Source organism: Streptomyces sp. NPDC005805 (genome assembly GCF_040630445.1).
Lineage (GTDB): Bacteria > Actinomycetota > Actinomycetes > Streptomycetales > Streptomycetaceae > Streptomyces.
The window spans coordinates 1-51,413 of sequence record NZ_JBEXXN010000054.1; the positions used below are offsets into that span (position 1 = coordinate 1).

Annotated in this window: 49 protein-coding genes; 30 read left to right on the top strand and 19 right to left on the bottom strand. The window is 74.8% G+C overall.

The genetic code is table 11. The annotated features are described in order from the left end of the window. Positions 1 to 148 precede the first annotated feature (148 nt). Positions 149 to 793 carry a LysE family translocator gene (locus tag ABZ457_RS24445; protein ID WP_359160931.1) on the bottom strand — a complete coding sequence of 215 codons (645 nt, stop codon included), beginning with the start codon at positions 791 to 793 and terminating at the stop codon, positions 149 to 151. Between the two features lie 88 nt (positions 794 to 881). Between ABZ457_RS24445 and ABZ457_RS24450 the strand changes: the two genes are divergently transcribed. Beyond that, a complete protein-coding gene (locus ABZ457_RS24450; RefSeq protein ID WP_359160934.1) occupies positions 882 to 1,814 on the top strand; it encodes a LysR family transcriptional regulator in 933 nt (310 codons plus the stop codon). A gap of 69 nt (positions 1,815 to 1,883) precedes the next feature. Here the strand turns inward: ABZ457_RS24450 and ABZ457_RS24455 are convergent, their stop codons facing one another. Together ABZ457_RS24455 and ABZ457_RS24460 are read right to left on the bottom strand one after the other, a co-directional pair. Further along, positions 1,884 to 2,312, bottom strand: coding sequence for an ATP-binding protein (locus tag ABZ457_RS24455; RefSeq protein WP_359160937.1), 429 nt, complete (start codon positions 2,310 to 2,312; stop codon positions 1,884 to 1,886). A gap of 521 nt (positions 2,313 to 2,833) precedes the next feature. Further along, positions 2,834 to 3,997 carry an 8-amino-7-oxononanoate synthase gene (locus ABZ457_RS24460; protein WP_359160940.1) on the bottom strand — a complete coding sequence of 388 codons (1,164 nt, stop codon included), beginning with the start codon at positions 3,995 to 3,997 and terminating at the stop codon, positions 2,834 to 2,836. Positions 3,998 to 4,143: 146 nt separating this feature from the next. On the opposite strand from ABZ457_RS24460, the gene bioB reads away from it, so the two are divergent. The 4 genes from bioB to ABZ457_RS24480 all read left to right on the top strand — a co-directional run bounded on the left by bioB (position 4,144) and on the right by ABZ457_RS24480 (position 8,036). Then, the gene (gene bioB / locus ABZ457_RS24465) at positions 4,144 to 5,364 is read left to right on the top strand and encodes a biotin synthase BioB (RefSeq protein WP_359160943.1); all 1,221 of its coding nucleotides are present in this window, start codon (positions 4,144 to 4,146) and stop codon (positions 5,362 to 5,364) included. Further along, complete coding sequence (locus ABZ457_RS24470) at positions 5,357 to 6,673, top strand: adenosylmethionine--8-amino-7-oxononanoate transaminase (protein WP_359160946.1); 1,317 nt, start codon at positions 5,357 to 5,359, stop codon at positions 6,671 to 6,673. Before bioB ends, ABZ457_RS24470 begins: the two co-directional genes overlap by 8 nt. A gap of 170 nt (positions 6,674 to 6,843) precedes the next feature. After that, positions 6,844 to 7,572 carry a dethiobiotin synthase gene (gene bioD / locus ABZ457_RS24475; protein ID WP_359160949.1) on the top strand — a complete coding sequence of 243 codons (729 nt, stop codon included), beginning with the start codon at positions 6,844 to 6,846 and terminating at the stop codon, positions 7,570 to 7,572. Positions 7,573 to 7,652: 80 nt separating this feature from the next. Beyond that, positions 7,653 to 8,036: a VOC family protein gene (locus tag ABZ457_RS24480; RefSeq protein WP_359160952.1), complete on the top strand. Its 384-nt coding sequence runs from the start codon at positions 7,653 to 7,655 to the stop codon at positions 8,034 to 8,036. 15 nt (positions 8,037 to 8,051) lie between these two features. Here the strand turns inward: ABZ457_RS24480 and ABZ457_RS24485 are convergent, their stop codons facing one another. After that, a complete protein-coding gene (locus tag ABZ457_RS24485) occupies positions 8,052 to 9,269 on the bottom strand; it encodes an RNA-guided endonuclease TnpB family protein (protein ID WP_359160955.1) in 1,218 nt (405 codons plus the stop codon). Between the two features lie 26 nt (positions 9,270 to 9,295). Here ABZ457_RS24485 and tnpA point away from each other — a divergent pair, with 26 nt between their 5' ends. The 5 genes from tnpA (at position 9,296) to ABZ457_RS24510 (ending at position 13,821) form a co-directional block, all read left to right on the top strand. Next, a complete protein-coding gene (gene tnpA, locus ABZ457_RS24490) occupies positions 9,296 to 9,712 on the top strand; it encodes an IS200/IS605 family transposase (RefSeq protein WP_359160958.1) in 417 nt (138 codons plus the stop codon). Between the two features lie 158 nt (positions 9,713 to 9,870). Beyond that, complete coding sequence (locus ABZ457_RS24495; protein ID WP_359160961.1) at positions 9,871 to 10,545, top strand: class I SAM-dependent methyltransferase; 675 nt, start codon at positions 9,871 to 9,873, stop codon at positions 10,543 to 10,545. Between the two features lie 120 nt (positions 10,546 to 10,665). Further along, complete coding sequence (locus ABZ457_RS24500) at positions 10,666 to 11,136, top strand: GNAT family N-acetyltransferase (RefSeq protein ID WP_359160964.1); 471 nt, start codon at positions 10,666 to 10,668, stop codon at positions 11,134 to 11,136. Between the two features lie 259 nt (positions 11,137 to 11,395). After that, positions 11,396 to 12,808 (top strand): hemolysin family protein, encoded by a 1,413-nt coding sequence (locus ABZ457_RS24505; protein WP_359160967.1) that lies wholly within the window; start codon positions 11,396 to 11,398, stop codon positions 12,806 to 12,808. After that, the gene (locus ABZ457_RS24510; RefSeq protein WP_359160970.1) at positions 12,805 to 13,821 is read left to right on the top strand and encodes a hemolysin family protein; all 1,017 of its coding nucleotides are present in this window, start codon (positions 12,805 to 12,807) and stop codon (positions 13,819 to 13,821) included. The genes ABZ457_RS24505 and ABZ457_RS24510 overlap by 4 nt, the downstream gene beginning before the upstream one ends. Positions 13,822 to 14,341: 520 nt before the next feature. On the opposite strand, the gene ABZ457_RS24515 is transcribed toward ABZ457_RS24510, so the two are convergent. Next, on the bottom strand, positions 14,342 to 15,388 hold the full coding sequence (locus ABZ457_RS24515) for a maleylpyruvate isomerase family mycothiol-dependent enzyme (RefSeq protein ID WP_359160973.1): 1,047 nt from the start codon (positions 15,386 to 15,388) through the stop codon (positions 14,342 to 14,344). Positions 15,389 to 15,451: 63 nt separating this feature from the next. Between ABZ457_RS24515 and ABZ457_RS24520 the strand changes: the two genes are divergently transcribed. From ABZ457_RS24520 to ABZ457_RS24535, 4 genes are all read left to right on the top strand, one after another. Beyond that, a complete protein-coding gene (locus tag ABZ457_RS24520; RefSeq protein WP_359160976.1) occupies positions 15,452 to 16,231 on the top strand; it encodes an SGNH/GDSL hydrolase family protein in 780 nt (259 codons plus the stop codon). A 136-nt stretch (positions 16,232 to 16,367) separates the two neighbouring features. Beyond that, positions 16,368 to 17,810: an adenylosuccinate lyase gene (purB, locus tag ABZ457_RS24525; RefSeq protein WP_359160979.1), complete on the top strand. Its 1,443-nt coding sequence runs from the start codon at positions 16,368 to 16,370 to the stop codon at positions 17,808 to 17,810. After that, on the top strand, positions 17,807 to 18,370 hold the full coding sequence (gene mug, locus ABZ457_RS24530; RefSeq protein ID WP_359161064.1) for a G/U mismatch-specific DNA glycosylase: 564 nt from the start codon (positions 17,807 to 17,809) through the stop codon (positions 18,368 to 18,370). The genes purB and mug overlap by 4 nt, the downstream gene beginning before the upstream one ends. Positions 18,371 to 18,481: 111 nt before the next feature. After that, a complete protein-coding gene (locus tag ABZ457_RS24535; RefSeq protein WP_359160982.1) occupies positions 18,482 to 19,639 on the top strand; it encodes an ROK family transcriptional regulator in 1,158 nt (385 codons plus the stop codon). A 32-nt stretch (positions 19,640 to 19,671) separates the two neighbouring features. Here the strand turns inward: ABZ457_RS24535 and ABZ457_RS24540 are convergent, their stop codons facing one another. Continuing rightward, complete coding sequence (locus ABZ457_RS24540) at positions 19,672 to 20,433, bottom strand: GntR family transcriptional regulator (RefSeq protein ID WP_359160985.1); 762 nt, start codon at positions 20,431 to 20,433, stop codon at positions 19,672 to 19,674. Between the two features lie 250 nt (positions 20,434 to 20,683). Then, on the bottom strand, positions 20,684 to 21,586 hold the full coding sequence (locus tag ABZ457_RS24545) for an RNA polymerase sigma-70 factor (RefSeq protein ID WP_359160988.1): 903 nt from the start codon (positions 21,584 to 21,586) through the stop codon (positions 20,684 to 20,686). A gap of 254 nt (positions 21,587 to 21,840) precedes the next feature. Here ABZ457_RS24545 and ABZ457_RS24550 point away from each other — a divergent pair, with 254 nt between their 5' ends. Next, complete coding sequence (locus ABZ457_RS24550) at positions 21,841 to 22,671, top strand: alpha/beta hydrolase (protein ID WP_359160991.1); 831 nt, start codon at positions 21,841 to 21,843, stop codon at positions 22,669 to 22,671. A 199-nt stretch (positions 22,672 to 22,870) separates the two neighbouring features. Further along, positions 22,871 to 24,295, top strand: a complete 1,425-nt coding sequence (locus ABZ457_RS24555; protein WP_359160994.1) for a GNAT family N-acetyltransferase — start codon at positions 22,871 to 22,873, stop codon at positions 24,293 to 24,295. Positions 24,296 to 24,436: 141 nt separating this feature from the next. On the opposite strand, the gene ABZ457_RS24560 is transcribed toward ABZ457_RS24555, so the two are convergent. After that, positions 24,437 to 25,633: a PLP-dependent transferase gene (locus tag ABZ457_RS24560; protein ID WP_359160997.1), complete on the bottom strand. Its 1,197-nt coding sequence runs from the start codon at positions 25,631 to 25,633 to the stop codon at positions 24,437 to 24,439. A gap of 59 nt (positions 25,634 to 25,692) precedes the next feature. Here ABZ457_RS24560 and ABZ457_RS24565 point away from each other — a divergent pair, with 59 nt between their 5' ends. Together ABZ457_RS24565 and ABZ457_RS24570 are read left to right on the top strand one after the other, a co-directional pair. Continuing rightward, positions 25,693 to 26,193 (top strand): Lrp/AsnC family transcriptional regulator, encoded by a 501-nt coding sequence (locus tag ABZ457_RS24565; protein WP_359161000.1) that lies wholly within the window; start codon positions 25,693 to 25,695, stop codon positions 26,191 to 26,193. 39 nt (positions 26,194 to 26,232) lie between these two features. Continuing rightward, entirely contained in the window at positions 26,233 to 27,912 is a 1,680-nt protein-coding gene (locus ABZ457_RS24570) for a DUF885 domain-containing protein (protein ID WP_359161003.1), read from the top strand. Positions 27,913 to 27,975: 63 nt separating this feature from the next. Here ABZ457_RS24570 and ABZ457_RS24575 read toward each other — a convergent pair whose 3' ends face one another. Beyond that, positions 27,976 to 28,491 (bottom strand): rhodanese-like domain-containing protein, encoded by a 516-nt coding sequence (locus ABZ457_RS24575; protein ID WP_359161006.1) that lies wholly within the window; start codon positions 28,489 to 28,491, stop codon positions 27,976 to 27,978. A gap of 94 nt (positions 28,492 to 28,585) precedes the next feature. On the opposite strand from ABZ457_RS24575, the gene ABZ457_RS24580 reads away from it, so the two are divergent. After that, positions 28,586 to 29,032, top strand: a complete 447-nt coding sequence (locus ABZ457_RS24580) for an Lrp/AsnC family transcriptional regulator (protein ID WP_359161009.1) — start codon at positions 28,586 to 28,588, stop codon at positions 29,030 to 29,032. Here the strand turns inward: ABZ457_RS24580 and ABZ457_RS24585 are convergent. The 3 genes from ABZ457_RS24585 to ABZ457_RS24595 form a co-directional block, all read right to left on the bottom strand. Beyond that, positions 29,022 to 32,207: an SMC family ATPase gene (locus tag ABZ457_RS24585; RefSeq protein ID WP_359161012.1), complete on the bottom strand. Its 3,186-nt coding sequence runs from the start codon at positions 32,205 to 32,207 to the stop codon at positions 29,022 to 29,024. The two genes, ABZ457_RS24580 and ABZ457_RS24585, sit on opposite strands and share 11 nt — an antisense overlap. Further along, the gene (locus tag ABZ457_RS24590; RefSeq protein WP_359161015.1) at positions 32,204 to 33,370 is read right to left on the bottom strand and encodes an exonuclease SbcCD subunit D; all 1,167 of its coding nucleotides are present in this window, start codon (positions 33,368 to 33,370) and stop codon (positions 32,204 to 32,206) included. Before ABZ457_RS24590 ends, ABZ457_RS24585 begins: the two co-directional genes overlap by 4 nt. A 150-nt stretch (positions 33,371 to 33,520) precedes the next feature. Beyond that, on the bottom strand, positions 33,521 to 34,147 hold the full coding sequence (locus ABZ457_RS24595; protein ID WP_359161018.1) for a YigZ family protein: 627 nt from the start codon (positions 34,145 to 34,147) through the stop codon (positions 33,521 to 33,523). A gap of 62 nt (positions 34,148 to 34,209) precedes the next feature. Between ABZ457_RS24595 and ABZ457_RS24600 the strand changes: the two genes are divergently transcribed. Continuing rightward, positions 34,210 to 34,617, top strand: coding sequence for a CoA-binding protein (locus ABZ457_RS24600; protein WP_359161021.1), 408 nt, complete (start codon positions 34,210 to 34,212; stop codon positions 34,615 to 34,617). Positions 34,618 to 34,647: 30 nt separating this feature from the next. Here ABZ457_RS24600 and ABZ457_RS24605 read toward each other — a convergent pair whose 3' ends face one another. Then, a complete protein-coding gene (locus ABZ457_RS24605) occupies positions 34,648 to 35,220 on the bottom strand; it encodes an XRE family transcriptional regulator (RefSeq protein ID WP_359161024.1) in 573 nt (190 codons plus the stop codon). A gap of 93 nt (positions 35,221 to 35,313) precedes the next feature. Here ABZ457_RS24605 and ABZ457_RS24610 point away from each other — a divergent pair, with 93 nt between their 5' ends. Next, positions 35,314 to 36,186, top strand: a complete 873-nt coding sequence (locus tag ABZ457_RS24610; protein ID WP_359161027.1) for a DMT family transporter — start codon at positions 35,314 to 35,316, stop codon at positions 36,184 to 36,186. A gap of 19 nt (positions 36,187 to 36,205) precedes the next feature. Here ABZ457_RS24610 and ABZ457_RS24615 read toward each other — a convergent pair whose 3' ends face one another. Then, a complete protein-coding gene (locus ABZ457_RS24615; protein ID WP_359161030.1) occupies positions 36,206 to 36,955 on the bottom strand; it encodes an acyltransferase in 750 nt (249 codons plus the stop codon). A gap of 359 nt (positions 36,956 to 37,314) precedes the next feature. Here ABZ457_RS24615 and ABZ457_RS24620 point away from each other — a divergent pair, with 359 nt between their 5' ends. The 5 genes from ABZ457_RS24620 to ABZ457_RS24640 all read left to right on the top strand — a co-directional run bounded on the left by ABZ457_RS24620 (position 37,315) and on the right by ABZ457_RS24640 (position 42,246). Then, positions 37,315 to 39,447, top strand: a complete 2,133-nt coding sequence (locus ABZ457_RS24620; RefSeq protein WP_359161033.1) for an ATP-binding protein — start codon at positions 37,315 to 37,317, stop codon at positions 39,445 to 39,447. 112 nt (positions 39,448 to 39,559) lie between these two features. Then, positions 39,560 to 39,979, top strand: coding sequence for a roadblock/LC7 domain-containing protein (locus tag ABZ457_RS24625; RefSeq protein ID WP_359161036.1), 420 nt, complete (start codon positions 39,560 to 39,562; stop codon positions 39,977 to 39,979). Next, a complete protein-coding gene (locus ABZ457_RS24630; RefSeq protein ID WP_359161039.1) occupies positions 39,976 to 40,338 on the top strand; it encodes a DUF742 domain-containing protein in 363 nt (120 codons plus the stop codon). The genes ABZ457_RS24625 and ABZ457_RS24630 overlap by 4 nt, the downstream gene beginning before the upstream one ends. After that, a complete protein-coding gene (locus ABZ457_RS24635) occupies positions 40,319 to 40,951 on the top strand; it encodes an ATP/GTP-binding protein (protein WP_359161041.1) in 633 nt (210 codons plus the stop codon). The genes ABZ457_RS24630 and ABZ457_RS24635 overlap by 20 nt, the downstream gene beginning before the upstream one ends. Continuing rightward, the gene (locus tag ABZ457_RS24640; RefSeq protein ID WP_359161044.1) at positions 40,948 to 42,246 is read left to right on the top strand and encodes a cytochrome P450; all 1,299 of its coding nucleotides are present in this window, start codon (positions 40,948 to 40,950) and stop codon (positions 42,244 to 42,246) included. Before ABZ457_RS24635 ends, ABZ457_RS24640 begins: the two co-directional genes overlap by 4 nt. Positions 42,247 to 42,285: 39 nt before the next feature. Here the strand turns inward: ABZ457_RS24640 and ABZ457_RS24645 are convergent, their stop codons facing one another. Further along, positions 42,286 to 43,530, bottom strand: coding sequence for a cytochrome P450 (locus tag ABZ457_RS24645; protein ID WP_359161047.1), 1,245 nt, complete (start codon positions 43,528 to 43,530; stop codon positions 42,286 to 42,288). 204 nt (positions 43,531 to 43,734) lie between these two features. On the opposite strand from ABZ457_RS24645, the gene ABZ457_RS24650 reads away from it, so the two are divergent. Then, positions 43,735 to 44,265 (top strand): gamma carbonic anhydrase family protein, encoded by a 531-nt coding sequence (locus ABZ457_RS24650; RefSeq protein ID WP_359161050.1) that lies wholly within the window; start codon positions 43,735 to 43,737, stop codon positions 44,263 to 44,265. Between the two features lie 68 nt (positions 44,266 to 44,333). Here the strand turns inward: ABZ457_RS24650 and ABZ457_RS24655 are convergent, their stop codons facing one another. Beyond that, positions 44,334 to 44,771, bottom strand: a complete 438-nt coding sequence (locus tag ABZ457_RS24655) for a DUF4442 domain-containing protein (RefSeq protein WP_359161067.1) — start codon at positions 44,769 to 44,771, stop codon at positions 44,334 to 44,336. Positions 44,772 to 44,881: 110 nt separating this feature from the next. Here ABZ457_RS24655 and ABZ457_RS24660 point away from each other — a divergent pair, with 110 nt between their 5' ends. Continuing rightward, positions 44,882 to 45,910 carry a hypothetical protein gene (locus ABZ457_RS24660; RefSeq protein WP_359161052.1) on the top strand — a complete coding sequence of 343 codons (1,029 nt, stop codon included), beginning with the start codon at positions 44,882 to 44,884 and terminating at the stop codon, positions 45,908 to 45,910. A gap of 116 nt (positions 45,911 to 46,026) precedes the next feature. Here the strand turns inward: ABZ457_RS24660 and ABZ457_RS24665 are convergent, their stop codons facing one another. The 3 genes from ABZ457_RS24665 to ABZ457_RS24675 form a co-directional block, all read right to left on the bottom strand. Then, entirely contained in the window at positions 46,027 to 46,872 is an 846-nt protein-coding gene (locus ABZ457_RS24665) for a fused MFS/spermidine synthase (RefSeq protein WP_359161054.1), read from the bottom strand. 75 nt (positions 46,873 to 46,947) lie between these two features. Then, positions 46,948 to 48,123, bottom strand: a complete 1,176-nt coding sequence (gene tuf, locus ABZ457_RS24670) for an elongation factor Tu (protein ID WP_359161056.1) — start codon at positions 48,121 to 48,123, stop codon at positions 46,948 to 46,950. A gap of 471 nt (positions 48,124 to 48,594) precedes the next feature. Continuing rightward, positions 48,595 to 49,419, bottom strand: a complete 825-nt coding sequence (locus ABZ457_RS24675) for a DNA alkylation repair protein (protein ID WP_359161057.1) — start codon at positions 49,417 to 49,419, stop codon at positions 48,595 to 48,597. 49 nt (positions 49,420 to 49,468) lie between these two features. Here ABZ457_RS24675 and ABZ457_RS24680 point away from each other — a divergent pair, with 49 nt between their 5' ends. Continuing rightward, a complete protein-coding gene (locus ABZ457_RS24680) occupies positions 49,469 to 50,173 on the top strand; it encodes a TVP38/TMEM64 family protein (protein ID WP_359161059.1) in 705 nt (234 codons plus the stop codon). A gap of 246 nt (positions 50,174 to 50,419) precedes the next feature. Next, positions 50,420 to 51,292 carry an undecaprenyl-diphosphate phosphatase gene (locus tag ABZ457_RS24685; protein WP_359161061.1) on the top strand — a complete coding sequence of 291 codons (873 nt, stop codon included), beginning with the start codon at positions 50,420 to 50,422 and terminating at the stop codon, positions 51,290 to 51,292. The last annotated feature ends 121 nt before the right edge of the window (positions 51,293 to 51,413 follow it).

The window sequence follows — 51,413 nt, forward strand, 5'->3', positions numbered from 1 at the left end:
TGACCGGCGGGGTGCACCAGCTGGTTCTCCTACGGCCGGGTGCGCTAGCACCCGGCCGTTGACTTTGGCCGGGGCGGCGGGCGTCTCCGCCCCGGCCGGCCGCCGTGGTCGCGGTGCGCGCCGGCACTGGCCGGGCGCCCCGCCGCTGTCAGTGCGTCAGCGGCTGCGCGAGCAGACCCGCGCCGAGGAGGGTCAGCGCGCCACCGGTCGCGCCCTCCACGGCCCGCGTCGCGCGGGGGCGGCGCAGCCACCGGCCGAGGCCGTCGACCAGCAGGGCGACCAGCGGGAACCAGAGCAGCGCCAGCAGGACGACGATCCCGGCGAGGAGCAGGGTGCGCGGCAGCACCGCGGCCCCGGCCGGGACGAACTGCGGCAGCAGGCTCAGGAACAGCACGGGCGCCTTGGGGTTGAGGACGTTGGTCAGGAAGCCCTGCCGCAGCGCCCGGGCGGGTCCGGGCACGGGCGGGGTCGCGTCCTCGGCCCCGGTCAGGCCGTCCCGCGTACCGCGCGTCCGGAGCGCGGAGCGCAGGGCGCGTACGCCCAGCCAGAGGACGTACGCCCCGCCCGCGAGCTGGAGGGTGCGGTAGAGCGCGGGCACGGCGACGAGCACGGCCGCGAGCCCCGCGACGGCGAGGGCGGTGTGCACCAGGAGCCCGCCCGCCACCCCGACGGCCGAGGCGGCGCCGGCCCGCTGTGAGGCGAGGGCGTTGCGGACGACGACGGCGAAGTCCGCGCCGGGCACGGCGACCATGCCCGCGGCGATCGGGATGAAGGCGATGAGCTGTGCGTCCATGGCCCCAGCCTGCCCCGGCGGACCCTTTACCGTGTACTCACAGTCTGCTGGGTCTGCCGAAAGCAGTGCTTAAGCCACAGGGGGCGCCATGTACGACCCGGTCCGTCTCGCCGCGCTGGTCGCCGTCGCGGAGGACGGGTCCATCACCCGGGCCGCGGGCCGGCTCGGGTACACCGCGCCCGCGCTCTCCCAGCAGCTCGCGAAGCTGGAGCGCGAGGCGGGCGCGCCGCTGCTGGTGCGGCACCACCGGGGCACCCGGCTGACGCCCGCGGGCGAGCTGCTCGCGGAGCGCGCCCGGCGGGTGCTGGACGAACTGGACCGCGCCCGGCAGGAGCTGGCCGTGGTCGCGGGCCTGTCCGGCGGGCGGCTGCGGGTGGGCACGTTCACCACGGTCGGGGTGCATCTGCTGCCGCCGGTGCTCAGCGCGTTCCGGCGGGCGCACCCGGACGTGGAGCTGGCCGTGGCCGAGTACGAACCGCCGCGGGGGGTCGCGGCGGTGGCGCGGGGCGACGCGGACCTGGCCCTGACCCACACCTATGAGCCGGCCGAGGCGGCGGCGGTGCCGCCGGGGGTGGTGCTGGAACCGCTGCTGGTGGAGGAACTGGTCCTGATCACGGCCGCGGGGCACGCGTTGGCCGACGGGACGGGGCGGCTGCCGGTGTCGGCGCTCGCCGGGCAGCCGCTGATCAGCAGCGCGCCGTCGCATCCGCCCCGGCGCGGGGTGGAGGGGGCGCTCACGGCGGCCGGGGCGCGGTCGGCCGTGGAGTGCGAGTCGCCGGGGTACGCGCTGGTGTGCTCGCTGGTCAGCGCGGGGATCGGGGTGGCGGTGGTGCCGGAGATGGTCGCGGCGATGTCGGCGGCGCCGGTGCAGTCCCGGCGGCTGGAGCCGGCCGCGTTCCGGCGGACGATCTCGGTGGCGCACCGGGGCGTGGAGTCCGGGGCGGCGGCGCGTTCGCTGCGGGCGCTGCTGCGGGCGTCGTTCGGCAGGGCGGGGCGACCGGGACGGGCCGGCCCGGGGTGAGGGTGAGGGGTGAAGGGTGAGGGCGCGGGGGCTTCGGCGGGGGCGCGGGCGGCTTCGGCGGAGGGGGCTTCAGCAGACCGGGACGGTCCAGGGCAGCGCGATCCAGACCGTCTTGCCGCCCTCGTCGGTGGGCGTGACCGAGAGCCGGCCGCCGTACTGCGCGGTGAGGGTGCGGATGATCCCCATTCCGCGGCCGTTGTCCTGGCGCACGGCCGCGGGGAGCCTGCGCGGATGACGCGGGTGGCTGTCGGTCACCCCGATGGTGAGGCGCTCGTCGCGCTCCAGACACAGGTCGACGCGGAAGGTCGGCGACATCCCGAAGGTGTGCTGCACGGCGTTGGTGGCGAGTTCGGAGACGATCAGGCGCACGGTGTCGACCGCGTCGCTGTCGTCCGGCAGCCCCCAGGAGCGGACGGCCTCGACGGCGTGCCGGCGCGCGACGGAGACGGAGGCCGGGTCGCTCGGCAGTGTGACGGATGCTTCGTGACGGTCTGCCATGGCGCTGTCCCTTTCCCACCCGGGCCGCCCGCGGGGTCGCGGCGGTTGGCACGCGAGGGCGGCCCGCCCGGATCGCCCCGCGCCGTCAGACTGCCATCCGCGGTGGCGGCTGCGGGACGAATCCGCCCGGATCCGGAGGCAACTGTCGCTCGAAGAAGTGAACTGTGCGCCGGGAAACCGCATATGGGGGCACTCGGTGCGGGAACGCGGCGGGGTGTGCGCCCCCACGCGACCCGGACCGCGCCGGTGTGCGCCGCGGGGCCCGCCGGGCGGCGGGTCGGTCGGAGGCGGCGCCGCACCGGGGCGGCGCCGGTGCGGGTGTCCGCCTCGCGCCGGGGCCCGGGGCCGTGCCCGGCGGCGGCGCGGGCCCGCCGAGGCACCGGGCGGCGGGCAGGTGCCCGCCCAGTGCCCGGGGACGCGCAACGCGTCGGCAGGGGCCCGCCGGGACACGAGGCCGCCCCCGCCCGGGTGTCCGCACCGCGCCGGCCGGCCGGGGCACCCGCGCGGGGCGCGGCCGCCGCTCAGGCGTCGTCGCGCGGCGCCGTCGTCAGGATCGTCGACACCGCCGTGGCGAGCTGCGCGTCCGTGAGGTCCGCGCGGGCCGTGAGGCGGATGCGGGAGATGCCGTCGGGGACGGACGGCGGCCGGAAGCAGCCGACGAGCAGGCCGGCCGCCCGGCAGTCCGCCGCCCACCGGAGTGCCGCCTCCGGCGACGGCGCGCGCACGGAGACGACCGCCGCGTCCGGCCGCGCCGCCGTCAGCCCCGCCGCCGTGAGCCGGGTGTGCAGCTCCGCCGCGACCTCCCGGGCCCGGTCCGCGAGACCGGGCTCGCGGCCGAGGACGCGCAGGGCCGCCAGCGCCGCCCCCGCCGCGGCCGGGGCGAGACCGGTGTCGAAGATGAAGGTCCGCGCCGTGTTGACCAGGTGCTCGATGACGCGGGCCGGGCCGAGCACCGCGCCGCCCTGGCTGCCCAGGGACTTGGAGAGGGTGAGCGTCGCGACCGCCCCCGGCGCGCCCGCGAGCCCGGCCGCGTGCAGGGCCCCGCGTCCGCCCTCGCCGAGGACGCCCAGCCCGTGCGCGTCGTCGACGAGGAGGGCGGCGCCCGTCTCGCGGCAGACGGCGGCCAGTTCGGGCAGGGGCGCGGCGTCCCCGTCGACGGAGAAGACCGAGTCGGTGACGACGAGGGCCCGGCGGCCGGGGTGGGCGCCGAGGGTCTTGCGCACGGCCTCCGGGTCGGTGTGCGGGACGACGGCGGTCTCGGCGCGGGCGAGCCGGCAGCCGTCGACGATCGAGGCGTGGTTGCCAGCGTCCGAGGCGATCAGCCCGTCCGGGCCGCCGCTCAGCGCGGTGACGGCGGCGAGGTTGGCCGCGTAGCCGGAGGAGAGCACGAGGGCCGCCTCGAAGCCGCAGAACGCGGCGAGTTCGCGCTCCAGCTCGGCGTGGAGGGCGGTGCTGCCGGTGACCAGCCGGGACCCGGTCGCGCCCGCGCCCCAGCGTTCCGCCGCCGCGCCGGCCGCCGCGGTGACCTCGGGCCGGCGGGTCAGGCCGAGGTAGTCGTTGCTCGCGAGGTCCAGCGGCCCGGCACCCGCCTCCCGGGGCCGCAGGGTGCGCACCAGACCGGCGCGTGCCCGGCGGTGCGCCTCCTCGTCGATCCAGTCGAAGGGATCCTGCGGGGCCAGCGGCATGAGGAGTCCGGTCCTTTTGTAGGCAGCGGACAGACCCTAACCGGCCCGCGCCCTGTCCGGGATGTGGCCATGCACACACCTGAATCGAGCCCTGTTGTCGAGTTCCTCCTTGGCCGGGGCCCGTGCCGTGGGTAAGGATCAGCGCCATGGACCTGCTGAACACGCTGGTGGAGAAGGGGCTGCGGCGCGAGCTGCCGACCCGTGAAGAAGCGCTCGCCGTGCTGGCGACCTCCGACGACGATCTGCTCGATGTGGTGGCCGCGGCGGGCCGGGTGCGCCGCCAGTGGTTCGGGCGGCGGGTGAAGCTCAACTACCTGGTCAACCTCAAGTCCGGACTCTGTCCCGAGGACTGCTCGTACTGCTCCCAGCGGCTGGGGTCGAAGGCGGAGATCCTCAAGTACACCTGGCTGAAGCCCGAGCAGGCGTCCGAGGCGGCCGCCGCGGGTGTGGCCGGGGGCGCCAAGCGCGTCTGCCTGGTGGCGAGCGGGCGCGGCCCGACGGACCGGGACGTGGACCGGGTCTCGAAGACCATCGAGGCGATCAAGGAGCAGAACGAGGGCGTGGAGGTGTGCGCCTGCCTCGGGCTCCTCTCCGACGGCCAGGCCGAGCGGCTGCGCGACGCGGGCGCGGACGCGTACAACCACAACCTGAACACCTCCGAGGGCACCTACGGCGAGATCACCACCACGCACACCTACGCGGACCGCGTGGACACGGTCAACAAGGCGCACGCGGCGGGGCTGTCGGCGTGCTCCGGGCTGATCGCGGGCATGGGCGAGAGCGACGAGGACCTGGTCGACGTGGTCTACGCCCTGCGGGAGCTGGACCCGGACTCGGTGCCGGTGAACTTCCTGATCCCCTTCGAGGGGACGCCGCTGGCCAAGGAGTGGAACCTGACCCCGCAGCGGGCGCTGCGCATCCTGGCGATGGTGCGGTTCGTCTGCCCGGACGTGGAGGTCCGGCTCGCGGGCGGCCGCGAGGTGCATCTGCGCACCCTCCAGCCGCTGGCGCTGCACCTGGCGAACTCGATCTTCCTGGGCGACTACCTGACCAGTGAGGGCCAGGCGGGCAAGGCGGACCTGGAGATGATCGCGGACGCCGGCTTCGAGGTGGAGGGCACGGACACGACCACGCTGCCCGGGCACCGGACCACGGCGGGCGGCGGCGGCTGCGGTTCCGTCTGCGGTGACGGCGGCGAGGGCGGAGGCGGCGGCTGCGGCGCAGAGGCCCCGGCGGCGGAGACCGTGACGGCCGAACCGGTGGCGGCGGAGACCGTGACGGCCGAGCCCGTGGCCGGTGCGGCGCGGACCGACCTGGTCGCGGTGCGCCGCCGTGGCGCGGGGACGGACATCGCCCCCAATGCCTGACCCCGCCTCCCCCGCGGCCGGTGCCGCGTACACCCCGGACGCGCTGCTCGCCCTGGACCGGGCGCATGTGTGGCACCCGTACGGCCCGATGCCGGGCCGTACGGACCCGCTGGTCGTCGAGTCGGCGTCCGGGGTGCGGCTGCGGCTGGCCCGGGAGGTGCACGGGCAGCGGGAGCTGATCGACGGGATGGCGTCCTGGTGGTCGGCCGTGCACGGCTACAACCACCCGGTGCTGAACAAGGCGGCGACCGCCCAGCTCGGCCGGATGAGCCATGTGATGTTCGGCGGGCTCACTCATGAGCCCGCCGTCCGGCTGGCGGCCCGGCTGGTGGAGATCACCCCCGAGCCGCTGCGGCACGTCTTCCTCGCCGACTCGGGCTCGGTGTCGGTGGAGGTCGCGGTCAAGATGTGCCTCCAGTACTGGCGTTCGCTCGGCCGCCCGGAGAAGCGGCGGCTGCTGACCTGGCGCGGCGGCTACCACGGGGACACCTGGCAGCCGATGTCGGTGTGCGACCCGGAGGGCGGGATGCACGAGCTGTGGCAGGGCGTCCTGCCCCGCCAGGTCTTCGCCGACGCGCCGCCCGCCGCCTACGAGGAGACGTACGCACAGGGCCTGCGGGACCTGATCGCGGCGCACGCGGACGAGACGGCGGCGGTGATCGTCGAGCCGGTGGTGCAGGGCGCGGGCGGGATGCGCTTCCACTCCCCCGCGTATCTGCGGGTGCTGCGCGAGGCGTGCGACGAGCACGGGGTGCTGCTGGTCTTCGACGAGATCGCGACCGGGTTCGGGCGCACGGGCGAGCTGTTCGCGGCGGACCACGCAGGGGTCTCGCCGGATGTGATGTGCCTGGGGAAGGCCCTGACCGGCGGCTATCTGACGATGGCGGCGACGCTGTGCACGGCGCGGGTGGCGGACGGGATCTCGCGGGGCGAGGTGCCGGTGCTGGCCCACGGGCCGACCTTCATGGGCAACCCGCTGGCCGCGGCCGTGGCCTGTGCCTCGATCGATCTGCTGCTGGGTCAGGACTGGCGGCAGGAGGTCAAGCGGCTGGAGGCGGGCCTGCGCGAGGGGCTGGCCCCGGCCCGGGAGCTGCCGGGCGTGGTGGACGTACGCGTCCTCGGCGCGATCGGGGTCGTCCAGCTCGACCACGCGGTGGACATGGCGGCGGCCACGGCCGCGGCGGTGCGCGAGGGGGTCTGGGTACGGCCGTTCCGCGATCTGGTGTACGTGATGCCGCCGTATGTCACCGGGGACGAGGACCTAGCGCGCGTCTGCCGGGCGGTGTGCGCGGCGGCGCAGGCGGGGTAGCGGACGGGGAGCCTCCGGCTCCGGGGCCCGCCGCGCCGGGGGCGTCCGGCTCCCGGGGGCAGGACGCGGGGCCTCGGGTCGCCGGGGCCTCGGGGCTCGGACCTCGGGTCGCCGGGGCCTCGGGCTCCGGAACATCGATGAGCAACGGGAACAGAAAGCGACAGCGCACCATGCCAGTGATCGTCGTGTCCGGTACGGGAACCGGGATCGGCAAGACCGTGGTCACCGCGGCCGTCGCCGCCCTCGCCGCCGCGGGCGGCCGGTCCGTCGCCGTGCTGAAGCCGGCGCAGACCGGGGTCGCCGCCGGTGAGCCGGGCGACGCGGCCGAGGCCGCGCGCCTGGCCGGTCCCGTCACCACCGCCGAACTGGCCCGGTTCCCCGAGCCGTTGGCCCCGGCGACGGCCGCGCGGCGGGCCGGTCTGCCCCCGGTCGGGCCGGACCGGGTCGCGGAGGCGGCCGGGAAGCTGGCCGCCGAGCACGACCTGGTGCTCGTCGAGGGCGCGGGCGGACTGCTGGTGCGCCTCGACGACACGGGCGGCACCCTCGCGGACGCGGCGGCGCTCCTCGGCGCGCCCGTCCTGGTCGTCGCCGCGGCCGGGCTCGGCACCCTCAACGCGACCGCGCTGACCGCCGAGGCGCTGCGCACGCGAGGGCTGGAGCAGCTCGGCGTGGTCGTCGGGAGCTGGCCGGACGCGCCGGATCTGGCGGCCAGATGCAATCTGGCGGACCTCCCCGAGGCGGCGGGCGCGCCCCTGCTGGGCGCCGTCCCGGAGGGCGCGGGCGCGCTGGCGCCCGCCGCGTTCCGGCGGGCGGCCGCCGACTGGTTCGCCCCGGCCCTCGGGGGCCGCTGGGACGCGTCCGCCTTCGCCACGGCCCACCGGCCCCCGGCCGCCCCCTGAGGCCCGGGCCGCCGCGCAGGGTGTGTGCCGCCGGCCGCCGCCCGATGCCAGGTCCGCCGGACACGACCTAGGGTGAGCGCATGCGCGCGCGTCTCGACGAGATCGTCTTCGACTGCCACGACCCCGCCCGCCTCGTCCGCTTCTGGGCGGCCCTGGTCGGCGGCGACCCGGTGGACCGCTCCCCGGACTGGTCCTACGTGGACCCGCCCGGCTGGGCGCGCCTCGCCTTCCAGCGCGTCCCCGAGGGCAAGGCCGCCAAGAACCGGCTGCACCTGGACCTCGACGCGGGGGACGTGGACACCGCGGCCGACGAGGCCGTCCGGCTGGGGGCGCTGCGCGTCGGTGCCGTCGTCACGGACGACCACGGCCGCTTCCAGGTGCTGACGGACCCGGAGGGCAACGAGTTCTGCTTCGTCGCGGGCCACGACACGGGCGAGGGCGCGGGGAACGACGCGGCTCCTTGACTTCCGCTCCCTGCCCTAAAGGGCGGGGATTCCTACCACGGTCGGCTGACCGTCTCGGTGGGTTCCTGTTTCTTGGCGCTGTGCCGGGACGAGTCCCGGTCTTACCCGTGCTCCGCAGGCTGGCACCGCCAGTCCGGCGGCCTTGGCGACGTTGACCGCCGCGTTGATGTCCCGGTCGAGGACGGCCCCGCACACCCTGCACTCCCGCACACGGACGTGGAGGGGCTTGGGGCCGTCGTTGACGCCGCACTGCGAACACACCTGGGAGGTCGGCTCGAACCGGTCGATCTTGATGAGGGTGCGCCCGTACCGGGCGGCCTTGTACTCCAGCATGCTCACGAACGCCGACCACCCGGCGTCGTGGACGGACTTGGCCATGCGCGTGCGGGCGAGTCCCTTGACCGCCAGGTCCTCAACGGCAACCGCTTGGTTCTCACGGATGATTTTCGTTGAGAGCTGGTGGTGGAACTCGCGCCGAGCATCGGCCACCCTCGCGTGAGCGCGGGCGACCTTGATGCGGGCCTTGGCCCTGTTGCTGGAACCCTTCGCCTTCCGGCTGAGGTTCTGCTGCGCCTTCTTGAGCTTCTTCTCGGCCCGGCGCAGGAAGCGCGGGCTGTCGATCTTCGTGCCGTCGGAGAGGATCGCGAAGTGGGACAGGCCCAGGTCGATACCGACTTCGGCGGCTGCCTCGGGCAGGGTCTCGTCCGGCTCGCTCTCTACGACGAACGAGCAGAAGTACCGTCCCGCAGCGTCCTTGATCACCGTCACCGTTGACGGGGCGGACGGCAGAGCACGGGACCACTTCACCCGTACGTCGCCGACCTTCGGCAACGACAGGTCTCCGCCCGTCGTGATCTTCCAGCGGGCATTCGCGGTGAACCGCACGGCCTGCCGGTTGTCCTTGCGACTCTTGAACCGGGGTGCGCCCATCTCGGGGCGCTTGCCCTTGAGGCCGTCGAAGAAGTTCCGGTAGGCGGTGTCCAGGTCCCTGAGGGACTGCTGGAGTACCACGGCGGAGACCTCGCTCAACCAGGCCCGTTCCTCGGTCCTCTTCGCCTCGGTGAGCCGCTTGCCCAGCTCGGCGGAGGTGACGACTGGCAGCCCGGCGGCGCGGGCGTCCTCACGGACGCGAAGCGCGTCATTGAAGACGACCCGTGCGCACCCGAACGCCCTGGCCAGCGCCGAGCGCTGCGGACCGTTCGGGTACATCCGGAAGGAGTACCTGAGCTGCATGCCGATCAGCGTACTACAGTTGGTTTATGGCTGAGTATCAGAACATCCGCACTGGTAGACACTGCACGTTCGCCCTTCATGCGCACTTGGTTTTCGTGACGAAGTACCGGCACAAGGTCTTCAACAGCGCGCACCTGACGCGCATGGAAGAGATCATGCGGGCGGTCTGCGCCGACTTCGAGTGCGAGCTGGTCGAGTTCAACGGCGAGAACAACCACGTCCATCTGCTGGTGAACTTCCCGCCGAAGGTGGCCCTGTCGAAACTGGTCAACAGCTTGAAGGGCGTCAGCTCCCGCAGGCTCCGCCAGGAGTACCCGGAGCTGGTCCGGCACTACTGGCGGGCTCAGCGGTTGTGGTCCGGCTCGTACTTCGCCGGGTCGGTCGGCGGGGCCCCGCTGTCGATCGTCCGCCAGTACATCGAGCAGCAGAATCGTCCGCTGTGACCTGCGGGTCAGAGCACTTCTGAGAATCACTTCACCACCGGGCCAAAGCCCGGTGCACTGCGATTAGTCCCAGTAGCGAGTCGGCCGGAGAGGGTGGGCGGCGCGCTCGGTGGGGAGAATGGCCCTGACCGGCTGCGCCCCTCCGAGGAGGTCCCCCCATGGTCCCGCGCTCCGCGAAGGTGTCCGGTGACGCCGTCAGCCACCCGCTCTTCGCCCGTCTCTACGCACGGTTCAGCGTCTCCGCCGACCTCAAGGGCGGGATCGCCGCCTACCGCGCGGAACTTCTGACCGGGCTGTCCGGGCGGGTCATCGAGATCGGGGCGGGCAACGGCCTGAACTTCGCGCACTATCCCCCGGCCGTCAGCGAGGTGGTCGCCCTGGAACCGGAACGCATCCTGCGCCGCGCCGCGGTCGAGGCGGCCGTGCGCGCGGACGTCCCGGTGGACGTGGTGCCGGGCACGGCGGAGGCCCTGCCGGTCAAGAGCGAGGCGTTCGACGCGGCGGTGGCGTCACTGGTGCTGTGCTCGGTGCGGGACGTGGACCGGGCGCTGGCCGAGATCCGGCGGGTGCTCCGGCCGGGCGGCGAACTCCGCTTCTTCGAGCACGGCGTGGCGGCCACGCCCGGTCTGGCCCGCACCCAGCGCGCGCTGGACCGGACGGTGTGGCCGCGTCTCTTCGGCGGCTGCCACACCGCGCGGGACACGGTCGCGGCGATCGAGGCGGCGGGCTTCGAACTCGGTGCGTACCGCAGGCTGCGCATCCCCGAGACGGGCCCGCGCCTGCCGACCTCCCCCTGCGTCATCGGCACGGCCCGCCGCCCGGCCGGCGCCTGAGCCGACGCCCCGTCGCACTCCCGTCCCCCTCCCGTCGCCTGCCGTCCCGCGCGCCGCGGACCGTCCCGCACCGTGGAATCCGTTGGCAGGACGCGCCCGGCCCGTGTTTGGCTCCCGGCCATGAACGGCACCGACACCCCGACCACCCGGTCCCCGGCGGAGGGCCCCGCCGGCGGGCCCCGCATCCGTACCGCCGTCGCGTCCGACGCCGAGGCCGTGCTCGCCTTCTGGCGGACCGCCGCCGAGGGCACCAGCATCACCGACGACCTCGACGGCGTCACCCGCCTGATCGCCCGTGACCCCGAGGCCCTGATCCTCGCCGAGGCGGACGGGATCCTGGTGGGCTCGGTCATCGCGGGCTGGGACGGCTGGCGCTGCTCCCTCTACCGGCTCGCCGTGCTGCCGTCCCACCGCCGCCGGGGCATCGCGGCCACACTGCTCCGGGCGGCGGAGCGCCGTTTCGCCGCCGTGGGCGGGCGGCGCGGCGACGCGATGGTGCTGGAGGCCAATGAACGCGCCCGGCACGCCTGGGCGGCGGCCGGCTACCACCGGGAGGACCACTGGCGGCGCTGGGTCAAGCCGTACGTGTGAGACGGACGTGTGGGACCGACGTGTGGGACCGACGTGCCGCGATCGGACACCGGGCAGGGCGGACGTATGGCGTCCCCCGGAAGCGGACAGAAGGACGCTTACGATGAGGGCGTTCCGGCCCCTCCCCGTACGAAAGGTGTGAGCGTCCGCGCATGGGCGAGCCTCCCCACCGGACCGGGCCCGAGCCCCGTCCCACCCGTCGAACGCCGGCCCCCGACCCCGTCCCGGCACGTCCGGGCCACCGGACGGAGGCGGTCCGATGACCGAAGTGGGCCTGCTTCTGGTGGCCGTCCTGCTGTCGCTCGCCTGCGGGGCCTTCGTCGCGGCGGAGTTCTCGCTCACCACCGTCGAACGCGGTGAGCTGGAGCGCGCCGCCGAGCGCGGCGAACGGGGTGCGGCGAGCGCGCTGAAGGCCGTGCGGAGTCTGACCTTCCAGCTCTCCGGCGCGCAGCTCGGCATCACCGTCACCAATCTGGTCGTCGGCATGCTCGCCGAGCCGTCGATCGCCCAGCTGATCCGGGGCCCGGTCGAGGACCTGGGCCTCGCGCCGTCGGTGGCCTCCTCGGTGGCGCTGGTCCTCGGGACCGCCCTGTCCACGGTGGTGCTGATGGTCGTCGGCGAACTGGTGCCGAAGAACTGGGCGATCTCCTCGCCGCTGGCCGTCGGGAAGGTGGTCGCCACGCCGCAGCGGGTGTTCACCGCCGCGTTCCGGCCGCTGATCGCGCATCTGAACGCCGCGGCCAACCGCATCGTGACCCGGCTGGGCATGGAGCCCACCGAGGAGCTGGCGTCCGCGCGCAGCCCCAAGGAGCTGGTCGCCCTCGCCCGCCACTCGGCGAAGGAGGGCGCGCTGGAGGCCGACACCGCCGAGCTGTTCGTCCGCACCCTCAACCTGGCCGAACTCACCGCGGAGAACGTGATGACGCCCCGCGTGCAGGTGATGGCCCTCGATGTCCAGGCGACCGCCGAGGACGTCGCCAACGCCACCCGGGCGACCGGCCTGTCGCGTTTCCCCGTCTACCGGGGCGGTCTCGACACGGTGGTGGGCATCGCGCACATCAAGGACGTGCTCACCGTCCCGGCCGCCGAGCGGACCCGGCTGCCGGTGACCGACATGCTGCGCGAGCCGGTCCTCGTCCCCGAGTCGCTGACCGTGGACCGGCTGCTGGACCGGCTGTCGGGGCGTTCCGCGATGGCCGTGGTCATCGACGAGTACGGCGGGACGGCGGGGGTGGTGACCCTGGAGGACATCGTGGAGGAGGTCGTGGGCGAGGTGCGGGACGAGCACGACCCGCACGAGACCCCCGACCTGGCGCGGGCGGGTGAGGACGCCGACGGGCGCCGGCTCTGGTCGGCGGACGGCGCGGCCCGGACCGACCAGTTGGCGACGATCGGGCTGCGGGTGCCGGACGGGCCCTACGAGACCCTGGCCGGGGTGGTGGCCACGGAACTGGGCCGTATCCCGGCCGAGGGCGACAGCGTCGACGTGGCGGGCTGGCGGCTGGACGTGGTGGACGCGACGGGGCGGCGGGCCGCGCGGGTGCTGATGCACGAGCCGCCGGAGGGGTCCGCGCCGGCCGGGGGTGACGGCACGCCCGGGGACGACGGCGACGGCGACGGCGACGGCGACGGCGGGAACGGCGGCGACACGGCCGGGGAGGCGGGCCGGTGATCGCGATCCAGCTCGCCATCGGTCTGCTGACCCTGGTGGCCAACGCCTTCTTCGTCGGCGCCGAGTTCGCCCTGATCTCGGTGCGCCGCGACCAGGTCGAGCCCGAGGCCCAGGCCGGGAACAAGCGGGCGCACAGCGTCCTGTGGGGCCTGGAGCACGTCTCGGCGCTGCTCGCCGCCGCGCAGCTCGGCATCACCCTGTGCACCCTGGTCCTCGGCATCGTCGCCGAACCGGCCATCGCCCATCTGCTGGAACCCCTCTTCGACGCGGTCGGGGTGCCGCACGGGCTGGTGCACGCGCTGTCGTTCGTCATCGCGCTGGCCGTCGCCACGTATCTGCACATGCTGCTGGGCGAGATGGTGCCGAAGAACATCGCGCTCGCCGAGCCGCAGCGGACCGCGCTGCTCCTCGGCCCGCCGCTGGTCGCGCTGGCCCGCGCGCTGCGGCCGGTCATCTTCACCATCAACGCGCTGGCGAACGGGCTGCTGAAGCTGCTGCGGGTGGAGCCCAGGGACGAGGTCGCGGCGACCTTCTCCGACGACGAACTCGCCACGCTGGTGCAGGACTCGGGCGAGGCCGGTCTGCTGGACGACCGCTCGGCCGAGCGGCTGCGCGACGCGCTGGAGCTGGGCCGCCGGCCGGTGCGGGACGTGGTGCGGCCGGTGGAGCAGGTGGTGTACGCGAAGGCGGGCACGACACCGGAGCAGCTGGAGCGGCTGTCGGCCGAGTCCGGCTTCTCGCGCTTCCCGGTGATCGACCCGGGCCGCCGGATCCTGGGCTATCTGCACGTCAAGGACGCGCTGGACGCGCAGCCGCGCGATCTGCCGTTCCCGGTCTCGGCGATGCGGCCGATCGCCCGCGTCCGGGCGACGACCCCCCTGGACGACGTCCTGACCGCGATGCGCCGCAGCCGCACCCACCTCGCGGCCGTCCTCGACGAACGGGGGCGGCCGGAGGGTCTGGTGACGATGGAGGACATCCTCCGCGAACTGGTGGGCCGCCCGGAGCGGTGAGCACGGCGGGCGCCGCCGCCCCGGGGCGGCGGGCGTGGGCACGGGCCCGCTACGGGTTCCCGTGAACCCGCGCGGGCTGCACGTGGCGTGCGCGCGCCGCCGGGGCGGCCCCGCCAGGCACCCGCCACATCCGGGGCATGGTCTCGTGGGCCCCTGCGGGGTGCGCGCCCCGCTGTGTCGTCACGGGCGGGTGCAGCGGCAGCCCCGCCCGTGAGCGCTGCGGGCGTGCCCGCGCTGAGTGGGCCGGGCGCGGGCGCCGCCCGGCGCCGTGAGCACACCGCCCGCGGGGGCCGAGCGCTCCAGGGCGGCGGGCGTGGGCCCTACACGGGTCCACGCCTGTCAGCCCGCGGGCCGACACGTGGCGTGCGTGCCCCGCTGTGGCGGCCCTGCCCAAGCCACCCGGGCACGTCCGGGCCCGGCCCAGGGGTGCAGCGGCAGCCGGGCTCGTGAGCGCGGCAGGCTCACGCACCTGGGGGACGCCGGTCGCCGGGCCGCCCGGCCCCCGTGAGCGCGGCGCGGCTCAGAACGCGGTCGCCGCGCGCCACGCGGCGAGCAGGGGCCGGTCGCCCGTGACCGTGATGCCCGGGTCGCCGGGCGCCCGGCGGCCGTAGACGAGGAGCAGGAGGTCCGCCGCGTCCGCCGTGACCTCCGCCGCCGGGCGGTCGGCGGCGGACGGGTGGTCGTGGGACACCGGCGGGCCCGCGGGCCGGTTCGGCGTCCAGGCGAAGCCGTCCGGGCCGAAGGAGATCGTCCACACGGCGCCCGAGTCGCGGGCCGACAACAGGAGCGACCCGGCGGGCAGTTCCGCGACCGGGCCCGCGAGGTGCGGCAGCAGGGGGAGGTTCTCCAGGAACTCCTCGATCCCGTCGGCCGCCGTGCCCGGCTCGATCACCGGGTCGGCGCCGAGCGCCAGTTCCGCGTCGGCGAGGTGGACGACCGCCTCGAACAACAGCCGTCGCGGATAGTGCGCCACGCGCTGGTCCGCGCCGCAGGACCACATCGGGGTGTCCGGGTCGGCCTTGCGGAGCACCGCCAGGGAGGCGTCCGCTGCGCGGGCGAGCCAGTCCGGGAGGCCGGACGGGTCGTCCGGGAGGTCGAGGGGGACGTCCCGGGCCCATACCCGCTCCGCCGCGCGGATGCGGACCGTGTGGGCAGCCCACCGGTGCGTGGTGCCGTGGTGGCGGACCAGGTCGGCGACGGTCCAGCCGGGGCAGGTGGGCACGGGCGCGGCCGGGTCGGCGTCACGGGCCAGGGCGGTGAGGCGGCGGACCAGGTGCTCGATCTCGTCGCAGTACCGCTCGTGCTGGTCGTCGTCGAGGCCGAAGCCCTCCGGCACCCGCAGCAGGGCCGACCGCGCCGGGCCCGCGGGCTGCCGGGCGGCCGCGTCGCGGAACAGGCGCGCGAGGCGCGTCCGGCCGGCCGGGGACAGCCGGTCCAGGACCGCGCCGGCGTCCTCCAGCCACCGCACCGCGATGTCCGGATCGAGCTCCTCCTCGTCGCTCGCGTCGATCGAGGCCACCACCCCGGCCAGCGCCTCGGCCAGCGCGTTCAGCAGTGCGTCGCTCACAGCTCGCTCCCCTTCCCCGGTACGGAACCGAGGGACCCTACCGCGCGGTACGATCGCTGCGCCATGGAGATGAATGCCACCTACACCAGTTTTGTCGCGGTCGGCGACTCGTTCACCGAGGGCATGTCCGACCGGCTGCCCGACGGGACGTACCGCGGCTGGGCGGACCTGCTCGCGGCCCGGCTGGCGGGCCGCGCCCCGGGGTTCCGCTACGCCAACCTCGCGGTCCGCGGGAAGCTCATCGGGCAGATCGTGGACGAGCAGGTGGACCTCGCCGCCGGGATGAAGGCGGACCTGGTCACCCTGGTCGGCGGGCTGAACGACACCCTGCGCCCGTCCTGCGACATGGGGCGGGTGCGCGGGCTGCTGGAAGAGGCGGTGGCACGGCTCGCCCCCACCTGCACCACCCTGGTGCTGATGCGCTCCCCGGGCCGCCAGGGGCCGGTGCTGCAACGTTTCCGCCCGCGCATGGAGGAGCTGTTCGCGCATGTGGACGCCCTCGCGGCGGAGTACGGCGCCCTCGTCGTCGACCTGTACGGGTCGCCCGCCCTGGGCGACCAGCGGATGTGGGACGTGGACCGGCTGCATCTGACCTCCGAGGGGCACCGCCGGGTGGCGGAGGCGGTCTGGCAGACCCTGGGCCTGGACGCCGAGGACGACTGGCGGGCGCCGCTGCCGCCGGGCGCCCCGGCCCGGTGGGCGGCCCGGCGCGCGGCGGACCTGCGGTTCGCCCGGCAGCACCTCGGCCCGTGGATCGGGCGCCGGCTGACCGGCCGCTCCTCGGGCGACGGCCTGCCCGCCAAGCGCCCCGAGCTGCTGCCGTACGAGCCGCCGCGGCCGTGACGGGCCCCGCGCCGCCCGGGAGGTGTCCGGCGGATCAGGGCCGGACACCTCCTCGCCGGGCGGCACGGCTCTCGTAGCAAGGCACAACCGGGACCGCGGGTCTGGCCAGCGGAAACCACCAGTAGAATCCGGACACGTGACTGCTGTGTCTGCGAAGCCTCGCATCCCCAATGTCCTGGCCGGCCGCTATGCCTCCACGGAGCTTGCCGTCCTCTGGTCCCCCGAGGAGAAGGTCAGGCTGGAGCGCCGGCTCTGGCTGGCGGTGCTGCGCGCCCAGAAGGACCTCGGGATCGACGTCCCGGACACGGCCCTCGCCGACTACGAGCGCGTGCTCGACCAGGTCGACCTGGCGTCGATCGCGGAGCGCGAGAAGGTCACCCGGCACGATGTGAAGGCCCGTATCGAGGAGTTCAACGCCCTCGCCGGGCATGAGCACGTCCACAAGGGCATGACCTCCCGGGACCTCACCGAGAACGTGGAGCAGCTCCAGATCCGGCTCTCCCTGGAGCTGGTGCGCGACCGCACGGTGGCGGTGCTGGCCCGGCTCGGGAAGCTGTCGGGCGAGTACGCGGAGCTGGTCATGGCCGGCCGCTCGCACAATGTGGCCGCGCAGGCCACCACCCTGGGCAAGCGCTTCGCCACGGCCGCCGACGAACTGCTGGTCGCCTACGGCCGGCTGGAGGACCTGCTCGGCCGCTACCCGCTGCGCGGGATCAAGGGCCCGGTGGGCACCGCCCAGGACATGTTGGACCTGCTCGGGGGCGACGCGGAGAAGCTGGCCGAGCTGGAGCGGCGGATCGCGGGCCACCTCGGTTTCGCGCACGCCTTCACCTCGGTGGGCCAGGTCTACCCCCGGTCCCTGGACTACGACGTGGTCTCCGCGCTGGTGCAGCTCGCCGCCGCGCCGTCGTCGGTCGCCAAGACGGTCCGGCTGATGGCCGGCCACGAGCTGGTGACCGAGGGCTTCAAGCCGGGCCAGGTCGGCTCCTCGGCGATGCCGCACAAGATGAACACCCGCTCCTGCGAGCGCGTCAACGGCCTGATGGTGATCCTGCGCGGCTACGCCTCGATGACCGGCGAGCTGGCGGGCGACCAGTGGAACGAGGGCGACGTCTCCTGCTCGGTGGTCCGCCGGGTCGCGCTGCCGGACGCGTTCTTCGCCTTCGACGGCCTGCTGGAGACCTTCCTGACCGTGCTCGACGAGTTCGGCGCGTTCCCGGCGGTCGTCTCCCGCGAGCTGGACCGGTACCTCCCGTTCCTCGCCACCACCAAGGTCCTGATGGGCGCGGTGCGCGCCGGGGTGGGCCGGGAGGTGGCGCACGAGGCGATCAAGGAGCACGCGGTGGCCTCCGCGCTGGCGATGCGGGAGCAGGGCGCGGAGCGCAACGAGCTCCTGGACAAGCTGGCGGCGGACGAGCGCATTCCGCTGGACCGGGCCGCGCTGGACGCGCTGATGGCGGACAAGCTCTCGTTCACCGGCGCGGCGGCCGGCCAGGTCGCGGCCGTGCTGGCGCGGATCGACGAGATCGTCAAGCAGCACCCGGAGGCGGCCGGCTACGCGCCCGGGGCGATCCTCTGACCCGCTTCACCGCCGCCGAACTGGAGGCCGCCCGCGACCGGCTGGTGCCGGACGTGGTCGCGGACGGCCTGCGGGTGCTGTTCTGCGGGATCAACCCCGGGCTGATGACGGCGGCGACGGGCCACCACTTCGCCCGTCCGGGAAACCGCTTCTGGCCGGTGCTGCACCGGTCCGGCTTCACCCCGGAGCTGCTGAAGCCGTCAGAGCAGGACCGGCTCCCGGGGCTGGGTCTGGGCATCACCAACGTGGTGGCGAGGGCGACGGCGCGGGCGGACGAGCTGAGCGCGGCGGAGTACCGCGAGGGCGGCCGGCTGCTGGTGGCCAAGGTGGAGCGGCTGCGGCCGCGCTGGCTCGCGGTCGTCGGGATCACCGCGTACCGGACGGCGTTCCAGGAGCGGACGGCGGCGGTCGGCCCGCAGGAGCGGAGCATCGGCGGGACGCGGATCTGGGTCCTGCCGAATCCCAGCGGGCTCAACGCGCACTGGACGGTGGAGACGATGGCGGAGGCGTTCGCGGAGCTGCGCACGGCGGCGTCCCGGACGCCGGACCGCACGGCGTAGCGCGGGGCGGGCCCCGGACGGCGGCCCGCCCCACCGAGCCGGGCCCGGCCCCACCTCTCGGCGCGGCAACGAGTACCATCCGGCAGGAACGCACGACCGGGAGGACGGACTGTGGGGCGGCTGACCGGCGGAGATCCCTCACTGCTGCGGCGCATCAACTCCGCGGTGGTGCTCCACTCCCTGCGGGCGGCGGACTCCCCCACCCTCACCGATCTGACCCGGATCACCGGGCTGTCGCGGCCGACCGTCGAAGGGGTGGTGGAAGGTCTGGTGGAGGCCGGGCTGGTGGTGGAGAGCGTCCCCGAGGAGGGTGGCGCCCGCCGTCAGGGCAGGCCCGCGCGGCGCTACCGGTTCCGGGCCGAGGCCGGTCATCTGCTGGGCGTGGAGATCGGCCCGCACCGGGTCGCCGCCCTGCTGTCGGGGCTGGACGGGCGGATCATCGGCGCCGGGACCCGTGAGGTGTCGGAGGCGGCGAGCGCGGACGACCGGCTGGAGAAGGTGCGCGGCGCCGTCGCGGACGTGCTGCGGCGCACCGGGGTGCCGCGCGGCAATCTGCGGGCGGTGGGCGTGGGTTCGCCGGGGATCGTGGAGGCGGACGGCACCGTGCGGCTGTCGACCGCGCTGCCGGGCTGGACCGGGCTGCCGCTCGGCGACCGTCTGCGGCGCTCCTTCCGCTGCCCCGTCCTGGTGGAGAACGACGCGAACGCGGCGGCCGTCGCCGAGCACTGGAAGGGCGCCGGGACGGACTCGGACGACATCGTGTTCGTGATGGCGGGCCTGAGCCCGGGGGCGGGTTCACTGATCGGCGGGCGGCTGCACCGCGGCTTCGGCGGCGCGGCCGGGGAGATCGGGGCGCTGCATCTGCTGGGCCGGGACGTGACCCCGGAGAAGCTGCTGTCCACGACGGACGAGCCCCTGCACCCCCTGGACGAGCACGCGGTCGCCGAGGTGTTCGCGCTGGCCCGGAGCGGCGACGAGCGGGCCCGCGCGGCCGTGGAGCGGTTCATCCAGCGGCTGGTGCACGATGTGGCCGCCCTGGTGCTGGCCCTCGACCCCGAACTGGTGGTGATCGGCGGCTGGGCGGCCGGTCTGGACGGCGTACTGGCGCCGGTGCAGCGGGAGTTGTCGCGCTACTGCCTGCGCCCGCCGAGGGTGGCGCTCTCCCTGCTGGGCGAGGCGGCGGTGGCCACGGGGGCGCTGCGCCTCGCGCTGGACCATGTGGAGGAGCAGTTGTTCGCCGTGGAGGGCACGGTCACGGCCCGCCGCTGACGCCCCGCCCGTGCGGCGGGGCGCACGGCGGGTCAGGAGGCGCGGCGCTGCTCCTCGTGGCTGATCTCCAGGTCTCCCTGGGCCCCGAAGGTCAGCCGGCAGGTGTCGGCGCGGTAGGTGGCGACCGAGACCGCCGCGGTCCGCCCGCCGGCGAAGTAGCGGGTGGTCACGACCAGGACCGGGGCACCGGGCAGCCGGTCGAGTTCCTTGGCGTCCACCGCTCCGGCGGAGCCCAGCTCGACGGCGCGGTCCTGGCCCTCGGGCTCCAGGCGGGCCAGCTCGCGCAGGACGCCACGGGCGAGGGCGGGGCCGGAGGGGGCGTCGATCGCGGGCAGGGCGGGCACGGAGGCGGCCGGCACGTACAGCAGCTCGGCGGCGACGGGCTGGTCGTGGCCCTTGCGCACCCGGCGCACCACATGGGTGCGCTCGTCGGGCTCGGTGCCGAGGTGGGCGGCGACGGCGGCGGGCGGCACGGCGACGGTGCACTCGGTGGGCTGCCAGGCGTGCTGGTCGGCGCCGGGCCAGTCGGAGCGGGAGGCGGAGACGTCCACGCCCACGCGCGGGGGCGCGACCGTGGTGCCGACGCCCCGGCGGCGCTGGAGGCGGCCCTCCAGCTCCAGTTGCTCCAGGGCCTGCCGCAGGGTGGCGCGGGCGACGCCGAACCGGGCGGCGAGGTCACGCTCGTTGGGCAGGATCTCGCCGACCGCGAAGTCCGTGTCGAGTGCTTCGGAAAGCACGGTCTTGAGGTGCCAGTACTTGGGCTCCGGCACCGTTTCGAGCTGCGTGGTCCCCACCCTGATCCTCCGCAATCGCCGTGTCCACGGCGGGTTTTCCGTGCCCTTGTTTATTAAAGGTTCCTTCACTAACCCCTGCGACCATAGAACCGCCCTCCCCCTTGGTCAAGACCAATCCTGCCCTCGTCACCGTGGGGAACCATATGACTTCGCAGAGCGTTCACAGGGATGTCGTATCGGGGCCCGGCGGGCACGCACAAGCCCCGCGGCCGTAAGCGGCCACGGGGTCCGACCTGTGGGAACGGCGGTTTCAGGCCGCCGTGTCGGGGCCCCCGGGAGCGAAGGAGAGGAGTTTGTCGGGGTTGCGCACGATGTAGACGCACAGGATGCGCCCGTCCCGGACTTCGAGCTGGAGGACGCTGTCCGGCCGTCCGCCGGCGGTGACCAGGACGGCGGGCGCGCCGTTGGTCTCGACGAACTCCATCGCCATGCCCTCGGGCTGCTTGCCGGCGACGCCGACCATGAAGCGGCCGACCTTGTCCGCGCTGTGCAGGACGCGCAGGGGCGCCTGGGCCTTGCCGCCGCTGTCGCCGACGAGGGTGACGTCCGGGGCGAGCAGGGCGAGCATCTCGCCGAGGTCGCCGCCCGCGGCGGCCGCGAGGAAGCGCTCGGTCAGGTCGCGGCACTGGGCGGGGTCCACGTCGTAGCGGTGCCGGCGTTCGTCGACGTGCCGGCGGGCCCGGCCGGCGAGCTGGCGCACGGCGGGCTCGGACCGGTCGAGGACGGTGGCGATCTCCGCGTAGGGGAAGCCGAAGGCCTCGCGGAGCACGAACACGGCACGCTCCAGCGGGGAGAGGGTCTCCAGGACGACGAGGACGGCGAGCGAGACGGTGTCGGCGAGCAGGGCGCGTTCGGCGGTGTCGGGCACCGAGGGCCCGAAGTCGGTGACGACCGGTTCGGGGAGCCAGGGCCCGACGTAGGACTCGCGGCGGGAACGGACCTGGCGCAGCCGGTCGACGGCGAGCCGGGTGGTGACGCGCACCAGGTAGGCGCGCGGCTCCCGCACGTCGTCGCGGTCGTCGGCGGACCAGCGCAGCCATGCCTCCTGCACGACGTCCTCGGCGTCGGCGACCCGGCCGAGCATCCGGTAGGCGACGCCCGTCAGTACGGGCCGGTGCTCCTCGAAGACGTGCGTCACGGTGTCGGTTGCCACCCGGCCATCCCAGCCGACGCGGCGGGCCCTGTCCAGCAGGTCCCGGGGCGGCGGGTTGGGGCGGGGCGGCCGCGCGGCACTCGGCGGGCGGGCCCCGGCGGAGTCCGGCACGCACCGGCGCGCGTGCGACGGGAGTTCCGCGCGCGTTCGGTGGGCCCCCGGCGGGAGTTGGGCGCGGCAAGGGCCTTGCGGCGACAAGCTACCGAGCGGTAGTTGTTACTGACATTCCGTCCAGCATCAGGGAGCAGCCGGACATGGCCGCAGCGATCTCCTTCTCCGTCCCCACGCCCCACGGCGACCGCCCGCTGACCCTCGGCTACGAGCGCGCGGGGGCGGGCGAACCCCTGCTCCTGCTGCACGGGATCGGCCACCACTGGCAGGCGTGGGAGCCGGTGATGGGCATCCTCGCCGCCGAGCGGGACGTCATCGCCGTCGACCTGCCGGGCTTCGGCACGTCCTCCGCGCTGCCGGACGGGGTCCCGTACGACCTCTCCACGGTGAACACGGTTCTCGGCGGATTCTGCCGGGAGCTGGGTGTGGAGCGTCCGCATGTCGCCGGGAACTCGCTGGGCGGGCTGCTCGCGCTGGAGCTGGGGCGGGAGAAGCAGGTGCGCTCGGTGACCGCGCTCTCCCCGGCGGGCTTCTGGTCGGAGGCGGAGCGCGTCTGGGCCTTCGGCACCCTGCGGGCGATGCGGCTGGGCGCGCGCACCCTGCCGGACCCGCTGATCGGGCGGCTCTCCCGGTCGGTCGCGGGGCGGGCGGCGCTGGTGAGCACCATCTACGCCCGGCCGGGCCTGCGTTCGCCGGAGGCCGCGGCGGCGGAGACGCGGGCGCTGCGCGGGGCCACCGGTTTCGCGCGGACCCTCGCCGCCGGGGGGAACGTGCTGTTCACGGACGATGTACCGGATGTGCCGGTCACCATCGCCTGGGGCACCAGGGACCGGCTGCTGCTGCACCGTCAGGGGGTGCGCGCCAAGCGGGTGATCCCGGGGGCGCGGCTGGTGCGCCTGCCGGGCTGCGGCCATGTCCCGATGAACGACGACCCGGCGCTGGTGGCCCGGGTGCTGCTGGACGGGAGCCGGTGACGGGCCCGGCCGGCCCTGCCCGGCGGCCCGGCCCCTCCGGGCGGCACCCTCGGGCGGCCCGGTCCGATCCGAAGCGGTGATCCGGAAACCTCCCGGAGGGAAACGGTCGAAATCGGCCGACAAGTGGCTGAATCAGCCTTTAACCCATCAGTCACAAAGCGTTCGTGATCACGCAACACCGTTCCGTCACAGTGGCTCCATGACTGATGTTACGTCCCCGAGGAATGCCCGCCGCGCCAAGGCCCACGGCACCCACCGCGCCCACCACTGGCGGCGGGACGTCGTCGAACTCGCCGCCCTGTTCACGGCGGTGGCCGTCGCCGACGCCGTCGCCAATCTGATCGGTCACGGCCCGGACGGGCCGTTCCTGCTCGTGACCTCGGCCGTGGTGCTCGTCGCCACGGCCGCCTTCCACACCTGGTGGGCACGCCGCCACAGTCATGCCCCTCCCCCGCCGCCCTCACCCGGCGGGGCGGCGGGGGCCGTGACCGACCGCGCCGCCGCGCCCGGCCCCCGGACCGAGCCGCGTGAGACGGCGCTGTGGCGGATGCGCACCACCGTCCGGGACACCCCGGGCAGCCTCGCCGCGCTCTGCGGTGCGCTGGCCGCCCTGGACGTGGACATCCTGACCCTCCAGACGCACCCGCTGGGCGACAGCACGGTCGACGAGTTCCTGCTGCGCGCCCCCGCCTCCCTGGAGGCGCACCGCCTGACCCGCGAGGTGGCCGCCGCGGGCGGCACCGGCACCTGGACGGAGCGGGCCGACGCCCACGACCTGGTCGACACCCCGACCCGGGTCCTCGGCCTCGCCACCAGGACCGCCCTGGACGCCGCCGAACTGCCGCTCGCCCTGCGCCAGTTGCTGGGGCGCTGCACCATCCGCTCGCGTCCCGCGTTCACGGTGACCGGCCGGCCCACCGGGGACATGCCCCCGGTCGAGGGCGTCCTGGAGGAGACCGTGATGCATCTGCGCGACCCGGGCGGTGGCGCGATCACCGTCGAGCGGCCGTATCTGCCGTTCACACCCACCGAGTTCGCGCGCGCCCGGGCCCTGGTGGAACTGGACGCCCGGCTCGGTCCGCGGATTCCGCGCGGCCAGGACGTCCTCACCCTGCCCGAGGGCCCCGAGATCACCGTCCGGCGCGCCGGGCAGGACGATGTGCCCGCGGCCCTCGCGATGCACGAGCGCTGCTCGGACCGGACCCTGTCGCTGCGCTACCACGGCCCGGTCGGTGACGCGGACCGCTATCTGAACCATCTGCTCAGCCCCCGCCACGGCCGCACCCTCGCGGTGGAGACCGCCTCCGGGCGCCTGGTGGCCCTGGGGCATCTGCTCTGGGACGGCGACGAGACCGAGGTCGCCCTCCTCGTGGAGGACGACTGGCAGCGCCGGGGCGTCGGCTCGGAACTGCTGCGCCGACTGGTGGGCATGGCCGGGGAGGCGGGCTGCGACAGCGTCTACGCGGTCACCCAGGCGTCCAACACGGGCATGGTCGCGGCGATGCGGGGGCTCGGCCTCCCGCTGGACTACCAGATCGAGGAGGGGACCCTCGTCGTGACGGCCCGGCTGGACGCGGCCCCGGCCCCGCAGCGGCCCGCGCCCTTCGAGCAGGCGGAGCGCTGAGGCGCGGGCGACGACCACCGCGGTACGGCCGGTACCCGGCCCACCCCCGTGGGACCGGGCAGGCATGCCCCCGGCACGAGTGCGCACCCCGGCGGGGCCGGGGTGCGCGGTGCGGACCCGCCGGGGGGCGGGTCCGCGGGATCACGTCGTGAGGGACGCCTTCGCCGGTGCCCGGTCGGCCGAGCCCCGGCCGGCCGCGCTCAGCGCCTCGGTCAGGTCCCGCCACAGGTCCTCGACGTCCTCCAGGCCGACGGACAGCCGCAGCAGCCGGTCGCTCACGCCCGCCGAGCGGCGGTCGCCCTCGGCCACGATGCGGTGGCTGATCGAGGCCGGGTGCTGGATGAGGGTGTCCACACTGCCGAGGCTCACCGCGGGGGTGATCAGGCGGACGCCCGCGATCACGGCGAGCGGGTCGCCGTACGTCTCGAAGGAGACCATCGCGCCGCCGATGCGCGGGTAGTGCACCCGGGCCACCCGGGGGTCGGCCGCGAGCCGGCGGGCCAGGTCGGCGGCGGTGACCGACGCGGCGCGGACCCGCACCGGGAGGGTGGACAGGCCGCGCAGCAGCAGATAGCCGGCCAGCGGGTGGAGCACCCCGCCGGTGGCGAAGCGGACCTGGCGCAGGCCCCGGGCGAGTTCCTCGTCGCAGGCCACCACGCCGCCCATGACGTCGCCGTGACCGCCGAGGTACTTGGTCGCGCTGTGCAGCACCAGGCGCGCGCCGTACTCGGCCGGGCGCTGGAGGACCGGGGTGGCGAAGGTGTTGTCGACGAGCAGCGGGACCGAGCCGCAGGCGTGGCGCACGGCCCGCAGGTCGACCTCGGCGAGGGTCGGGTTGGCGGGCGTCTCCACCATCACCAGGCCGGTGTCCGGCCGGATCGCGTCCGCGATACCCGCCGGATCGGTCCAGGTGACCTCGGTGCCGAGGAGTCCGGCGTTCAGCAGATGGTCGCTGCAGCCGTACAACGGCCGGACGGCGACCACGTGCTTGAGGCCCGCGGCCGCGCGCACCAGCAGGACGGCCGTCAGGGCCGCCATCCCGCTGGCGAACGCGACCGCCGCCTCCGTGCCCTCCAGTTTGGCGAGGGCCGTCTCGAACCGGGCCGTGGTCGGGTTGTCCAGGCGGGCGTAGACGGGCGGACCGTCCAGGCGTGCGCCGGTCTCGGCGAACGCGTCGATCCGCGCGGCCTCGGCGGCCGCGTCGTACGAGGGGTAGGTGGTCGAAAGATCGAGCGGCGGGGCGTGCAGGCCCAGGTCCGCGAGGTCCTCGCGTCCGGCGTGCACGGCGTCGGTGGCCAGGGCCCTGGATACGGGCACGGCCGCTGCTGCGTTCTCCATACGAGCACTGTGAACAGCTACCGGAAAGTAGCGGGAATCAGCCGTGCTACGTTCGACACATGGCCGAATCCGTCGCACTGGACCCGGTGGATCTTCATATTCTCCGGCTCCTGCAGAACGACGCCCGGACCACGTACCGCGACCTCGCGGCCGAGGTCGGGGTGGCGCCGTCCACCTGTCTGGACCGCGTCGCCCGGCTGCGCCGCTCCGGGGTGATCACCGGCCACCGGCTCGCCCTCGACCCGGCCCGCCTCGGGCGCGGGCTCCAGGCCCTGCTGATGGTGCAGGTGCGCCCGCACCGGCGGGAGCTGATCGGCCCGTTCGTGGAGCGCATCCGGGCCCTCCCGGAGTCCCTGGCCCTGTTCCATCTGACCGGCCCCGACGACTATCTCGTCCATGTCGCGGTGACCGACATGGCGGATCTCCAGCGCCTGGTTCTGGACGAGTTCACCTCCCAGCGGGAGGTCGCCCGGGTCGAGACGCGCCTGATATTCCAGCAGTGGGAGTGCGGTCCGCTCCTCCCGCCGGCCGAGCGGCGACAGGCGCCCGACGGCGGATGATGATGACGCGGAGGCCCTCCGCGTACCAGGATGGCCCCCATGCCAGCCACTTCCAGCGCGCTGCCGCGCCAGGTCGCCGACGCCTATGTCGACGCACTCGTCGAACTCGATCCGATCACCGGTACCTATCTGGGGGTCCGGAAGAGCTCGGGCCTCCTCCCCGACTTCTCGCCCGCCGGGCAGGAGGAGACCGCCGCGCTCGCCCGCCGCACCCTCGCGGAACTCACCGAGGCGGAGGCCAGGCCGGGCGCGGAGGCCGAGGCCGAGCGGCGGTGCGCCCGGCTGCTGCGTGAGCGGCTGACGGCCCAACTCGCCGTCCACGAGGCCGAGGAGGGCCTGCGGACGGTCAGCAATCTGCACTCCCCCGCGCACTCGGTCCGCGAGGTGTTCACCCTCACCCCGACCGACACCCCCGAGGACTGGGCGGCCGCCGCCGAGCGGCTGCGCGCGGTGCCCACGGCGCTGGAGGGCTACCGCGCCTCCCTCGCCCTCGGACTGGAGCGGGGGCTCTTCGGCGGGCCCCGGGCCACGGCCACCTTCGTCGACCAGCTCACCGAGTGGATCGGCGGCGGGCACGGCTACTTCGAGGAGTTCGCCGCCAAGGGGCCCTCGGCGCAGCGCGTCGAACTCGACGTGGCCGCGCGGACGGCGGCGCAGGCGCTGGTCGAGCTGCGGGACTGGATGCGGGACGTGTACGCCCCGGCGGTCAAGGGCGCGCCCGACACCGTCGGCCGTGAGCGGTACGCCCGCTGGTCGCGCTACTTCAACGGCACCGACCTGGACCTGGACGAGGCGTACGCGTACGGCTGGGCCGAGTACCACCGGCTGCTGGGCGAGATGCGGACGGAGGCGGCGAGGATCCTGCCCGGCGCGGGCCCCTGGGAGACGCTGGCCCATCTGGATGTGCACGGTGAGCACATCGAGGGCGTGGACGAGGTGCGCGACTGGCTCCAGCGGCTGATGGACGAGGCGATCGAGGCGCTGGACGGGACGCACTTCGAACTCGCGGAGCGAGTGCGGAAGGTGGAGTCCCGGATCGCCCCGCCGGGCGGCGCCGCGGCCCCGTACTACACCAGCCCCTCGGAGGACTTCTCCCGCCCCGGGCGGACCTGGCTGCCGACCATGGGCGAGACCCGGTTCCCCGTCTACGACCTGGTGTCCACCTGGTACCACGAGGGTGTGCCCGGCCACCACCTCCAGCTGGCGCAGTGGGTGCACGTCGCCGACCGACTCTCCCGCTACCAGGCGACGGTGGGCATGGTCAGCGCCAACGCGGAGGGCTGGGCGCTGTACGCGGAGCGCCTGATGGACGAACTGGGCTTCCTCACCGACCCGGAGCGCCGGCTCGGCTATCTGGACGCGCAGATGATGCGGGCCTGCCGGGTGATCGTGGACATCGGCATGCACCTGGAGCTGGAGATCCCGGCGGACTCCCCGTTCCACCCCGGGGAGCGCTGGACCCCGGCCCTGGCGCAGGAGTTCTTCGGTGCGCACAGCGGCCGGCCGGCGGAGTTCGTGGAGAGCGAGCTGACCCGCTATCTGTCGATGCCGGGCCAGGCGATCGGCTACAAGCTCGGCGAACGGGCCTGGCTGCTGGGCCGGGAGAACGCGCGGCGCGCCCACGGGGACGCGTTCGACGCGAAGGCGTGGCACATGGCGGCGCTGTCGCAGGGGCCGCTGGGGCTGGACGACCTGGTGGAGGAGCTGTCCCGGCTCTGAGGCGGTGACGGCGGCGGGCGGGGCGCGGGGTTTCCGGGCCCGGCCCCGCCCGTCGGCACGTGGTCAGCAGCCGCAGTCCGCGGCCTCCTCGGGGGCGGTCTCCGGGGCGGTGAGGGGGTCGGCCGGGCGGCGGGCCGGGCCCTCCGCCGTCTCGTACCCGAAGCCCTCGCGGACCCAGTACTCGAAGCCGCCGAGCATCTCCTTGACCCGGTAGCCGAGTTCGGCGAGGACGAGGGCGGCCCGGGTCGCGCCGTTGCACCCCGGGCCCCAGCAGTAGGTGACCACCGGGACGGACGGGTCGAGGAGCCGCCGCGCCTCCTCGGCCGGCCGGGCGGTGGGGAGGTGGACCGCATCGGGCACATGGCCCTGCTCCCAGGCGGCGGTGGAGCGGGAGTCCAGGACGACGAATCCGGGGTCGCCGCCGGTCGCACGCGCGGCGTCGAGGGCGGTGGCGACATCGGAGACGTCCGCGTGGAAGGCGAGGCTCGCCCGGAAGTGGGCGGCCGCGACGGCGGGCGGGGCCGGCGGTATGCGGAGCACGGGGTTGGCGAGGGGCTGCACGGTGGGTGTCGGGTTCATGATCGAGAATCTAGGGCCGGGCGGGGGCGGACGGAATGGGCGATCCACGGCGAGAGCCTTGTTCCGCCGGGGATTCCCCTGATATTCCTCCCCCATGAGCGGATACTCCCCGGACGCCACGGACTGGCGCATCCTCGACGCCCTCCAGGCCCACGGCCGGGCCGGTTTCGCCGAGCTGGCCCGGACGGTCGCGATGTCGGCCAGCGCGGTGACCGAGCGGGTGCGCAGGCTGGAGGAGGCGGGCGTCATCAAGGGGTACACGGCGGTGGTCGACCCGGAGCGGCTGGGGCTGCCGATCCTGGCCTTCGTGCGGCTGCGGTACCCGAACGGCAACTACAAGCCCTTCCACGACCTGCTGGACACGACCCCGGAGATCGTGGAGGCACACCATGTGACGGGCGACGACTGCTTCGTGCTGAAGGTCACCGCCCGTTCCATGCGGCATCTGGAGGAGGTGTCGGGCCGGATCGGGGGCCTCGGCTCGGTCACCACCAGCGTGGTGTACTCCTCGCCGCTGCCGGGCCGACCGGTCAGCCGCTGAGGGCGCCCGCGGCGCCGGCCGTCAGCAGCCGGACCGCCGAGCCGGAGCGGGACTTGGCCACCTCCAGTTGCACGGGGATGCGGCGGCGCAGGTCCCCGACATGGCTGACGATGCCGACGCTGCGGTCCCGTTCGCGCAGGGAGTCCAGCACGTCCAGGACCTCGTCCAGGGTCTGTTCGTCCAGGCTGCCGAAGCCCTCGTCGATGAAGAGGGTGTCCAGGCGCATGCCGCCCGCCTCGTCGGTGACCACGTCGGCGAGGCCGAGCGCGAGGGCGAGGGAGACGAAGAAGGTCTCGCCGCCGGAGAGGGTCGCGGTGTCCCGCTCGCGGCCCGTCCAGGCGTCGACGACATGCAGGCCGAGGCCCGCGCGGCGGCCGCCGGCCCGGGCGTCGGAGTGCACCAGGGTGTAGCGGCCGGACGACATGCGCCGCAGCCGGACGGTGGCCGCGGCGGCGACCTGCTCCAACCGGGCGGCGAGGACGTACGACTCCAGGCGCATCTTGCGCTCGTTGTCCGCGGAGGTCCCGGCGGTGAGCCCGGCGAGCCGGGCGACCCGGTCGTAGCGCTCGCGCACCGGGCCCAGCCGGCGGACCTCGGCGACCGCCTCGCGGGTGAGCCGGTCGAGCGCGGCGCACCGCTCACGGGCCGCGTCGAGCCGGGAGGCGGTCTCGCGCAGCGCCCGGTCGGCGGCGGTGGACGCGGCCTCGGCGCCGGTGAGGTCGACGGGGGGCTCATCGGCCGCCGCGCGGGCGTCCTCCTCCGCGAGCCGCTCGGCGACGGCGGCGGACTCGGCGAGCCAGGCGTCGATCCGGGCCCGGGCGTCCCGGCGGGCGTCGGGGGCGAGGGCGGCGGCGGCCGCGTCGTCGGGCCCGGCGAACCCGGCGGAGGCGGCGGCCTCCGCCAGCGCCTCCTCCGCCTCGGTCAGCCGGCGCGCGGACTCACCGGCCGCGCGCACGGCGTCGGCGGCCTCCGCGAGCAGCGCGACCCGCCGCTCCAGCAGCCGGGCGCGCGCCGCGACACTCTCCGACTCCCCCCGGGCCCGGGCCACTTCCCCCTCGATCCGCGCCAACTCCCGGTCGAGCGCCTCCCGCCGATCGTTCCGCGCGGCAATCCGCTCCCCCGCCGCCCGCTGCGCCTGCACCCGCTCGCTCCGCTCCCGCTCCCCCCGCTCCAGCGCGGCCCGCGCATCCTGCATGTCCCCGGCGGCGCGCCGGGCTTCGGTGTGTTCCCTTGTCAACGTGTCGACAAGGGAACGGAGTTCATCGGCGGTGGGGTCGCCGTCGTGCCCACGCGGCGCGGGCACGACGGCGTCACCACGGGGGGCGGCACCGGGCCCGGCCGGGCCCGCGTCGGGGCCGGGCCCGGCGGACGACGCCGCCCCGGCGGGGGCCTGGGCCAACCCCGGCCCGGCGGCGACCGCCTCCGCAGCGGTCCCAGCAGCGCGGGCGCGGGTGGCGGACGTGGTGTGGGACTCGTGGAGGACGGCCAGGTCGCGTTCCGCCTCCGCACGGGACGCCTCCGCGCGCACGCTCGCCTCGTACGCCTCGTCCTCGGCCGCGCGGTCGATGTGGTCCGAGGTGGGGCGGGCCGGGGACGGGTGGTCCGGGGAGCCGCAGACGGTGCAGGGGGCGCCCGGGGTGAGCGCCGCCGCGAGCTCCGCGGCGATGCCCAGCAGGCGGCGTTCCTTGAGGTCGAGCCAGTGGCTCCGGGCGGTGTTGGCCCGCTCGTGGAGGGCGCGCAGCCGGGTCTCGGCGCGGGCCGCCCGCGCGGCGAGTTCATCGCGTTCGCAGGCGGCCGCCAGGCGGTCGCGGGCGGTGCCGAGGCGGCCCGCCAGGTACTCGGCGCGGGTGGCCGCCTCCTGCGCGGCGGCGATCCGGTCGGTGAGGCTCCGGCGCAGGGCCTCCCAGCCGGCGAGCCACGCGGACGCCTCGTGGAGGGCGTCCTCGTCGGCGCGGGACCGGCGGTCGAGACCGGCCCGCTCCTGCGCCAGTTCCGCGCCCCGCGCCTCCTCGCGGCGGGCCGCGTCCAGACCGCCCAGCTCCTGGCGCAGCGCGCGTTCACGCGCGGTGAGCCGCTCCGCGTCCGCGGCGGTCAGCTCCTCGGGCAGGGCGGCCCGGGAGCGGTCGCGCGCGGCCCGGGCCGCGCGGTCCGCCCGCTCGGCCTCGTCCCGCAGGCGCAGCGCCGGAAGGACCCGGTCCGCCCGCCGGGCCCGGTCCTCCCGGGCGAGCAGCGCCTCATGGGCGGCCCGCCCTTCCGCCAGGGCGGCGCTCCGGTGCAGGGTCTCGGCGTGGCGCCGCTGGAGCCGGGCCGTCTCCCGGGCGGCGTCCAGCGCGGCCCGCGCCCCGGCCTGGCGCTCCTCCGCCGCCCGCGCGCGCAGCGCGGCGATGTCGCGCTCCTCGCGGGCGTCGGTCCTGGCGATCGCGGCCCAGTCGAGGACGGCGGCGGCGAGCCCGGGGTCGCCGGGCCCCCGGTCCGGCAGCGGCCGGGCGCCCGCCGCGGACCCGGCGGCCTGCTCCATGCGGTGCGCGAGCGCGAGAAGGCGTTCGTCTCCCGCCCGGACCTCCGCCTCGGCGGCCCGCCGCTGCTCGGCGAGGCGTTCCTCGACCGCGGCGAAGCGCCGGGTGTCGAAGAGCCGGCCGAGCAGCCGCCCCCGGGACTCCGCGTCGGCGCGCAGAAAGCGCGCGAAGTCGCCCTGCGGCAGCAGGACGACCTGGCAGAACTGTTCCCGGCTCATGCCGATGAGCCGGGTGATCTCCTCGCCGATCTCCTGGTGGGAGCGGCTGAGCGCGCTCCACTCGCCGGTCCGCGGGTCGTACTCGCGCAGCCCGCTCACGGCGCGTTCGGTGGTGAACCCGGTGCCGCGGGCCTTGGGGCGCGGCTGCGCGGGGCGGCGGGTGATCTCCAGGCGCCGCCCGCCGAGGGTGAGGTCGAGGACGACCTCGGTCGGCGTGCGGTCGCCGGCGTGGTCGCTGCGCAGGGTGGTGCCGGGGTTCTGCCGGGCGCCGGGGACGGAGCCGTAGAGGGCGTAGCAGACGGCGTCCAGGACGGAGGTCTTGCCCGCGCCGGTCGGCCCGTGGAGGAGGAAGAGGCCGGCCTCGGAGAGGGCGTCGAAGTCGATGTGCTGGGCGGTGCCGAACGGCCCGAAGGCGGTGACCGTCATCCGGTGCAGTCTCACCCGGCCACCTCGCGCACGGCCGCGTCCACCCGGACGTGGTCGAAGGCCGCGTGGAGCACGGCGCGTTCGGCGTCGTCGGCGGAGCCGCCGCCGCGCACATGGGCCACGAAGTCCTCCGCGATCTGGTGGTCGGTGCGGCCGGAGAGCCGCTGGGCGTAGCCGGCGGTGTCCCGCTCCTCGGGCCGTTCGGGTTCGAAGAGGAGGCTGAGGGTGTGCGGGAAGCGCTCGGCGAGGCGGGCCATCGGGTCGGCGGGGCGGGCCGCGTCGGTGAGGACGGCCTCCACGAAGGAGTCCTCGTGGCGGGTGTGGGTCGGTTCGGCCAGCAGGTCCTCCAGGGTGCCGCGCAGCCGGGCGAGGGGCCTCGGGACGGGGCAGTCGATCCGCTCGGCCCCGATCTCGCCGCCGGGGCCGAGGTCGAGGAGCCAGGTGGTCTTGCGGTGGGCGGCCTCGGAGAAGGAGTACGCGAGGGGCGAACCGGAGTAGCGGACGCGCTCGGTGACGGTCTGGCAGCCGTGCAGATGCCCGAGGGCGACGTAGTCGACGCCGTGGAAGACGCCGGAGGGGACGGCCGCGACGCCGCCGACGGTGATGTCCCGTTCGCTGTCGCTCTCCTGGCCGCCGGCGACGAAGGCGTGGGCGAGGACGACGGACCGGGTGCCGGGCCCGCGGGCGGCGAGGTCGTCCCGGACCCGCCGCATCGCGGCGGCGAGCACGGGCTCGTGGGCCGCCTTCTCGACGCCGAACTCGTCCTTGACCAGGGCCGGTTCGAGGTAGGGCAGCCCGTAGAAGGCGACCGGGCCGTGGGCGTCGGAGAGCACGACGGGGCGGGCGCAGCCGGCCGGGTCGGTGCGCAGATGGATGCCCGCGCGCTCGATCAGCCCGGCGGCGACCCCGAGCCGGCGGGCGGAGTCGTGGTTCCCGGAGATCATCACGGTGGGGATCCCGGCGTCGGCGAGCCGGTGCAGCGCGGTGTCGAAGAGCTGGACGGCGGCGAGCGGCGGCACAGCCCGGTCGTACACGTCACCCGCGACCAGGACGGCGTCCACCTCGCGGTCGCGTGCCGTCGCCACCAGGTGGTCGAGGAACGCGGCCTGGGCGTCGAGCATGCTCACGCGATGCAGCGAGCGCCCGAGGTGCCAGTCCGAGGTGTGCAGGAGTCTCATGATCCGTGAGGGTATCGGCGGGGTCGGACAGTGCGGGCGGGTTTCGCCGGGAGGGCGGGGTACGCCGGGCGGACCGGGCGGCGGCCGGGCTCCCCCGGGCGGCCGGGCACCGCCGGGCGAACCGGCCCGTCGACCGGCCCGGGGCCGGGCTCAGGCATCCCCGTACGCCTCGCCGCCCAGTTCCAGTACGGCCGTCCCCGCGGTGGCGTCGGCGAGCCAGGCGCGGAAGGCGTCCACGTCCGCGTCGGGCAGGCCGATCTCCAGGGTGACGGCGTCCGCGTAGGTGACGTCCCGCACGGTGCGGCCGGTGGCGCGCAGGTCGTTCTCGACCTTGCCCGCGCGCTGGTGGTCGACGGTCACGGTGGCGATGCGGAAGCGTTTGCGGGTGATCGTCCCGACCGCGTCCAGGGCCTCGCCGACGACGCCTCCGTACGCCCGGATCAGTCCGCCGGCGCCGAGCTTGACCCCGCCGTAGTAGCGGGTGACCACGGCGGCGGTGTACCGGATCTCGCGGCGCGTCAGCATCTGGAGCATCGGCACACCGGCGGTGCCGCCGGGTTCGCCGTCGTCGCTCGCCTTCTGCACGGCGGCGTCGGCGCCGACCACATAGGCGTAGCAGTTGTGTGTGGCGCCCGGGTGCTGTGCGCGGACGCGGGCGACGAACTCCTGGGCCTCCTCCTCGGTGGCCACGGGCGCGAGCGCGCAGATGAAGCGGGAGCGGTTGATCTCGCTCTCGTGGACGCCCTCGCGGGCGACCGTCCGGTACTGGTCCTGCATCCCGCCACCCTATGCGGGCCGGGGAGGGGAATGCGGGGGCGGGGTGCCCCGGTTCACCTGGCATGTACGCAGACGACGAGACGATCCGGCGCATCCTGACCGGCACGGGCGAGACCTGGGCGGTCGTGGGCCTGTCGGACAACCCCTCCCGCGCGGCCCACGGTGTGGCCCGCGTCCTCCAGCGGTACGGCAAGCGGATCGTCCCGGTCCACCCGAAGGCGGAGACCGTCCACGGCGAGCAGGGGTACGCCTCCCTGGCGGAGATCCCCTTCCCCGTGGACGTGGTCGATGTGTTCGTGAACTCCGAACTGGCGGGCCGGGTCGCCGACGAGGCGGTGGAAATCGGCGCGAAGGCGGTCTGGTTCCAGCTCGGCGTGGTCGACCCGGAGGCGTACGCGCGGACCCGGGAGGCCGGGCTGGACATGGTCATGGACCGCTGCCCGGCGATCGAGATCCCCCGCCTGGGCTGAGCGCGCAGCGCGGCCCTGCGCTGAGGTGCCTCAGCGCACCGGCGGGACGGAGACCGCCATGGTGAAGGCCGTGGTGGTCTCCCCGTCGTTGCGGTAGGCGTGGGGCACGTTCGCCTCGAAGGTGGCCGAGGTCCCGGCGGGGACGGTGTGCGGCTCGCCGTCCACGACGAGGGTGAGGACGCCCTCCGTGACGTGGAGCAGTTCGGTGGTGCCGTCGGGGTGGGGGTCGGAGGCGCTCTCGTCGCCGGCGACCAGGGTCCAGGCCCACAGCTCCAACGGTCCGCCGCGTTCGCTGCCGACGAGGAGGGTGGTGGAGCTGCCGGTGGAGGTGGACCACATGCGCACCGCCCGGTCCGGCGGCACCAGGCGGACGGTGACGTGCTGCTCCTGGTCGAGCAGGGTGGTGATGCTGATGCCCAGCGCGTCGGCGAGCTTCACCGTGGTGCCGACGCTGGGGTTGGTGCGCGCCTGCTCGATCTGGATGATCATGCCCCGGCTGACGCCCGAGCGGGTGGCGAGGGCGTCCAGTGTGAAGCCGCGTTCGCCGCGCCAGCGCTTGAGGTTGCGGGCGAGGGACTGTGTGAGCTGGTCGAGGTCAGACACGGTCCGTCCAATATTTTGAATGACAGGGTCCAATGGAGTGCACTACCGTGTGGTGCACTCCATTGTTCACCGCACTGTACTGCGAGGCCCGTCATGACCGCACTGCTCGCCCTGACCGCCAGTGTCCTGTGGGGCCTGGCCGACTTCGGCGGCGGGCTGCTCACCAGGCGCACGCCCGCGCTGACCGTGGTGGTGGTCTCCCAGTCGATCGCGGTCGTGGTGCTGGGCGCGATCGTGGTGGCGACGGGCGGCTTCGCCGAGGCGGGCCCCCTTCTCTGGTACGCGGTGGCCGCCGGCGTCGTCGGCCCGGTCGCGATGCTCGCGTTCTACAAGGCCCTCGCGCTCGGCCCGATGGGCGTCGTCTCACCGCTGGGTTCGGTCGGCGTGGCCGTGCCCGTCGGGGTGGGCCTGCTGCTGGGCGAGCGGCCGGGGGTGCTCCAGTTCGCGGGGATCGCGGTCGCCGTGGCCGGGATCGTGCTGGCCGGGGGCCCGGAGCTGCGGGGCGCGCCCGTACAGCGCCAGGCGATCCTGCTCACCCTGACCGCGGCCGTCGGCTTCGGCGCGGTGATGGCCCTGATCGCGGAGGCGTCCACCTCCGTCACCGGGCTCTTCCTCGCCCTGTTCGTGCAGCGGGTCACCAATGTGACGGTCGGCGGCGCGGCCCTCTGGGTGTCGGTGCGGCGCGGCGGGCGGGCCCTGCCCCTGCCCGGGGACGGCGGGGTCCGGGTCGTGGTCGCCGCGCTGCCCGCGCTCGCCTTCGTCGGGCTGGCGGACGTCGCGGCCAACGGCACCTACGCCCTGGCCGCCCAGGCCGGACCGGTCACCGTCGCGGCGGTTCTGGCGAACCTGTACCCGGTGGTGACCGTCCTCGCCGCGCTGCTGGTGCTGCGTGAGCGCGTGCGGACCGTCCAGGCGGCGGGCGCGGGCCTCGCCCTCGTCGGCACCGTACTGCTGGCGACGGGGTAACCCCGGCCGGGACCGCGCGTCAGACGTCCTCCGGCTCCGCCAGCGCGAGGAGCTGCTCGGGGGTGACGCCCTCCGGGATCGGCACCGGCGCGGGCGTCCGCAGCGGCGGCTGCCACCCCTCGACCGGGTCCAGGCGCCGGACGATCCGCGCGGGCGCGCCCGCCACCACCGCGTGGTCCGGGACCTCGCCCCGGACGACCGCGCCCGCGGCGACCACCACATTGCGGCCGAGCCGGGCGCCCGGCAGGATCACCGCCCCGGTCCCGAGCCAGCACCCCGGCCCGATCTCGACCGGCTCGGCCCGCGGCCACTGCTTGCCGACGGGCTGCCCGGGATCGTCGTAACTGTGGTTGGTGGACGTGATGTAGACATACGGACCGCAGTAGGTGTTCGAGCCGATCACCACCCGGGTGTCGGCGATGACATGGCTGCCGCGCCCCAGGACGACCCCGTCCCCCAGGGTCAGGACCGTGTCCGGCCCGAGGTCCAGGCCGGGCATCATCCCGGCCGTCAGGGTGACCTGTTCGGCGACGATGCAGTGGGACCCCAGCTCGATCCAGGGCTCGCCGAACACGGTGCCCAGCGGGAACGCCAGCCGGGTGCCCTCGCCGAGCCGCCGGAAGCGCAGCTTCCCCGGGCGCTCCGCGGTGACCGAGCCGGCCTCCTGCACCCACTGCCAGCCGCGGTGCACCGCCCGCGTGACCAGCCGCCGGCGCCACGCGGCGGCGGCCGGCAGGGAGAACGAGAACGTGTTTCTGTTCAGGGGCACCCGCACACGGTAGTCGTCCGCGGCGGGCCGACGGGCGCGCTGCGCTGTGACGTTCACCCCAGCCGAGGGGGCGCGAGGCGACCGGCCCACGCCCCCGGCTCGTACCACGGAACCGTCCCGCGCGCGGGACTTCGGGCACAACTCAACCGTTCTGTGGACTGTGGGGGTGCACGGGGCGTCGGGTGGGGCGCGCGTGGCTAGCATGAGCGCCGCATGCACATGGAGGATCACCCTGAGTGACCGCGGAGGCGCGCTCACCCGCACCTCCCCGCTCCGGGGTCGCGGGCTCGACTCCCCCTCGACCACCCCGCGTCCCCGTCCCGTGAACGTCCCGCACTCGATCAGCCAGGAATCGCGGAATGCCAGTGCCAGCCAGTTCCCCGTCACGCAGAAACCTCACGCCACGCCCGGTGCCGGCCGCCGTCCAGGCCGCCTGGCTGGTGGCCGCCGCAGTCGTCGGGGCCGCGGTGAGTGCCGCGGCGCCCGACGCGGCCGGCTCCTGGGTCCTCGTCACGGTCTGCGCGGCCTGGCTGTGCCTCGCGGCCGCCGTGGTCGCGGGCGCCGGCGCGGTGGGCCGCGCGCGCCGGGCGTCCGCCGCCGCCGACGCCGAACTGCGCACCCTGCGGGCCCGTTCCGCCCGCTTCGACGCGGACGCGGCCCATCTGGTCAACGTCACCGTGCCCTCCGTGGTCAAGCGGGTCGGGGACGGCGAGAGCGCCGAGCAGGTGCTGGCGACCGTGACGCCGCCGAAGGACGCCCAGCTGCGGCGCGTCCTCCAGACCTTCGGGTCCGAGCTGACCGCCGCCGAGCAGCGCGCCCGCTCGGCCGCCGCCAACAGCCACCGGGCGGTACGGCAGTTGGCGCTGGCGGCGGACGGAATCGACCGGCTGACCTCGGTGACGGTCCCCGCGACGGTCGCCCGGCTGCGCGAGGGCGCCTCGGCCGAGACGGTCCTCGGCGAACTCGAACTGCCCGCCGACTCCCGGCTGCGGGTCCTCGCCGACGCCCTCGTCCGCGAACTGGCCCTGAGCGAACGGCGGGCGGCGGCGGCCCAGGGCGCGAGCGCCAAGGCGCTGAGCCGGGTGCAGGCCAAGGCCGTGTCCATGCTGGCCGATCTGCGGGACATGCAGGACCGGCACGGCGAGGAGGTCTTCGGGGACCTGCTGCGGCTGGACCACAACACCTCCCAGCTCGGCCTGATGACCGACCGCCTGGCCCTGCTGATGGGCGGCCGCGCCAGCCGCGCGTGGAACAAGCCGATCCCCGTGGAGAGCGTCCTGCGCGGCGCGGCCGGCCGGATCGCCGCCTACCAGCGGGTGCGGCTGCACTCGTCGAGCACCGCCTCGCTGGCCGGGTTCGCGGCCGAGGGAGTGATGCACCTGCTCGCCGAACTCATGGACAACGCGGCCAACTTCTCGCCGCCGGTCGACGAGGTCCACGTCTATGTGGAGGAGCGCACGGCGGGCCTGGTGGTCACCATCGAGGACAGCGGACTGAAGATGGCGGACGCGGCGATGCGGCGGGCCGAGGAGGCGGTGTCCGGCCGGGTCACGGACCTCGCGCACCTCCAGGGCACCCGGCTGGGGCTGACCGTGGTGGGCATGCTGGCGGCGAAGTACGGCATGAGCGTGAGCTTCCGCCCGTCCTCGCGGGGCGGCACCGGTGTGGTCGTCCTCTTCCCCTCCCCGCTCCTGGCGCAGCCGCGGGACGAGGACGCGGGGGACGACGCCCTCCCGGCCGGTACCCCGGAGGCGCCGACGGCCTCCGGCTCGGGCACCTCCCTCGCGGGCGGCGCGCGGGTGGACTACACGACGGTGGCGACCCCGCCCGGGGGCACGCCCGTCCCGGCGGCGGCCGCGCCCTGGGACGCGGGCGCGTTCGGCGACGCCACGACCGGGGCGGGAACGCTCGGCGCGGCGGGCGCGTACGAGACGGGGGCGTACGGCACGGGTGCGCGGGGCGCGGGGGCGTACGACACGGGCTCCTTCGGCGGCGCGGGTGCGTTCGCCACGGGACCGAATGACTCGGGCGCGTTTGCCACCGGACCGGGTGACTCGGGCGCGTTCGCCACCGGACCGGGTGACTCGGGCGCGTTCGTCGTGGGGCCCACCGGGGTCTCGGAGCCCGGTGCGTACGACACCGGCTCGTACGACACCGGCTCGTCCGGCTCCGGTAAGGGCGACGCCGCGCCGCACGGCCACGGGACCCGGCGGGTCGCCACCGCCGGCGGGCTGCCCGTGCGGCCCCCGGGGCGCACCATGGCCGCGGCGGACCGCGGCCGGCCCGAGGCCGCCGGGGACCGGGGCGAGCCGCCCCGCGGCGCCCGGGACGCGGGCGCGCAGTTCGGCGCGTTCGCCCAGGCCCGCCGCACGGCGAGAGCGGTGAACCCGGGCGACCCGGGCGAGCCGCCCGCCGCCCCCGAGGCCGACGCCTCCGGAGCGGGCCAGGTCCCCGAGCCCCGCGCCCCCCACGACACCGCGAACGGCACCTGACCCCCGGGCCACGCCACACGACCGGTACCACGACCGGAACCACGACCCCCACGAGACAGGAGGCAGGGGCGCCCGCCCGCGCTCCGGGCACCGGGCACGCCCCGTGGACACCATGCAGACCACCGACAACAGCCTGACCTGGCTCCTGGAGAGCCTGCTGGAACGGACGCCGGGGACCCGGCACGCCCTGGTGCTCTCCCGGGACGGCCTCAAGCTCTGCTGGAGCCCCCATCTCACCCTCGACCAGGCCGACCAGCTCGCCGCCGTCTGCTCGGGCATCCAGGCCCTGGCCCAGGGCGCGTCCGTCGAGTTCGGGGACGGCAGCGGAGGGGTGCGGCACTCGATGACCGAGTTCCACGGCGGACTGCTGTTCATCGTCGAGGCCGGGGACGGCGCGCACCTCGCCGTCGTCGCCGGGGACGGCGCCGACCCGGGCGTCGTCGGGCACCGGATGACCGAACTCGTCGAGCAGATCGGCGACCATCTGCGGGCCGAGCCCCGGCTGCCCGCCCAGGAGACCCCCCTCTCATGACACGCCGGCCCGTCGAGGTGGGCGCCCCGGAACGGCTGTACACCGTCACCGGCGGGCGCAGCCGGGCCGCGGACGACTCGTTCGACCTCGTCACCCTGATCGTCGCCGAATGCGCACCGACGCCCGGGATGCAGTCGGAGCACGTACGGATCCTGCGGCTGTGCCGGACCCCGGCGGCGGTCGTGGAGATCGCCGCCGATCTCGGGATGCCGGTGACCGTGGTCCGCATCCTGCTCGGCGACCTGCTCGCCACCGGCCGTATCACAGCACGTCATCCGCGCAAGGCGCCGCCGGGCGACGTCTGTCTGCCCGGCTCGGACCTCCTGGAGGAGGTGCTGCATGGACTCCGCAACCTCTGAACTGCCCCCGGCCGCCGAGCCGTCCGCCCGGACCCCGCTCGGCCGCGCGGCGGACACCGGCCTGAAGATCGTCGTGGTCGGCGGCTTCGGCGTGGGCAAGACCACGCTGGTGCGCTCGGTGAGCGAGATCCGGCCGCTGAACACCGAGGAGGTCATGACCAAGGCGGGCGTCGGGGTCGACGAGACCTCCGCCGTGGCCCGCAAGTCGACCACCACCGTCGCCTTCGACTTCGGCCGGATCAGCCTCAACGACCGTATGGTGCTCTACCTGTTCGGCGCCCCGGGCCAGGAGCGCTTCTGGTTCCTGTGGGACCGGTTGTTCTCCGGAACCCTCGGTGCCGTCGTCCTCGTCGACACCCGGCGGATGAGCGACTCCTGGTACGCGATCGACCGCCTGGAGCACCACCGGACGCCCTTCGTGGTGGCGGTCAACCGCTTCGACGGCGACCAGGCGGCCTTCTCCCTGGACGAGATCCGCCAGGCGCTCTCCCTCGGGGAGCACGTCCCGCTGATCGACTGCGACGCGCGGGTCCGCTCGTCCGGCAAGCACGTCCTGATCACCCTCGTCGACCATCTCCGCGATCTCGCCAAGGCCCGGGAGAGAACCCCATGAACGAACCGTCGGGACACCTGCCGACCGCGTCCCCGGCCGCCGCCGTCCCCCCGCCCGCCGTCCCCCCGCCCGCGGGCTGCCCGGCGCACGAAACCGCCGTACGGCTCGGCGGGCTGGAGTACCAGCAGACGCCGGCCGAGCTGTACCGGGAACTGCGCCGCCGCTACGGGGCCGTGGCCCCGGTCCTGCTGGACGGGGACGTGCCGGCGTGGCTGGTGCTGGGCTATCCGGAGGTCAGCTATGTGACCGCGCACGACGACCTGTTCGCCCGGGACTCGCGGCGCTGGAACCAGTGGGAGGCGATCCCGGTGGACTGGCCGCTGATGCCGTTCGTCGGGTACCAGCCGTCGGTGCTGTTCACCGAGGGGGCCGAGCACCAGCTCCGGGCCTCGGTGATCACCGAGGCGCTGGAGGTGGTCGACCAGTTCGAACTGGCCCAGTGGTGCCGCAGGATCGCCGGTCTGCTGATCAACGCCTTCGCGGGCAGCGGGCAGGCGGAGCTGATGTCGGCCTATGCGCACGCCCTGCCGATGCGGGCCGCGGTCCAGATGTGCGGGATGCCGGCGCGCGGCACGGACACCGAGGAGCTGGTGCGGGATCTGCGGATCTCCCTGGACGCGGGCGAGGGCGACGACCCGGTGGCGGCCTATGTCCGGGTGCAGGAGCGCATCCGGCGGCTCGTGAAGGAGAAGCGGGCGGTCCCGGGCGCGGACGTCACCTCGCGGATGCTCTCCCACCCGGCGGGGCTCTCGGACGAGGAGATCGTCCAGGACCTGATCTCGGTGATCGCGGCGGCGCAGCAGCCGACGGCGAACTGGATCGGCAACACCCTGCGGCTGCTGCTCACCGACGACCGGTTCGCGCTGAACGTCTCGGGCGGGCGGCTGAGCGTCGGCCAGGCGCTCAACGAGGTGCTGTGGCTGGACACCCCGACGCAGAACTTCATCGGCCGGTGGGCGGTGCGGGACACCACCCTCGCGGGGCGCCGGATCCGGGCGGGCGACTGTGTGGTGCTGGGGCTCGCGGCGGCCAACACCGATCCGCAGATCTGGCCCGAGGGGCATGTGGGCGCGGAGAACGCGGCGCATCTGTCGTTCGGCAACGGCGAGCACCGGTGCCCGTACCCGGCGCCGATGCTCGCCGACGTGATCGCGCGCACGGCGGTGGAGACCCTGCTGGAGCGGCTGCCGGACGTGGTGCTCGCCGTCGAGCCGGCGGAGCTGGCCTGGCGGCCCTCGGTGTGGATGCGGGGACTGACCGCGCTGCCGGTGCGGTTCACCCCCGTGATGCAGTGACTCGGTCCGCGCCCCGGCCGGGGTCACGGCACCGCGCGCTCAGGCGGCGACCGGGGTGAACCGGACCGGGAGGGTCTTCGGGCCCCGCGTGAACACCCCCTCCTCGGTGGGCTCGAAGCCGTCCGCGAGACGCATGTCCGGCATGGCGTCCAGGAGTTGGTCGACGCCCTCCCGGACCTCGGCGCGGGCGAGGAGGGCGCCGACGCAGAAGTGCCGGCCGAGGGCGAAGGCGAGGTGGTCCGCGGCCGCGGAGAAGGCGTTGGCCGTGCTGAGGTCGTCGCGGAAGATGTCGAAGCGGTCGGGGTCGCGGTAGCGGGTCCCGTCGCGGTTGGCGGCGCCGATCAGGCAGGTGACCGTGGCGCCGGCCGGTATGGTGCCGCCGCTGACGGTGACCTCGGTGGCCGTCTGCCGCATGATCATGTGCACCGGCGGGCTGTAGCGCAGGGTCTCGGCGAAGGCCCGGTCGATCAGCGAGCGGTCCTCGCGGACGGCGGCGAGCTGCTCGGGGTGGGTGAGCAGGTTGGCGAAGATCCCGGCGATCGCCTTGTCGGTGGTCTCCCCGCCGGCGGCAAGCAGCAGACTGCAGAAGGCCTTGATGTCCTCGTCGCTCATGCGGACGCCGTCGACCTCGGCGGCGCAGAGGACGGAGAGCAGGTCGCGGCCGGGGTTCTCCCGGCGGCTGCGGATGATCGGGAACATATAGGCGGCGAACTCGGTGCGGGTCCGTTCGCCGGCGGCGGCGATCTCCGGGTCGCCGGCGAGGTTGCCGAGGAAGGCGATCACGCTGGTGTACCAGCCGTGGAAGCGGGCGTGGTCGGCCTTGTCGAGGCCGAGCATGTCGGCGATCACATTGACCGGGAAGCGGGTGGCGAAGGCGTCCACCAGGTCGGCCTCGCCCTTGTGGCGTACGGCGTCCACGAGTTCGCGGGCGTTGCGCCGGATCACGGGCAGGAAGGTGTCGCGCAGCTCGGTGCCCCGGAAGGCGGGGGCGACCAGGGCCCGGCGCACGGCGTGTTCGCGGCCGCTGAGCTGGAGGATGGTGCGGCCGTGGACGGGTTCGATCTGCCAGTCGTAGTTCTCGGTGGTGAAGACGGACTCCTTGTCCTTGAAGGCCCGTTCCACGTCCTCGTAGCGGGAGATGATCCAGCTCGCGGTGGGTTCGTGGTGGATCAGCGGGGCGTGTTCACGCATCAGGCGGTACGCGGCGTAGGGGTCGGCGGCGAACTCGGGCGACAGGATGTCCGGGATGGCGGGGTGGTCGGGGGTCTGCTGTGCGGTGGCCATGGCACTCCCTCGATCGGTCGTCAACAGGCGCTGTCCGCAAGGTTATTGACCGTTCGACGACCGAGACAGACGGCGTCCGTGGCGGAGCGGGCGCGCCCCCGGCGGGGCGGGGGCGGGCGCGGTCGCCTACCGTGCGTGCAGGCACGGCAGGCACGGCAGGCACAGCAGGCACAGCGGGACACGGCGAGGCGAGGAGCGGAAGAGATGGCGGAGCGGGCACTGATCGCGGGTGTGGGCGGCAAGGAGCCGGAGGTCGACCCGGGGGCGTTCACGGCGCCCACCTCGGTGGTACTGGGCGAGGTGACCCTCGCGGCGGGCGCGAGCGTCTGGTACCAGAGCGTGCTGCGGGCGGACGGCGGCCCCATCGCGATCGGCGCGGAGAGCAACATCCAGGACAACTGCACCGTCCATGTGGACCCGGGCTTCCCGGTGACGGTGGGCGAGCGGGTGTCGGTGGGGCACAACGCGGTGCTGCACGGCTGCACCGTGGAGGACGACGTCCTGATCGGGATGGGCGCGACCGTCCTCAACGGCGCGCACATCGGCGCCGGATCGCTGGTCGCGGCGCAGGCGCTCGTCCCGCAGGGCATGCGGGTGCCGCCGGGCTCGCTGGTGGCGGGCGTCCCGGCGAAGGTGCGCCGGGAGCTGACGGAGGAGGAGCGCGAGGGGATCAAGCTCAACGCGGCGGTCTATGTGGACCTCGCGGAGCAGCACCGCGCGGCCCACGGCGGCTGAGCGGCCCCGGCCGTCCGTCGCACGGCGGACGGCCTGTGCGGGGCGGACGGCCTGTGCGGGCCCGGGTTTCAGCTGTTGGGACGCAGGGTCCAGAGGATGTCCATCTCGCCGGTGACGGCGCCGTCCTCGCGGGTGATGGCGACCTTCACGGCGAACTCGGGGCGCTCGCCCGCGTCGAGCTCCTTGAGGACGTCGGCGACCGGGCGGCCGAGGACGGCGGTGGCGGTGACGACCCCGCGGGCGATCTTCTTGAAGTCGATACGGGCGGTCACCGGGAGCGGCACGGCGCGCGAGAGCTGGTCGCCGAAGGCCGCGAGGACGATGGCGCCGCTCGCCGACTCGGCGAGGGTGAACATGGCGCCGGCGTGCGGGCCCTGCACGTGGTTGTGGTACTCGGGCTGGTCGGGGAGCCGCAGGACCGCCCGCTCGGGGGTGGTCTCCAGGTATTCCAGGTTGAGGGTCTTCACCATGGGGACCGTCGCGGCGAGCAGCTCGCCCAGGGACATCTCTTCTGCGCTCATGACCCCGGATGTTACCCGCGAGTAGCAGCACTTGACCATACCCTTCACAGGCCGGACGTGGAACTGCCGCGCCCGCCCCCTTATGGTTACTGGCCATGTGGCCAGGACAGCAGCCGCCCGGGGGCGAGCAGAACCCGCAGGACCAGAACCCGTACCAGCAGCCGGGGTACCAGCAGCCGAATCCGTACCAGCAGCCGGGGTACCAGCAACAGGGCTACCCGCAGCAGCCCAACCCGTACCAGCAGCCGACGGTGCCCCAGTACGCGGTCCCGGGCGCGCCGCCCGGTGCTCCCCGGCCGGGGGGCGACGACAAGCGGAAGACGACGATCACCGCGATCGTCGCCGCGACCGCGGTGGTCGTGGCCGCCGGTGTCACCGGCTTCCTCGTGCTCGGCAAGGACGACAAGGGCGGCAGCTCGGACAAGGGCGCGCCCGCCGCGTCCTCGTCGCCCTCCCAGTCCGCCTCGGACGAGCCGACCGAGGCGCCGAGCCCCACCGAGAACCCGCGCGCGGGCGGTGACGCCAAGCCCACCATCGAGGGCTGGAAGGTCGTCACCAACCCCAAGCACGGCACGCAGTTCGACGTGCCGCCGGAGTGGGAGGTCGCCAGCAGCGGCATGGCCACCGGCTTCGAGGACGAGAAGAAGGAAGACGGCTCCCCCGTCGTCATGATGAGCGCGCCCGCGTACCTCAAGAGCAAGTGGTGCGAGTTCGACACGGAGAAGGACGGCGACCCCGAGGACTACGGTCTGAGCGCCGTGGGCACCAAGGGCGGCAAGGGCGCGAAGAACGCCGACGAGGCCGCGTACAACGAGGCGGGCAACTGGGTCTGGGCGGCGTACGCGCAGACCGAGCCCAAGGGCACCGTCAAGATCACCAAGGCGAAGGCGTACACCACGTCCTCCGGCCTCAAGGGCAGTGTCTCGACGGCCACCGCGAAGGGCGTCAAGAAGGAGAACAAGTGCGAGACGGACGGCAAGTCCATCGCCTTCTCCTTCAAGGACCCCAAGGGCGAGTTCAAGAGCTGGGTCCTGTACGCGGCGACGGGTGTCTCCGAGGAACTGGACGACGCGACGATCCAGAAGATCCTCAGCACCGTCCGGCTCTCGACGCCGAGCACCTGAGGCACGCGGAGCCCGGCCCGCCGGGGTCCTGAGCCCCGGGCCGGGCCGTGAGCGGGCCCGCCCGGGCCCGTCCCGCCGGGCGGGCCCGGGGGGGCTCTCGGGCGCTCGGCGCGGGGTCAGCCGATACCGAACGCGCCGGCCGGCGGCTCGGGTGAGGCGACCGCGTCGGCGTCCCGTACCGGGCGGGCGTTCCCGGTGAAGCGCGCCAGCGCCGGGCCGTGCTCGACCCGGGCGGGGAAGGCGTCGGCCGCCGCCCGGCGGGACAGCCCCGCGAGGTCCAGCGGGACCCGCGCGGCCACCAGGACCGCGTTGCCGAAGCGGCGGCCCTTGAGCACCGGGGGCTCGGCGATCAGCGCCAGCTCCGTGAACACGGCCGCGAAGGTGGCCAGCTGGGAGCGGAGGAAGGCGAACGGCGCCCCGTCGGCGAGGTTCGCCGCGTAGACCCCGCCCGGCCGCAGCACCCGGGCCGCCTCGCGCGCGTAGTCGAGCGAGGTGACCTGCGCGGGGACGCGGGAGCCGCCGAAGACGTCGGCCACCACCGCGTCGGCGCTGTCGTCCGGCCGCCCGGCGAGGAAGGCGCGGGCGTCCGCCGTGTGCACGGTGATACCGCTGCCGGGCGGCAGGGGCAGGCACTCGGCGACGAGGGCGCTGAGGCGTCCGTCCCGTTCGGCCACCGTCTGCCGGGAGCCGGGGCGGGTCGCCGCGACCCGGCGCGGCAGGCTCAGCGCCCCGCCGCCGAGGTGCAGCACGTCCAGCGGCTCCCCCTCGGGCGCCGCGCAGTCGAGGACGTGCCCGAGGCGGCGGGCGTACTCGAACTCCAGGTGCTCCGGGTCGTCGAGGTCGACGTACGACTGCGGTGCCCCGTCGACGGTCAGCAGCCAGGCCCGGGCGCGGTCGACGTCCGGCATCAGCTTGGCGGTGCCGCCGTCGACGGCGCGGGTGACGGGGATCGGGTCGTTCACCGTGTCATTGTGCCCGCGCCCGTGCCCCCGTACGGAAAGGGGGCGGCCCCTGGGGACCGCCCCCCGCCGAGGGGCTCAGAGCACCTCGGTCACGGTGCCGGCGCCGACCGTGCGCCCGCCCTCGCGGATCGCGAAGCCGAGCCCGGACTCCAGCGGCACGTCCCGCCCCAGCTCCACGGTCATGGCGACCGTCTCACCGGGCCGGGCGACCGCCGCCCCGCCGAGGTCGATGTCGCCGACCACGTCCGCCGTGCGGATGTAGAACTGCGGCCGGTACCCGCTGGAGACCGCCGTGCTGCGGCCGCCCTCCTTCGCGGAGAGCACGTACACCTGCGCGGTGAAGCGCCGGCTGGGCACCACGCTGCCGGGCGCGGCGACCACATGGCCCCGGCGCACCGCGTCCCGTGGCAGGCCGCGCAGCAGCAGGGCGACGTTGTCCCCGGCCTCGGCCGACTCCATCGGCTTGCCGAAGGTCTCCAGGCCGGTGACCACGGTCTCCGCGTCCGCGCCGAGAACCTGCACCCGGTCCCCGACGCGCACGGTGCCGCGCTCCACGGCCCCGGTGACGACGGTGCCGCGGCCCGTGATGGTGAGCACGTTCTCCACGGACAGCAGGAACGGGGCGTCGGTGTACCGCACGGGCATGGGCACATAGGTGTCCACGGCGTCGAGCAGGGCCTCGATCGCGCCCGTCCAGCGCGGGTCGCCCTCCAGCGCCCGCAACCCCGACACCCGCACGACCGGGGCGGACTCGCCGCCGTAGCCGTGCGCGGTGAGCAGGTCGCGGACCTCCAGCTCCACCAGGTCGGTCAGCTCGTCGTCGCCCGCGTCCGCCTTGTTGAGCGCGACCACGATGTGGTCGACGCCCACCTGGCGGGCGAGCAGGACGTGCTCGGCGGTCTGCGGCATCACGCCGTCGAGGGCCGAGACGACGAGGATCGCGCCGTCCAGCTGGGCGGCCCCGGTGACCATGTTCTTCACGTAGTCGGCGTGTCCGGGCATGTCGACATGGGCGTAGTGGCGGGTGTCGGTCTCGTACTCGACGTGCGCGATGTTGATGGTGATACCGCGCCGGGCCTCCTCGGGGGCGCGGTCGATGCGGTCGAAGGCGACGTAGGAGGTGCCACCCCCGGCGCGCTCGCTGAGCACCTTGGTGATGGCGGCGGTCAGCGTGGTCTTGCCGTGGTCGACGTGGCCCATGGTGCCGATGTTGAGGTGCGGCTTGGTGCGCACGTATGCCGTCTTGGACATGGCGGAGTGTGTTCCTTCCCGGAACCGTTCGGAGCGTTCGGGACCCCTGGAGCCTGCCGACCCTCCCCCTGCGGGGTCCGCCGGACTGTCCGGGAAGGGTCAGCGTCGTGCGCCGCCGAAAGCCGCGGCCGCTGCTGCGGCGGCCGCCGCCGGGAAGAGGACGGCAGCCTTCGGCGCGTCCGCGACTGCGGACGGCGCTGCGGGGAAGGCGTGCCGGAACATGCGTCGATCATCGGGGACGGGGGCGCACGGCGTCGACCGGTTTTCGGGCGGGACGGGCGGGGGCGTGCGCGACCTGATCCGGCGTCAGGCGGTACGGGCGGGGCCTGACGCGGCGTCGGGTGGTCCCGACCGGGCCGGGGGGCGGGCCTGACGCGGCGTCGGGCGGGACGGGCCGGGGGGCGGGGTCGCGATCCCGGCCGGGCGGGGTCCAGGGCATCGGTCGGTCCCCGGCCCGGCCGGGGGTCGCCGTCAGGCGGGCGGCGGCAGCGGGCCCAGGTGCTTCGCCGCCTCGCGGACGGAGAGCGGCGACAGCCGGCCGCGGGCGCCGGCAAGGAAGTGCCGGACCGCGTCCGGGTCGGTCCGGGCGTACTCCCGCAGCGCCCAGCCGATGGCCTTGCGGATGAAGAAGTCGGGGTGGTCCGCGCGCCGCAGGCAGTAGCCGAAGAGCCGGTCGGTGTCGGTGCGCTCCTTGTGGCGGAGCTGGTGGAGCAGGGCGGTCCGGGCCACCCACAGGCGCTCGTCGTCGATCCAGCGGTCCATGTCGGCGCGGAGCGCCGGGTCGGCGGCGACCAGGGGCCCGACGACATGGGCGGCGAGCGTGTCCACCGTGTCCCACCAGGGCACGGTGGTGACGAGGCGGAGGACCACGGGCAGGAAGCCGGAGCCGCAGCGCCCGACATGGCGGCGCAGGTAGTCGGCGGCGAAGTAGTGGTACTCGCGCTCGGGCAGCGCCCAGCAGCCCAGCGCGACGGCCGCGCAGTCGCGTTCCGCCGGGGCCGGCAGCCCGGCCGGCACCTCACGCGCCAGTCGCCGCCGCAGCGGGGTGGGGATGCCGAGGAAGGGGGCGACGTCCTTCATGTACGCGGCGGCCCCGGCCGCCCGCTCGGGGTCGGCCGCCGTCGGGAACACCTCCGTCACCCGGGCGAGCACGGTGTCCGCGAGCGGGGTGCGCCCGGGCTCCGGCGCGGCGGCCGGCCCCGGCGCCGATCGCGGGGCCGGGCCATGGCCCGGGTTCGGATTCGAGCCCGGTGCCCGGTCCGGAAGCGCCGCCGGGTCCGGGGCCGAGTGCGTCATAGGGCACAGATTACGGCGATCGGACACCTTCGTCGGTTAGTCTCCCCGGATGCTCGCCCCCGCCCCCCGGCCGGTCTCCGGCCTCTCGGTCCGCGCGTCCAGGGCCGTGTTCTCCCCCTGGTCGCGGCTGTCCCTGCTCCTCGTGCTGCTGGCGTCGGCCGCCGTCGCCGTCGTGCTGTACGAGCCGCAGAGACTGCTGTCCGAGGGGCTTCCGCAGGTGAGCGGGGTCGCCGCGATCGTGCTGTTCGCCGTCGGGTACGGCGTGTGCACGGCCGCGTTCGTGCCCCGGCCGATCCTCAACCTGGCCGCGGGCGCCCTCTTCGGCACCCAGGCCGGACTCCCGGCGGCGGTCGCCGGGACGGTGCTGGGCGCCGGGATCGCGTTCACCCTCGGCCGGCTCCTCGGCCAGGAGGCGCTGCGGCCCCTGCTGCGCGGGCGGTGGCTGCGGGCGGCCGACGGCCAGCTCAGCCGGCACGGCTTCCGCTCGATGCTGGCGATACGTCTGTTCCCCGGGGTGCCGTTCGCGGCGGCCAACTACTGCGCGGCGATCTCCCGGATGGGCTACGCGCCCTTTCTGCTGGCCACGGCCCTGGGGTCGATCCCGAACACGGCCGCGTACGTGGTGGCCGGCAGCCGGGCCGGGTCGCCCACCTCGCCCGAGTTCCTGATCGCGATGGGCTTCATCGTGCTGACCGGACTCGCCGCGGCGGTGGTGGCGTGGCGCAGGCGGCACCGCTTGCCGGGCACCCCCTGAACGAGTGATCGGCGCGGCTCCACGGCGTGTTCAGGGTCCCGTCATTTTGGGGCGCTACAGTGCCCCCGACCGGCGTCGGGCCCCCTCGGCGCACGCTCCGGCGTGCGCGTTTCGGGCCCTTGTCCGTATGGGCGCCTGACCGATCGTCAGCACGGTGAGCGACTCAGGAAGGGCCCCGATACCTCAGCGCCGGTCCGGGCGTTCACCGGGCGGGCCGTGATCACTTCTTGGGTGGCATAGCTTTCAATGTCTTGGTTCGAATCATTCATCCTCGGACTCGTCCAGGGGCTGACGGAGTTCCTCCCGATCTCCTCCAGCGCGCATCTGCGGCTGACCGCCGCCTTCGCGGGCTGGCAGGACCCGGGCGCGGCCTTCACCGCGATCACCCAGATCGGCACGGAGACGGCCGTGCTCATCTACTTCCGCAAGGACATCGCCCGGATCCTGACGGCGTGGACGCGTTCGCTCACCGACAAGGCGATGCGCTCCGACCACGATGCCCAGATGGGCTGGCTGGTGATCGTGGGGTCGATCCCGATCGGTGTACTGGGGGTGACCCTCAAGGACCAGATCGAGGGGCCGTTCCGGGATCTGCGGCTGATCGCCACCACCCTGATCGTCATGGGTGTGGTGCTGGGCGTCGCGGACCGGCTCGCCGCCCGTGACGAGGCGGGCGGGCGGCACCGGGTGAAGCGGGAGCGCAAGACGCTGAAGGACCTCGGGGTCCGGGACGGCCTGATCTACGGCTTCTGCCAGGCGCTGGCGCTGATCCCGGGCGTCTCCCGCTCGGGCGCGACGATCAGCGGCGGTCTGCTGATGGGCTACACCCGCGAGTCGGCGGCCCGCTACTCCTTCCTGCTGGCGATCCCGGCGGTGCTGGCCTCCGGGCTGTACGAGCTGCGGGAGGCCGGGGAGGGCCATGTCTCCTGGGGGCCGACGATCTTCGCGACGCTGGTCGCGTTCGCGGTCGGATACGCGGTCATCGCGTGGTTCATGAAGTTCATCACCACGCGCAGTTTCATGCCCTTCGTGGTCTACCGGATCCTGCTGGGCATCGTGCTGTTCATCCTGGTCGGGACGGGTGTGCTGAGCCCGCACGCGGGCGAGTCGAGCCACTGAGCCGGGGGGGGGGGGGGGGCCCCCCCGCCCCCCCCCCGCGGCGGCGCCGCGGGGGGGCGGGGCCGCAGGCGCCGGCCCCGCCCCGCGCCCGCGGGGGGCGGCGGCGGGGCGCGGGTGGGTG

Coding starts and splice junctions, on each gene's coding strand:
- ABZ457_RS24445 (WP_359160931.1), bottom strand. CDS start 793: ATGGACGCACAGCTCATCGCCTTCATCCCGATCGCCGCGGGCATGGTC.
- ABZ457_RS24450 (WP_359160934.1), top strand. CDS start 882: ATGTACGACCCGGTCCGTCTCGCCGCGCTGGTCGCCGTCGCGGAGGAC.
- ABZ457_RS24455 (WP_359160937.1), bottom strand. CDS start 2,312: ATGGCAGACCGTCACGAAGCATCCGTCACACTGCCGAGCGACCCGGCC.
- ABZ457_RS24460 (WP_359160940.1), bottom strand. CDS start 3,997: ATGCCGCTGGCCCCGCAGGATCCCTTCGACTGGATCGACGAGGAGGCG.
- bioB (WP_359160943.1), top strand. CDS start 4,144: ATGGACCTGCTGAACACGCTGGTGGAGAAGGGGCTGCGGCGCGAGCTG.
- ABZ457_RS24470 (WP_359160946.1), top strand. CDS start 5,357: ATGCCTGACCCCGCCTCCCCCGCGGCCGGTGCCGCGTACACCCCGGAC.
- bioD (WP_359160949.1), top strand. CDS start 6,844: ATGCCAGTGATCGTCGTGTCCGGTACGGGAACCGGGATCGGCAAGACC.
- ABZ457_RS24480 (WP_359160952.1), top strand. CDS start 7,653: ATGCGCGCGCGTCTCGACGAGATCGTCTTCGACTGCCACGACCCCGCC.
- ABZ457_RS24485 (WP_359160955.1), bottom strand. CDS start 9,269: ATGCAGCTCAGGTACTCCTTCCGGATGTACCCGAACGGTCCGCAGCGC.
- tnpA (WP_359160958.1), top strand. CDS start 9,296: ATGGCTGAGTATCAGAACATCCGCACTGGTAGACACTGCACGTTCGCC.
- ABZ457_RS24495 (WP_359160961.1), top strand. CDS start 9,871: ATGGTCCCGCGCTCCGCGAAGGTGTCCGGTGACGCCGTCAGCCACCCG.
- ABZ457_RS24500 (WP_359160964.1), top strand. CDS start 10,666: ATGAACGGCACCGACACCCCGACCACCCGGTCCCCGGCGGAGGGCCCC.
- ABZ457_RS24505 (WP_359160967.1), top strand. CDS start 11,396: ATGACCGAAGTGGGCCTGCTTCTGGTGGCCGTCCTGCTGTCGCTCGCC.
- ABZ457_RS24520 (WP_359160976.1), top strand. CDS start 15,452: ATGGAGATGAATGCCACCTACACCAGTTTTGTCGCGGTCGGCGACTCG.
- ABZ457_RS24550 (WP_359160991.1), top strand. CDS start 21,841: ATGGCCGCAGCGATCTCCTTCTCCGTCCCCACGCCCCACGGCGACCGC.
- ABZ457_RS24555 (WP_359160994.1), top strand. CDS start 22,871: ATGACTGATGTTACGTCCCCGAGGAATGCCCGCCGCGCCAAGGCCCAC.
- ABZ457_RS24560 (WP_359160997.1), bottom strand. CDS start 25,633: ATGGAGAACGCAGCAGCGGCCGTGCCCGTATCCAGGGCCCTGGCCACC.
- ABZ457_RS24565 (WP_359161000.1), top strand. CDS start 25,693: ATGGCCGAATCCGTCGCACTGGACCCGGTGGATCTTCATATTCTCCGG.
- ABZ457_RS24570 (WP_359161003.1), top strand. CDS start 26,233: ATGCCAGCCACTTCCAGCGCGCTGCCGCGCCAGGTCGCCGACGCCTAT.
- ABZ457_RS24575 (WP_359161006.1), bottom strand. CDS start 28,491: ATGAACCCGACACCCACCGTGCAGCCCCTCGCCAACCCCGTGCTCCGC.
- ABZ457_RS24580 (WP_359161009.1), top strand. CDS start 28,586: ATGAGCGGATACTCCCCGGACGCCACGGACTGGCGCATCCTCGACGCC.
- ABZ457_RS24590 (WP_359161015.1), bottom strand. CDS start 33,370: ATGAGACTCCTGCACACCTCGGACTGGCACCTCGGGCGCTCGCTGCAT.
- ABZ457_RS24595 (WP_359161018.1), bottom strand. CDS start 34,147: ATGCAGGACCAGTACCGGACGGTCGCCCGCGAGGGCGTCCACGAGAGC.
- ABZ457_RS24600 (WP_359161021.1), top strand. CDS start 34,210: ATGTACGCAGACGACGAGACGATCCGGCGCATCCTGACCGGCACGGGC.
- ABZ457_RS24610 (WP_359161027.1), top strand. CDS start 35,314: ATGACCGCACTGCTCGCCCTGACCGCCAGTGTCCTGTGGGGCCTGGCC.
- ABZ457_RS24620 (WP_359161033.1), top strand. CDS start 37,315: ATGCCAGTGCCAGCCAGTTCCCCGTCACGCAGAAACCTCACGCCACGC.
- ABZ457_RS24625 (WP_359161036.1), top strand. CDS start 39,560: ATGCAGACCACCGACAACAGCCTGACCTGGCTCCTGGAGAGCCTGCTG.
- ABZ457_RS24630 (WP_359161039.1), top strand. CDS start 39,976: ATGACACGCCGGCCCGTCGAGGTGGGCGCCCCGGAACGGCTGTACACC.
- ABZ457_RS24635 (WP_359161041.1), top strand. CDS start 40,319: ATGGACTCCGCAACCTCTGAACTGCCCCCGGCCGCCGAGCCGTCCGCC.
- ABZ457_RS24640 (WP_359161044.1), top strand. CDS start 40,948: ATGAACGAACCGTCGGGACACCTGCCGACCGCGTCCCCGGCCGCCGCC.
- ABZ457_RS24645 (WP_359161047.1), bottom strand. CDS start 43,530: ATGGCCACCGCACAGCAGACCCCCGACCACCCCGCCATCCCGGACATC.
- ABZ457_RS24650 (WP_359161050.1), top strand. CDS start 43,735: ATGGCGGAGCGGGCACTGATCGCGGGTGTGGGCGGCAAGGAGCCGGAG.
- ABZ457_RS24655 (WP_359161067.1), bottom strand. CDS start 44,771: ATGTCCCTGGGCGAGCTGCTCGCCGCGACGGTCCCCATGGTGAAGACC.
- ABZ457_RS24660 (WP_359161052.1), top strand. CDS start 44,882: ATGTGGCCAGGACAGCAGCCGCCCGGGGGCGAGCAGAACCCGCAGGAC.
- tuf (WP_359161056.1), bottom strand. CDS start 48,123: ATGTCCAAGACGGCATACGTGCGCACCAAGCCGCACCTCAACATCGGC.
- ABZ457_RS24675 (WP_359161057.1), bottom strand. CDS start 49,419: ATGACGCACTCGGCCCCGGACCCGGCGGCGCTTCCGGACCGGGCACCG.
- ABZ457_RS24680 (WP_359161059.1), top strand. CDS start 49,469: ATGCTCGCCCCCGCCCCCCGGCCGGTCTCCGGCCTCTCGGTCCGCGCG.
- ABZ457_RS24685 (WP_359161061.1), top strand. CDS start 50,420: ATGTCTTGGTTCGAATCATTCATCCTCGGACTCGTCCAGGGGCTGACG.